The sequence below is a fragment of the Achromobacter sp. RT286_PF genome (genome assembly GCF_059760425.1).
In genome coordinates this window covers 114,135-171,210 of the sequence record NZ_JCBAMR010000008.1, presented here as the reverse complement: position 1 = coordinate 171,210, position 57,076 = coordinate 114,135, and the positions used below count along the sequence as shown (strand labels likewise).

At 64.1% G+C, this 57,076-nt stretch carries 49 protein-coding genes and 3 tRNA genes (2 of these 52 only partly in view); 20 read left to right on the top strand and 32 right to left on the bottom strand.

Features of this window, described 5'->3' with window-relative positions; translation table 11 throughout:
- From dxs to AC6LJY_RS09835, 4 genes are all read right to left on the bottom strand, one after another.
- Window positions 1-1,689, bottom strand: the 5' portion of a protein-coding gene (gene dxs / locus AC6LJY_RS09850; protein ID WP_104143192.1) for a 1-deoxy-D-xylulose-5-phosphate synthase. The gene continues 180 nt to the left of window position 1, outside the view; 1,689 of the gene's 1,869 nt are visible here — the first part of the coding sequence; the start codon lies at window positions 1,687-1,689; its stop codon lies off the left edge, out of view.
- A gap of 53 nt (window positions 1,690-1,742) precedes the next feature.
- On the bottom strand, window positions 1,743-2,654 hold the full coding sequence (locus AC6LJY_RS09845; RefSeq protein WP_104143190.1) for a polyprenyl synthetase family protein: 912 nt from the start codon (window positions 2,652-2,654) through the stop codon (window positions 1,743-1,745).
- Window positions 2,655-2,661: 7 nt separating this feature from the next.
- A complete protein-coding gene (locus AC6LJY_RS09840; RefSeq protein ID WP_046802796.1) occupies window positions 2,662-2,928 on the bottom strand; it encodes an exodeoxyribonuclease VII small subunit in 267 nt (88 codons plus the stop codon).
- A gap of 82 nt (window positions 2,929-3,010) precedes the next feature.
- Window positions 3,011-3,865, bottom strand: a complete 855-nt coding sequence (locus AC6LJY_RS09835) for an IclR family transcriptional regulator (RefSeq protein ID WP_498135830.1) — start codon at window positions 3,863-3,865, stop codon at window positions 3,011-3,013.
- 169 nt (window positions 3,866-4,034) lie between these two features.
- On the opposite strand from AC6LJY_RS09835, the gene AC6LJY_RS09830 reads away from it, so the two are divergent.
- The 3 genes from AC6LJY_RS09830 to AC6LJY_RS09820 all read left to right on the top strand — a co-directional run bounded on the left by AC6LJY_RS09830 (window position 4,035) and on the right by AC6LJY_RS09820 (window position 7,708).
- Complete coding sequence (locus AC6LJY_RS09830) at window positions 4,035-5,003, top strand: Bug family tripartite tricarboxylate transporter substrate binding protein (RefSeq protein ID WP_046802794.1); 969 nt, start codon at window positions 4,035-4,037, stop codon at window positions 5,001-5,003.
- 230 nt (window positions 5,004-5,233) lie between these two features.
- Entirely contained in the window at window positions 5,234-6,244 is a 1,011-nt protein-coding gene (locus AC6LJY_RS09825; protein WP_046802793.1) for an acyltransferase, read from the top strand.
- Window positions 6,245-6,562: 318 nt separating this feature from the next.
- Window positions 6,563-7,708, top strand: a complete 1,146-nt coding sequence (locus AC6LJY_RS09820) for an aromatic ring-hydroxylating oxygenase subunit alpha (protein ID WP_046802791.1) — start codon at window positions 6,563-6,565, stop codon at window positions 7,706-7,708.
- Window positions 7,709-7,859: 151 nt separating this feature from the next.
- On the opposite strand, the gene AC6LJY_RS09815 is transcribed toward AC6LJY_RS09820, so the two are convergent.
- From AC6LJY_RS09815 to AC6LJY_RS09795, 5 genes are all read right to left on the bottom strand, one after another.
- Complete coding sequence (locus tag AC6LJY_RS09815; RefSeq protein WP_120154470.1) at window positions 7,860-8,990, bottom strand: TIGR03364 family FAD-dependent oxidoreductase; 1,131 nt, start codon at window positions 8,988-8,990, stop codon at window positions 7,860-7,862.
- Window positions 8,991-9,003: 13 nt separating this feature from the next.
- Window positions 9,004-10,026: a putative 2-aminoethylphosphonate ABC transporter substrate-binding protein gene (locus AC6LJY_RS09810; protein ID WP_219991960.1), complete on the bottom strand. Its 1,023-nt coding sequence runs from the start codon at window positions 10,024-10,026 to the stop codon at window positions 9,004-9,006.
- Between the two features lie 136 nt (window positions 10,027-10,162).
- Window positions 10,163-10,993, bottom strand: coding sequence for a phosphonoacetaldehyde hydrolase (phnX, locus tag AC6LJY_RS09805; RefSeq protein ID WP_498135829.1), 831 nt, complete (start codon window positions 10,991-10,993; stop codon window positions 10,163-10,165).
- Window positions 10,994-11,008: 15 nt separating this feature from the next.
- Complete coding sequence (locus tag AC6LJY_RS09800) at window positions 11,009-12,775, bottom strand: putative 2-aminoethylphosphonate ABC transporter permease subunit (protein WP_498135828.1); 1,767 nt, start codon at window positions 12,773-12,775, stop codon at window positions 11,009-11,011.
- A 7-nt stretch (window positions 12,776-12,782) separates the two neighbouring features.
- Window positions 12,783-13,937: a putative 2-aminoethylphosphonate ABC transporter ATP-binding protein gene (locus AC6LJY_RS09795; RefSeq protein ID WP_255593999.1), complete on the bottom strand. Its 1,155-nt coding sequence runs from the start codon at window positions 13,935-13,937 to the stop codon at window positions 12,783-12,785.
- Between the two features lie 148 nt (window positions 13,938-14,085).
- On the opposite strand from AC6LJY_RS09795, the gene AC6LJY_RS09790 reads away from it, so the two are divergent.
- Together AC6LJY_RS09790 and AC6LJY_RS09785 are read left to right on the top strand one after the other, a co-directional pair.
- Window positions 14,086-14,949: a LysR family transcriptional regulator gene (locus AC6LJY_RS09790; RefSeq protein WP_046802885.1), complete on the top strand. Its 864-nt coding sequence runs from the start codon at window positions 14,086-14,088 to the stop codon at window positions 14,947-14,949.
- A 54-nt stretch (window positions 14,950-15,003) separates the two neighbouring features.
- Complete coding sequence (locus AC6LJY_RS09785; RefSeq protein WP_006218288.1) at window positions 15,004-15,573, top strand: phosphonate degradation HD-domain oxygenase; 570 nt, start codon at window positions 15,004-15,006, stop codon at window positions 15,571-15,573.
- Window positions 15,574-15,657: 84 nt separating this feature from the next.
- Here AC6LJY_RS09785 and AC6LJY_RS09780 read toward each other — a convergent pair whose 3' ends face one another.
- Window positions 15,658-16,509, bottom strand: coding sequence for a sulfurtransferase (locus AC6LJY_RS09780; protein WP_498135827.1), 852 nt, complete (start codon window positions 16,507-16,509; stop codon window positions 15,658-15,660).
- Window positions 16,510-16,538: 29 nt separating this feature from the next.
- Window positions 16,539-17,393: a DMT family transporter gene (locus AC6LJY_RS09775; protein ID WP_046802785.1), complete on the bottom strand. Its 855-nt coding sequence runs from the start codon at window positions 17,391-17,393 to the stop codon at window positions 16,539-16,541.
- 153 nt (window positions 17,394-17,546) lie between these two features.
- On the opposite strand from AC6LJY_RS09775, the gene htpX reads away from it, so the two are divergent.
- A complete protein-coding gene (htpX, locus tag AC6LJY_RS09770; protein ID WP_046802784.1) occupies window positions 17,547-18,428 on the top strand; it encodes a protease HtpX in 882 nt (293 codons plus the stop codon).
- 88 nt (window positions 18,429-18,516) lie between these two features.
- Here htpX and AC6LJY_RS09765 read toward each other — a convergent pair whose 3' ends face one another.
- On the bottom strand, window positions 18,517-19,908 hold the full coding sequence (locus AC6LJY_RS09765) for an L-serine ammonia-lyase (protein WP_046802884.1): 1,392 nt from the start codon (window positions 19,906-19,908) through the stop codon (window positions 18,517-18,519).
- 175 nt (window positions 19,909-20,083) lie between these two features.
- On the opposite strand from AC6LJY_RS09765, the gene AC6LJY_RS09760 reads away from it, so the two are divergent.
- Window positions 20,084-21,745: a Na/Pi cotransporter family protein gene (locus AC6LJY_RS09760; protein WP_046802783.1), complete on the top strand. Its 1,662-nt coding sequence runs from the start codon at window positions 20,084-20,086 to the stop codon at window positions 21,743-21,745.
- 160 nt (window positions 21,746-21,905) lie between these two features.
- Here the strand turns inward: AC6LJY_RS09760 and AC6LJY_RS09755 are convergent, their stop codons facing one another.
- From AC6LJY_RS09755 to polA, 3 genes are all read right to left on the bottom strand, one after another.
- Window positions 21,906-22,694 (bottom strand): dienelactone hydrolase family protein, encoded by a 789-nt coding sequence (locus AC6LJY_RS09755; protein ID WP_498135826.1) that lies wholly within the window; start codon window positions 22,692-22,694, stop codon window positions 21,906-21,908.
- Window positions 22,695-22,758: 64 nt separating this feature from the next.
- Complete coding sequence (locus AC6LJY_RS09750; RefSeq protein WP_498135825.1) at window positions 22,759-23,598, bottom strand: ZIP family metal transporter; 840 nt, start codon at window positions 23,596-23,598, stop codon at window positions 22,759-22,761.
- Between the two features lie 117 nt (window positions 23,599-23,715).
- The gene (gene polA, locus AC6LJY_RS09745) at window positions 23,716-26,433 is read right to left on the bottom strand and encodes a DNA polymerase I (RefSeq protein ID WP_498135824.1); all 2,718 of its coding nucleotides are present in this window, start codon (window positions 26,431-26,433) and stop codon (window positions 23,716-23,718) included.
- Here polA and AC6LJY_RS09740 point away from each other — a divergent pair.
- Complete coding sequence (locus AC6LJY_RS09740) at window positions 26,432-27,112, top strand: LOG family protein (protein ID WP_448707060.1); 681 nt, start codon at window positions 26,432-26,434, stop codon at window positions 27,110-27,112. The genes polA and AC6LJY_RS09740 overlap by 2 nt on opposite strands.
- Window positions 27,113-27,272: 160 nt before the next feature.
- On the opposite strand, the gene AC6LJY_RS09735 is transcribed toward AC6LJY_RS09740, so the two are convergent.
- On the bottom strand, window positions 27,273-28,136 hold the full coding sequence (locus AC6LJY_RS09735) for a LysR family transcriptional regulator (RefSeq protein ID WP_046802779.1): 864 nt from the start codon (window positions 28,134-28,136) through the stop codon (window positions 27,273-27,275).
- A 106-nt stretch (window positions 28,137-28,242) separates the two neighbouring features.
- Between AC6LJY_RS09735 and AC6LJY_RS09730 the strand changes: the two genes are divergently transcribed.
- Window positions 28,243-28,641, top strand: coding sequence for a tautomerase family protein (locus AC6LJY_RS09730; RefSeq protein WP_498135823.1), 399 nt, complete (start codon window positions 28,243-28,245; stop codon window positions 28,639-28,641).
- Window positions 28,642-28,762: 121 nt separating this feature from the next.
- On the opposite strand, the gene typA is transcribed toward AC6LJY_RS09730, so the two are convergent.
- The 8 genes from typA to scpB form a co-directional block, all read right to left on the bottom strand.
- Entirely contained in the window at window positions 28,763-30,586 is a 1,824-nt protein-coding gene (typA, locus tag AC6LJY_RS09725; RefSeq protein WP_046802777.1) for a translational GTPase TypA, read from the bottom strand.
- Entirely contained in the window at window positions 30,583-31,335 is a 753-nt protein-coding gene (gene truB / locus AC6LJY_RS09720; protein ID WP_046802776.1) for a tRNA pseudouridine(55) synthase TruB, read from the bottom strand. Before truB ends, typA begins: the two co-directional genes overlap by 4 nt.
- A 38-nt stretch (window positions 31,336-31,373) precedes the next feature.
- Window positions 31,374-31,775 carry a 30S ribosome-binding factor RbfA gene (gene rbfA / locus AC6LJY_RS09715; protein ID WP_006218273.1) on the bottom strand — a complete coding sequence of 134 codons (402 nt, stop codon included), beginning with the start codon at window positions 31,773-31,775 and terminating at the stop codon, window positions 31,374-31,376.
- Window positions 31,776-31,798: 23 nt separating this feature from the next.
- Window positions 31,799-34,852 (bottom strand): translation initiation factor IF-2, encoded by a 3,054-nt coding sequence (infB, locus tag AC6LJY_RS09710; protein ID WP_219991956.1) that lies wholly within the window; start codon window positions 34,850-34,852, stop codon window positions 31,799-31,801.
- Between the two features lie 95 nt (window positions 34,853-34,947).
- The gene (nusA, locus tag AC6LJY_RS09705; RefSeq protein ID WP_006218270.1) at window positions 34,948-36,426 is read right to left on the bottom strand and encodes a transcription termination factor NusA; all 1,479 of its coding nucleotides are present in this window, start codon (window positions 36,424-36,426) and stop codon (window positions 34,948-34,950) included.
- Window positions 36,423-36,926, bottom strand: a complete 504-nt coding sequence (gene rimP, locus AC6LJY_RS09700; RefSeq protein WP_498135822.1) for a ribosome maturation factor RimP — start codon at window positions 36,924-36,926, stop codon at window positions 36,423-36,425. Before rimP ends, nusA begins: the two co-directional genes overlap by 4 nt.
- A gap of 582 nt (window positions 36,927-37,508) precedes the next feature.
- Window positions 37,509-39,344, bottom strand: coding sequence for a 23S rRNA pseudouridine(2605) synthase RluB (gene rluB, locus AC6LJY_RS09695; RefSeq protein ID WP_162941170.1), 1,836 nt, complete (start codon window positions 39,342-39,344; stop codon window positions 37,509-37,511).
- Between the two features lie 35 nt (window positions 39,345-39,379).
- The gene (gene scpB, locus AC6LJY_RS09690; protein WP_498135821.1) at window positions 39,380-40,591 is read right to left on the bottom strand and encodes an SMC-Scp complex subunit ScpB; all 1,212 of its coding nucleotides are present in this window, start codon (window positions 40,589-40,591) and stop codon (window positions 39,380-39,382) included.
- A 62-nt stretch (window positions 40,592-40,653) separates the two neighbouring features.
- Between scpB and AC6LJY_RS09685 the strand changes: the two genes are divergently transcribed.
- Window positions 40,654-40,730: transfer RNA gene (locus AC6LJY_RS09685), tRNA-Met, on the top strand.
- Here the strand turns inward: AC6LJY_RS09685 and AC6LJY_RS09680 are convergent.
- The 4 genes from AC6LJY_RS09680 to AC6LJY_RS09665 all read right to left on the bottom strand — a co-directional run bounded on the left by AC6LJY_RS09680 (window position 40,709) and on the right by AC6LJY_RS09665 (window position 43,683).
- On the bottom strand, window positions 40,709-40,915 hold the full coding sequence (locus AC6LJY_RS09680; protein ID WP_498135820.1) for a hypothetical protein: 207 nt from the start codon (window positions 40,913-40,915) through the stop codon (window positions 40,709-40,711). The two genes, AC6LJY_RS09685 and AC6LJY_RS09680, sit on opposite strands and share 22 nt — an antisense overlap.
- A 471-nt stretch (window positions 40,916-41,386) precedes the next feature.
- Entirely contained in the window at window positions 41,387-42,292 is a 906-nt protein-coding gene (locus AC6LJY_RS09675) for a LysR family transcriptional regulator (protein ID WP_498135819.1), read from the bottom strand.
- 105 nt (window positions 42,293-42,397) lie between these two features.
- Window positions 42,398-43,411, bottom strand: a complete 1,014-nt coding sequence (locus tag AC6LJY_RS09670; RefSeq protein ID WP_314361072.1) for a CobW family GTP-binding protein — start codon at window positions 43,409-43,411, stop codon at window positions 42,398-42,400.
- A gap of 196 nt (window positions 43,412-43,607) precedes the next feature.
- Window positions 43,608-43,683 (bottom strand) — tRNA-Asn (locus AC6LJY_RS09665).
- Between the two features lie 234 nt (window positions 43,684-43,917).
- On the opposite strand from AC6LJY_RS09665, the gene AC6LJY_RS09660 reads away from it, so the two are divergent.
- The 4 genes from AC6LJY_RS09660 to AC6LJY_RS09645 all read left to right on the top strand — a co-directional run bounded on the left by AC6LJY_RS09660 (window position 43,918) and on the right by AC6LJY_RS09645 (window position 47,648).
- Window positions 43,918-43,993 (top strand) — tRNA-Thr (locus AC6LJY_RS09660).
- A gap of 143 nt (window positions 43,994-44,136) precedes the next feature.
- A complete protein-coding gene (locus tag AC6LJY_RS09655) occupies window positions 44,137-44,796 on the top strand; it encodes a response regulator (RefSeq protein ID WP_046802770.1) in 660 nt (219 codons plus the stop codon).
- The gene (locus tag AC6LJY_RS09650; RefSeq protein WP_046802769.1) at window positions 44,793-46,127 is read left to right on the top strand and encodes an ATP-binding protein; all 1,335 of its coding nucleotides are present in this window, start codon (window positions 44,793-44,795) and stop codon (window positions 46,125-46,127) included. The genes AC6LJY_RS09655 and AC6LJY_RS09650 overlap by 4 nt, the downstream gene beginning before the upstream one ends.
- Before the next feature lie 78 nt (window positions 46,128-46,205).
- Window positions 46,206-47,648, top strand: a complete 1,443-nt coding sequence (locus AC6LJY_RS09645) for a DegQ family serine endoprotease (RefSeq protein WP_046802768.1) — start codon at window positions 46,206-46,208, stop codon at window positions 47,646-47,648.
- A gap of 33 nt (window positions 47,649-47,681) precedes the next feature.
- Here AC6LJY_RS09645 and maiA read toward each other — a convergent pair whose 3' ends face one another.
- From maiA to AC6LJY_RS09630, 3 genes are read right to left on the bottom strand one after another with little or no spacing between them, the layout of a single operon-like run.
- The gene (gene maiA, locus AC6LJY_RS09640; RefSeq protein ID WP_120154450.1) at window positions 47,682-48,326 is read right to left on the bottom strand and encodes a maleylacetoacetate isomerase; all 645 of its coding nucleotides are present in this window, start codon (window positions 48,324-48,326) and stop codon (window positions 47,682-47,684) included.
- Between the two features lie 54 nt (window positions 48,327-48,380).
- Window positions 48,381-49,358, bottom strand: a complete 978-nt coding sequence (gene ispH / locus AC6LJY_RS09635) for a 4-hydroxy-3-methylbut-2-enyl diphosphate reductase (protein WP_046802766.1) — start codon at window positions 49,356-49,358, stop codon at window positions 48,381-48,383.
- Window positions 49,358-49,834 carry an FKBP-type peptidyl-prolyl cis-trans isomerase gene (locus AC6LJY_RS09630; protein ID WP_006218259.1) on the bottom strand — a complete coding sequence of 159 codons (477 nt, stop codon included), beginning with the start codon at window positions 49,832-49,834 and terminating at the stop codon, window positions 49,358-49,360. Before AC6LJY_RS09630 ends, ispH begins: the two co-directional genes overlap by 1 nt.
- 49 nt (window positions 49,835-49,883) lie before the next feature.
- Here AC6LJY_RS09630 and radC point away from each other — a divergent pair, with 49 nt between their 5' ends.
- The 6 genes from radC (at window position 49,884) to AC6LJY_RS09600 (ending at window position 56,141) form a co-directional block, all read left to right on the top strand.
- Window positions 49,884-50,561, top strand: a complete 678-nt coding sequence (gene radC, locus AC6LJY_RS09625; protein ID WP_219991952.1) for a RadC family protein — start codon at window positions 49,884-49,886, stop codon at window positions 50,559-50,561.
- A gap of 184 nt (window positions 50,562-50,745) precedes the next feature.
- The gene (kynB, locus tag AC6LJY_RS09620; RefSeq protein ID WP_006218257.1) at window positions 50,746-51,372 is read left to right on the top strand and encodes an arylformamidase; all 627 of its coding nucleotides are present in this window, start codon (window positions 50,746-50,748) and stop codon (window positions 51,370-51,372) included.
- 183 nt (window positions 51,373-51,555) lie between these two features.
- Entirely contained in the window at window positions 51,556-52,404 is an 849-nt protein-coding gene (gene kynA / locus AC6LJY_RS09615) for a tryptophan 2,3-dioxygenase (protein WP_498135818.1), read from the top strand.
- A gap of 212 nt (window positions 52,405-52,616) precedes the next feature.
- A complete protein-coding gene (locus AC6LJY_RS09610; protein ID WP_006218255.1) occupies window positions 52,617-52,883 on the top strand; it encodes a type B 50S ribosomal protein L31 in 267 nt (88 codons plus the stop codon).
- Window positions 52,884-53,007: 124 nt separating this feature from the next.
- Window positions 53,008-54,738, top strand: a complete 1,731-nt coding sequence (locus AC6LJY_RS09605; RefSeq protein WP_314361047.1) for a glycosyltransferase — start codon at window positions 53,008-53,010, stop codon at window positions 54,736-54,738.
- Window positions 54,735-56,141 (top strand): MATE family efflux transporter, encoded by a 1,407-nt coding sequence (locus tag AC6LJY_RS09600; protein WP_498135817.1) that lies wholly within the window; start codon window positions 54,735-54,737, stop codon window positions 56,139-56,141. Before AC6LJY_RS09605 ends, AC6LJY_RS09600 begins: the two co-directional genes overlap by 4 nt.
- Before the next feature lie 135 nt (window positions 56,142-56,276).
- On the opposite strand, the gene paaK is transcribed toward AC6LJY_RS09600, so the two are convergent.
- Window positions 56,277-57,076, bottom strand: partial view of a phenylacetate--CoA ligase PaaK gene (gene paaK, locus AC6LJY_RS09595; protein WP_046802761.1) — the 3' portion only. The gene runs 520 nt beyond the window's last position; only the last 800 of its 1,320 coding nucleotides appear in the window; the start codon falls outside the window, past its right edge; the stop codon is at window positions 56,277-56,279.

Sequence of the window (57,076 nt, the reverse complement as noted above, 5' to 3'; positions counted from 1 at the left end):
GCTGCCCGCGCCGCCCATGATGGACGCGTCCTCGATCGTGACGAACGCATCGTGGCGGCCGGCCAGATCAAGAATCAGGGCTTTGTCGATCGGCTTGACGAAGCGCATGTCCGCCACCGTGGCGTCCAGCTTGCCGGCTGCGGCCAACGCCGCTTGCACCAGCGTGCCGAAACCCAGGATGGCGATTTTCTTGCCCTCGCGCCGCACCACGCCCCGGCCCAGCTCCACCGTATCCAGGCCAGGGGCCTCGACCGCGCCGCAACCCGCGCCGCGCGGATAGCGCACGGACGCCGGGCCGGGATGCTGATAACAGGTCGACAGCAGCAAGCGGGTTTCGCTTTCGTCGGACGGCGTGGCCACCACCATGTTGGGCACGCAACGCAGGAAAGCGGTGTCGTAATTGCCGGCATGGGTGGCGCCATCCGCGCCGACGATGCCGGCGCGGTCCAGGGCGAACGTCACGTCCAGGTTTTGCAGCGCCACGTCGTGGATGAACTGGTCGTAGCCACGCTGCATGAAGGTCGAGTAGATGGCCACGACGGGCTTTTGCCCTTCGCAGGCCACGCCCGCCGCGAACGTCACGGCGTGCTGCTCGGCGATGCCGACGTCGAAATAGCGCAGCGGAAACCGCTTTTCAAATTCGACCAGCCCGCTGCCTTCGCGCATGGCGGGGGTGATGGCGACCAGGCGCGTGTCCTGCTCGGCCGTGTCGCACAACCACTGCCCGAAGACCTGCGTGAACGTGCGCTTGCCCGGCGCCTTCGATTGCAGGATACCGACGGCGGGATCGAATTTGCCCGGGCCGTGATACAGCACCGGGTCCGCCTCGGCCAGTTTGTAGCCCTGCCCTTTCTTGGTGACCACGTGCAGGAATTGCAGGCCTTGCAGCGCCTTCAGGTTCTGCAAGGTGGGCACCAGCGCGTCCAGGTCATGGCCGTCGATGGGGCCGACGTAATTGAAGCCGAATTCCTCGAACAGCGTGGCCGGCGTGACCATGCCCTTGGCGTGCTCTTCAAAGCGGCGCGCCAGTTCAAGCACGGGCGGCACGTGCTGCAAGACCGCGCGGCCCACGTTCTTGGCGGTGGCGTAGAAGCGGCCCGACATCAGGCGCGCCAGGTAGCGGTTCAGCGCCCCCACCGGCGGCGAGATCGACATGTCGTTGTCGTTCAGGATCACCAGCAGGTTGATGTTGGGCGTGACGCCCGCGTTGTTCATGGCTTCGAAAGCCATGCCCGCCGACATCGCGCCGTCGCCGATGATGGCGATGTGCTGGCGCTGCACGCCCGCATTGCGCGAGGCCACCGCCATGCCCAGCGCCGCCGAGATCGACGTGGACGAGTGCGCCGTGCCGAAGGCGTCGTATTCGGATTCGCTGCGCTTGGGAAAGCCCGAAATTCCGCCCTGTTGCCGCAACTGCGCCATGCCGGCGCGGCGGCCGGTCAGGATCTTGTGCGGGTAGGACTGGTGGCCCACGTCCCAGACGATGCGGTCATGCGGCGTGTCGAACACCTGGTGCAGGGCCAGCGTGAGCTCGACCGTGCCCAGGTTGGACGACAGGTGCCCGCCCGTTTTGGATACCGACTCCAGCACGAAGCCGCGCAGTTCGTCGGCAAGCTTTTTCAGCTCGCGACGATCCAGGCGCTTGAGGTCTGCCGGGGATTGAATGCGGTCCAATAAATCAGTCGTCATGCTTTTTTGGGGTTCGTTGACCCGACCTGGACTCAGGCCGGGCTTGTCACGGATCAGCGGTCTCGAAGGACGATGAAATCGGCCAGTTGCGCCAGGCGCAACCCGGCATCGCCCAGGGGCTCCAGCGCCGCCAGCGCGGCCACACGCAATTGCTCGGCGAACTCGCGCGCCTCGGACAGGCCCAGGAGCGAGACGTACGTCGGCTTGTTTTCCGCCGCGTCCTTGCCGGGCGTCTTGCCCAGGCTGGCCGTGTCGGCGGTAACGTCCAGAATATCGTCCACCACCTGGAACGCCAAGCCCATGGCCTGCGCGTACGCGTCCAGCGCCTGGCGCGAGGCCGAGCTGGCGCCCGCCACGATGCCGCCCAGCGCCACGCTGCACGCAAGCATGGCGCCGGTCTTCATGCTGTGCATGGTCTGGAGTTCATCGCGCGACAACGAATGGCCGACGCTGAGCAGGTCGATGGCCTGGCCGCCCGCCATGCCTTGGCTGCCAGCGGCGCGCGCCAGCGACTGCGTCGCCTGCACGATCAGCGCGGGCGCGATGGGCATGGATGCCAGCAGGTCGAACGCCAGCGGCTGCAAGGCGTCGCCCGCCAGCATGGCGGTGGCTTCGTCGAACTGCACATGGGTGGTGGGCCGGCCACGGCGCAAGGTGTCGTCGTCCATGCACGGCAGGTCGTCATGCACCAGCGAATAAGCGTGGATCAATTCGACAGCGGCGGCCGCGCGGTCCAGCGAGGCCTCGATGGCCAGCACACTGCCGCTAACCGGGCAGGCCTGCCCGGCGGCGTAGACCATGGCGGCGCGTACGCGCTTGCCACCGCCCAGCACGGCGTAGCGCATCGCTTCGTGCAAACGGACGGGTAGCACATCCGCGGGCGGCATCAGGTCGTCCAGCACGTCTTCAACGTGCCGCACGCGCCCCTGCAACCACTCCGCGAAGGGGAGTTGAGTGGTCTTCATCGGTTTTTTATTCGTCATCCAGCGCCGCCGGGTCCAGCGGGCGCAGCAAGTCGCCTTCCAATACCTTGACCTGCTGTTCCGCCTGCGCCAAGCGTTCCTGGCAGACCCGCGTCAGCGCCACGCCGCGCCGGTAAGCGGCCAGCGACTGCTCAAGCGGCAACGAGCCGTCTTCCATGGCCGCAACCAACGATTCCAATTCGGCCAGGGCCGTTTCAAAATCCTGGGGCAAGGGACGGTCATCGATCTGCGGATCGGCTTGTGTGGGGTTGGCCAAACGGGTCTCCGAGGGCGCTAGGGGTGGATCAATTTGTGAATTGTACGAGATAGCCAACGCGGACCCAGATGCGCCGCAAGGATCAGGCCGACGCCCCCGCCAGTCCTGCGATCGCGGCCCGTAACGCGGGGCCGACGCGGGACCGCAGCTCGGATTCAGGCAAGAGGCTCAATGGCCCGCCGCAGCTCATGACGAAGACGCCTTCGCCGGTGATCGAGGTAAACGGCACGGCGACGGCGTTGATGCCGGATTGCCATTCGCCCAGCGCGAAACAGCAGCCGAATTCCTGTAATTCAGCGCGGGCGCGATCGATGGCGGCCACGGGCGGGGCCACCGGACCCAGGCGCGCCATCACCTCCTGACAAGCGGTGTCGGGCAAGCTGGCCAGGTAGGCCCGACCCATGGCGCTGTCCAGGCTGGCGCGATAGCCAACCGGCAACCGCAGGTACAGCGCCGAGGATCCATGGATGGCTTCGACGTAGGTCATCGCGTCGCCGTCGAACGCGCCCAAGGCCACGGCGCCGCCGGTGTCGCGCGCCAGTTCCGTCATGGACGCCTTGGCCAGTTCGCGCACTTCCAGCCCGGCCAGCAAGCCGAAGCCCAGCGCCAGTACGCCATAGCCGGGCGAATACTTGCCGGTGTCGGGGTGATAGCGCAGGTAGCCCAGTTCGGTCAGCGTGTAGGTGATGCGGCTGATGGTGGGCTTGGGCAGGCCGGTCAAGCGCGCCAGGTCCAGGTTGCCCAGCGCCGTCACGCCATGGCGAAAGCAGCGCAAGACGTCCAGGCCGCGCGCCAGGGCAGTAATAAAGTCCGGCGAATTGGCGCCCTCGCCCACGCCGGCTGTGCGTTTGCGGCGTGCCGGCTGGCTCAGTTCCAGCGTTTCGTCCGGTTTGACGGCGGCGTGCACCACGCGCTTGGAGTCAGAAAAAGATTGCATTTCTATTCGCTTCGTTTTTATAGTTTATTTCGAACGACAAAACTAAATTCCAACATACGGAATTTAAAACATCCAAGGAGACCTGGCAAGCCACCGCGCGGCGTCACGCGACGCGGCAGCCAAGCCAGGCCCGGCGATCCACTCATGCACGCGATTTCAAGGGGAAAACATGATTCGCACGAGCCTCAAACTGCTGGCCACCGTCTTGCTCAGCGCCGCCGCGCTGGGCGCCCAGGCCGAGACCTATCCGACCCGCCCGATCAAGGTCATCTCGCCCTTCCCGGCCGGTGGCGCCACCGACGTGCTGACCCGCATCCTGGCCGAGCGCATGGCCAAGACGCTGGGCCAGCCGATGATCGTGGAAAACAAGGCGGGCGCCGGCACGTCCATCGGCGCGGCCTATGTGTCGCGCGAGCAGCCGGACGGCTACACCATCCTGATGGCGACCAATTCCACGCTGGTCACCAACCGCTATCTGTATAAGGAACTGCCCTACGACCCGGACGGTTTTGCCCGTATCGGCATGGTGGGCGTGGGCCCCCTGGTGCTGCTGTCCAGCCCCAAGCGCCCGTTCAACAGCACGCAAGACGTCGTGGCTTATGCCAAGCAGAACCCCGGCAAGCTGACGTTCGCCACGTTCGGCCCCGGCACCTCGTCCCATCTGGCGGGTGAACTGTTCAAGGAACGCGCCGGCATTGACATCCTGCACGTGCCGTTCAAGGGCGCGACCCAGGCGCTGCCCGCCCTGATCAGCGGCGACGTGGACTTGTTCTTCGACATGGTCGCCACCGGCATGCCGCAGGCGGACGCGGGCAAGGTCAAGGTGTTTGCCATCACCAGCCCGTCGCGCCTGGCCACGCTGCCCAAGCTGCAAACGCTGGCCGAAGAAGGCTACCCCGCCTTCGACATGACGGCATGGTTCAGCTTCGTAGCGCCCAAGGGCACCCCCGCACCGGTGCTTGAAAAGCTGCAAGCCGCGCTGACTGAAACCCTGAAGGACGAAGCCGTCAAGAAGCGCATGCTGGACATGGGCATCGACCCGCGTTCCGGCACGGCCGCCGAGCTGGACAAGCAGATCAAGACCGAACAGCCCATCGTGTCGCAGTTGATCAAGCAAGCCAACATCGTCTTGCAGTAAGGCGGCAATGCGCTGATGCGGCCGCCCCGCCGCCCACGGTTTCGTGACAAATCGTTGGCGCGTGGGCCAAGCCGCCGGACCTTGCCGGGCCCCCGGGCCTACCCCCCCTTTGCACCGACAGCGCCCGCCCGGGTCCTGTCGGTTTTTCATGCCTTGCCTAACCGCTGGATACAGAAGCGCACCCGGGCTCACTGCTAAGGTGAGGATGCGAAAACACCAGCGGGAGCCCGATGCAAACCCCCGAAGACCGTTATGCCCGACTGGACGCCGCCCGCTGGCTGGCGGCCGTAGCCGTGGTCCTGCTGCACAGCGCGGCCTTGATTGTCAGTGACCCTGCCGCGTATGGCGGCGGCGCGTGGCTGGCCGCCAATCTGTACGACTCGGCGGCGCGCTGGTGCGTGCCCGTTTTCGTCATGGTCAGCGGCGCCCTGCTGCTGGACCCGAACAAACCCCACGACGCCCGCAAGTTCTACAGCCGCCGCATGGCGCGCATCTGTGCGCCCCTGCTGTTCTGGACCTTGTTCTATCTGGCCTGGCGCACCGGGCTGGATTGGTGGGACGACGGCCGGGTGGACTTTTCGTTCTGGCCCCGCAAGGTGGCGCAGGGCGAACCCTATTACCACCTGTGGTACCTGTACATGATCGTGGGGCTGTACCTGTTTGCCCCGCTGGCCCGCCTGCTGTACGCACGCAGCACGCCGCGCGGCCGGTCACTATGGGTGGTGGGTATTCTGGGCGTGGCCATTCTTGACGCGCTGTACCGCCGCGCGCTGGGCGCCCCGCACGGGTTCTTCCTGACCTGGTTCCTGCCGTATCTGGGTTATTTCGTGGCGGGACGGTTGATTTTTGATGGCGACCTGCGCATCCCCCGGCCGGGCCTGGTCCTTGCGGGCAGCGTTGCGGCCACGGCGCTTGGCGTCACCGTGATGTCCGACGGCCACGCGCTGGATACGTACTTTTATGATTACTTCAGCCTGACAGTGCCGTTCATGTCGCTGGCCGCCTTCCAGTGGATCGTGTCTTCGCCCTGGCTGCCGCGCCTGTCCGCGCTGGCGCCCTTGACCTTCGGCGTGTACCTGATCCACCCCGTGTTCCTGGACGTGGCGCGGCGCGCGGGCGCCATCTCGGGCAACCCGCGCGATGCCTGGGCAGTGCCCTTGCTGACCGTTGCCGTGTTCGCGCTGTCGGCGGCCAGCAGCTGGCTGTTAAGGCGTCATCCGGCCACGCGCAAGCTCGTCTGAAAGACCTACGCCGCGAAGGGTTAATCGGACGATGGAACGGGGCCGGCAGGCCCCGCCAACGCTGGATTTAGCCCCGTCCATCTTCCCGGGCGGCAGGGAGGCCCTTGGGGTACAATTCACGGCTTATTTGATCGGCCAGACACCGATTTTTCTTCGCGCCAGCACGTACGTAGCCAAGCTCACGGTTGAGCTCCAAGCAGTTTTCAGACCGTTTTTCGACGCAATTTTCGGATCCGGTCATTAAAACTGCTGGGCTTGAACAAAAGCGCTTGGCAGAGCTCAAACCGTCCTGGCTTTTTTATCCGAGCGGAGGGAATCATGACCGACATCGGTCGGATGGCACATGTCGTGCCAGCTCGCACCCAGCTACCCGTCAGTGCATATTTTGACGAAGCCCTCTTTGCCCGCGAGCAAGAACTCATTTTCAAGCAATCCTCGCAATATGTCGGCCATCAGAAATTGGTGCCTGAAATCGGGGATTGGCGGTCGTTGGTACAGGAAAGCGGGGGACGCGTGCTGGTTCGCAACCAGCAAGGCGTTGAACTCATCTCAAATGTCTGCCGCCACCGTCAGGCTTTGATGCTGGGCGGCGAAGCCGGCAATGTGGCCGGCAACTGCAATACGCACGGAAACTTGAAGGCAACCGGTGGCAACATCGTTTGCCCCCTGCACCGTTGGACGTACAACAACCAAGGCGAGTTGTTGGGCGCGCCTCAGTTCGAGACCACGCCCTGCATGAACTTGCAGAAGTTTCGCCTGCGCGATTGCCACGGCTTGCTGTTCGAAGGCCCGCGCGATCCGGCTTCCGACATGGCGCCGCTGTTCTCGCGCCCGGAATTCAACTTCGGCGACTACGTGCTGGACCATGTCGAGGTGCATCAGTGCAACTACAATTGGAAAACCTTCATCGAGGTCTACCTTGAGGACTACCACGTTGGCCCGTTTCACCCGGGCCTGGGCCGCTTCGTCACCTGCGACGATCTGACCTGGGAATTCAACGACTGGTACAGCCTTCAAAAAGTGGGCGTGCACAACGCGTTGGCGCAACCGGGTTCGGATGTGTACAAGCAATGGCACGACCGCCTGTTGTCGTTCCGCGAAGGCGACGCTCCGGATTTCGGCGCGGTCTGGGTCACGTACTTCCCGACCCACATGATCGAGCTCTATCCGCACGTGCTCGTGCTGTCCACGCTGTACCCGAAAAGCCCGCAGGAAACGGTGAACGTCGTCGAGTTCTACTACCCCGAGGAAATCTCGGCGTTCGAACGCGAATTCGTCGAGGCCCAGCGCGCCGCCTACATGGAAACGGCCATTGAAGACGACGAGATCGCCGAACGCATGGACGCGGGCCGCAAGGCCTTGATGTTGCGCGGCGTGAATGAAGCCGGCCCCTACCAATCGCCCATGGAAGACGGCATGCAGCACTTCCACGAGTGGTATCGCCGGATCATGCAGGACTTGTAGGCACCCTGGCCTTCTTCCATACAGGCCATACCCGCCATACCCGCCATACAAAAAGGGCTTTGCGTCACACAACGCAAAGCCCTTTTTCTTTTGCCGCAAGGGCAATCGGACCAGGGTCGACGACTGCCCGACCGTGATCCGATCAGCGCCGTCAACGTCCCATCACCTGGGCCACCGTGCGTTCGCCGATGGCCAGGCCCACCGTCATGCCCACGCCCGAATGCATGACCGCGACGGTGGTGGCCGCGTCCACCGGCATCACCGAAAACGGCGCCGGTCCGTGCGCGCCGTAAACCCCCTGCCAGCGCTCCAGCACACGCAAGCGCGCACCCAGCGCCTGCGAGGCCAGGTCCAGCATCGTGTTGTCGACCGCTTCGTCGTTGAACGGGAACGCGTCCGTCCCATAACGATGCGAATCGCCAATGATGAGTTCGCCGTTGGGCGTAGGGCTGATCAGCAGGTGTATGCCATTTTCCAGCAGCATCGGCGTGCGTTCCTGGATGACCTGGCGCAGCGCATGCGCCGTGGGCAAGTCCGAGAACGCGCCGTAGTGCACGCAGGACAAACCCGTCAACACCGGGCGGTCCAGGGCGATGGGGTTCGTCTCGAACGCCGCGCGCAGCATTTGCAAGCGCGTGACTTCCAGGTTCATTGGCGCAAAGCGTTCGGGCAGCAGCGTCAGGTAATCATGACCAGGGCACACGAACACATGCTTGCCCTGAAAATCGCCGGCGGTGGTGCCCACCAACCCGTTCTCGACCGCGCGCGCCAGGGTGCCGGTGATAAACGTCACGCCCAGCGACTCGGCCAGGTATCGCGTGATGGCGGGTAGCGCATCGCGCGAATAGATTTGCAGGTCGTCATGCCCGCGCAGCGCCAGGCAGTGATGCGCCAACTGACCGCCATACAGGCCGGCCACCTGACGCGCCGACAGCAGCTCGGCACGGTAGCCTTCCTGCATCAAACGCGTGTCCGCGAATTCCTGCAACACGCTGGCCTCGTCGATATTTCGCGCCAGCACCAGCGCGCCGTTGGCCCGCACATGAAAGCCCGCCTTGGCGGCCAGATCCAGCCACAGCTCGCGCGCCTGCTGGGCATGCGACAGCATCATGCCGGGCGCCTGGCCGGTCACAATGACCTGGCCGAAGTTGCGGATGGTGGCGCCATGCGCCTGGCGGCTGCGTTCGATCACCGCCACCGACAGGCCGCGCTTGGCGGCCGCCCAGGCGTGGGCGATGCCAAGCATGCCCGCACCCACCACGATTACGTCGTATGTTTTCATCGCGGGCCGTGCCTTACTTCTTCTTGGGTTCCGACTTGCCGTCGTAGCGGCGCGTCCACTCGGCGATGATGCGTTCGCGGTTGGTCGCGGCCCACACAAAGTCGTTCTTGATCATGCGCTTGGTCAGGTCGGCCGGCAGGTTCGGGTTGACCGTGGCGATGGACGGAATCGCCAGCACCGCGAAGTTGGCCTTGTACAGTTCGTTGGCTTCGCGGCTGGCCGAGAAGTCAGCCAGCTTGCGGGCCGCGTCCAGGTTCTTGGTGCCCTTCATGATGGCGGTGGCTTCGACTTCCCAGCCCAGGCCTTCCGACGGGAACACGGCTTCAACCGGCGCACCGTCGGCCTTGAGCTTGGCCGCGCGATAGTCGAACGACACGCCGATGGGGAATTCGCCAGCGGCCGCCATGTTGCAAGGCTTCGAGCCCGAGTGCGTGTACGACCCGATGTTCTTGTGCAGGGCATCCATGTAGGCCCAGCCCTTGTCTTCGCCAAAGATCTGCAACCAGGCGCTGACATCCAGGAAGCCCGTGCCCGAGGACGCCGGGTTCGGCATGACGATCTTGCCCGCGTACACCGGCTTGGTCAGGTCTTGCCACGACGTGGGCTTGGGCAGCTTCTGTTTTTCGGCCTCGATGGTGTTAAAGCAGATCGCGGCCGCGTAGCCGTCCATGCCCACCCACGACGGCTCGGCCTTGGCGTCGCGCATGTTGGCGGCGATCTGATCCAGGCCCTTCGGGGCGTACGGCTGCAACATGCCTTCCTTGTCCATCAGGCCCAGTGCCGTGCCGGCCAGGCCCCAGATCACGTCGGCTTTGGGGTTGCTCTTTTCGGCCAGCAGCTTGGCCGCGATGATGCCGGTGGAATCGCGCACCCACTGGATCTTGATGTCGGGGTTGGCCTTCTCAAACGCGGCCTGGTAGACCTTGATCTGATCGGCTTCGAGCGCGGTATAGACCGTCAGCGTGGTCTCGGCGGACGCGGCGCCCATCACGCCCGTCAGGGCGGCGGCCAGTGCAAGCAACTTGTAGCGATTCATGAAGAACTCCGTGAATATGCGGAAAAACGCGCAAAAAAGGTGAACATCGCCCCCACTGCCGGCGGATGCCGGCTGCGGTACAAAGGCGCACACAAAGGGAATGCAGGGCCGGCAGTGCCGGCAAGGGGAAGCTAAATCAGGGGCGTTGGCCTCGTGCCAGACGGGCTTCGATGTCGATGATGACGGCCGGCAGATCCGCCACCGTATCGATCAGGTAATGCGGCGCGGCGGGGGCAAGCTCGCGGCTGGCGTCGGCGCGGGCCAGGTCGCGGCCCGCCTCGTCCAGGCTCAGGTATTCGTCCAGGGTCAGGCCGGCGGCGTTGCCGGACAGCAGCAGGCCCACCGACCACATGCCGGCGCGGCGTCCTTCCTCGATGCCGGGCGCGGTGTCGTCGACCTTGACGCACGCGGCCACGTCCGACAGGCCCAGTTCCACCACGTTCTTCAACGCCATGGCCGGCGCCGGACGTGCGCGCGGCACGTCGTCGCTGGCTACGATGCAATCGGGCTCCAGCCCTTCGGACGCGGCGCGTTCGACCACGCGGCGCATCACGCTGTCCGGGTAGCCCGAGCAAGAGCCGATCTTCAGGCCTTTACGGCGCAGCGCGCGCAACAGCTCGGCCGCGCCGGGGATGGCCGCCGAATACTGGGCCACCTTCTCCATCTGCATCGGCAGGAAGCGTTCATAGATGGCCGTCACATCGTCGTCGCTGGGCACGCGGCCGAACTGGGCCTGATACTGGGCGGCGATGGCCGGCTGGTTGCACAACGCGCGGATGTGGTCCCACTTGCCCATGCCCATGGGGCCGCGCGCCTCTTTCAGCGACACGTCCATGCCGAACTGCGAGAACGCATCGACGAACACCTTGGTGGGGGCAAATGATCCGAAGTCGACCAGCGTGCCGGCCCAGTCGAAGATCACGGCTTCCAGCTGCACGGGTAAGGAAGAAACAGTCATAAGGGTCATCCTGGGATCAATCGTTCAAAGGGCCACGGGGCGGCGCCAGGCCTGGCTGCGCGCCACCAGCGCGCGGCTGGCCAGATGCAGCAGCAGCGCCGCGACGGCGGAGCTGGCCATGATTACCGTGCACATGGCGGCGGCCGGGCCGATGAAGCCGGCGTCGTCCATGTTAAGGACGGCAACGGCGGCCAGCACCGTGGACGGGCTGTACAGAAACACCACGGCCGACACCGTCGTCATGGCGGATACAAACAAATACCGGGCGACGTCCAGCGCGGCAGGCAAGCACATCGGCAGGGTGACGCGCAGGAACGTCGTCATGCGCGGCACCTTCAGCGACGCGGACGCGGCTTCGAATTCCGGGTCCAGCGCGTTCAGTGCGGTGGCGGCCGTGAGGTGGGCGCTGGTGTAGAAGTGGACGACCGTGCACAGAATCAGCAGCGGCATGGTGCCGTACAGCACGTTCAGCGGATTCATCAGGCTGTTGAAAAAGAAGATGTAGCCCAGGCCCAGCACCAGGCCGGGCACGGCCATCGGCATCAGCGCCAGCATGCTGACCGCCCCCCGCAGGCCGCGCCCCAGTTGGCCGCGCGCCGGTACTTTTTCCATCATCCAGGCGCCCACGAAGACCACGGCCGTGCCGATCACGGCGGTGAAGAACGCCAGCTGCAAGCTGTTGCGCCACGCCAGCCAGCCACCGCCGTCCATGTTGTCGAAGTCGTAGGACCGCAGCGACATGGACAGGTTGTAGGGCCACATCTTCACGAACGACGCCCACACCGCCACGCCGATGATCAGCAGCAGGAACGCGGCCATCACGCCGGCGAGCGCCAGGAAAGCAGCATCACGGCGGCGGTTCGGATTTGCCGCATAGGCCTGCGCGCGGCCGCTCATCTGCGCGCCCTGGCGGGCCCGCAGGCGCCGGTCCAGCACGAAGGTCAGCAAGGCGGGCAGCAACAGCAGGATGCCGATGGCCGCGCCCTTCGGAAAGTTCTGCTGGCCGACCACCGCCTTGTAGGCTTCCATCGCCAGCACGTTGTAGTCGCCGCCCACCACCTTGGGTACGCCAAAATCGGTGACAGTCAGCGTGAACACCACGCAGCAGGCCGAGAACACGGCATAGCGCGTGCCGGGCAGGGTCACGGTCAGGAAGGTGCGCCACGGGCCGGCGCCCATGGCGCGCGCCGCGTCATACAGGCGCCCGTCGGCCAGCGTCAGGCCGGTCAACAAAATCATCAGCGCATGCGGGAAGGTGTAGAACGCCTCGCCGACGACGATGCCCCAGAAACCATAGATGGTGGCGCCGCCGGTCAGGCCTTTGAGCAGGCCCTGATTGCCCAGCAGGTAGACCAGGGCGATACCGGGCAGCAGCGACGGCGCCAGCAGCGGCAGCAAGGCGATGGTGCGCAACAGGCCCTTGCCGGGCAGGCGGGTACGCGTCAGTCCATAGGCAAATCCGTAGGCGCACGGCACCACCAGCAACATCGTCACGAGGCCCACCGTCAGGCTGCGGCCGACCATCGCCAGAAAGCCGTCTGCGCCGATGATGCCGGTAAGCACCGACAGGCCAGCCCAGGCGCCGTCGTTGTCCGTCACGGACTTGGCCAGGATGGCCGCCAGCGGCAACGCCAGGAACAGCACCAGGAACAGCAGCAACGCGCCCTGCCCGACGGTCAGGCCCAACGAGCCGATCCAGGCGGGCATGGGGCGGCGGCCCAAGGCCACGGGCGAAGCCGAAGCCGAAGCCGAAGCCGACGGCGTTTCCGCCACGGAAGGAGAACCGGTCATGGGGGAATCAAGCGTAGGCGCGAATCGCATGGCGCGGCAGCTCCACCCAGCAGCGGCTGGCAGCATGAGGACCCAACAGGGCGTCTCCGATTTCGGGGGACACGATGGAATGCACGGTGGACCCGGGCACGCCTTCCAGCCGCAACGCCAGGCGGTAACCACGGCCCAGGAACACGCCGTCCAGCACGTCGGCCAGCATCGAATTGGGCTCTTCCGGGCGTGCCATGCTGACGCGCACCGCCTCGGGCCGGACGAACAGCTTGCCGAATCGGCCATCCAGCGTGTCGTCCACCGCCAGTTCCTGGCGGCCGACGCGGGCGCGGTGCGCATCCACGCGTTCGAACGGCAGCCAGTTCGCCTCGCCCACGAAATCGGCGATGAAGGCGGATCCCGGCTGGCGGTACAGCTCGCGCGGCGTGCCGTACTGTTCGATCACGCCGCCGTTCATGACGGCGATGCGGTCGGCCATCACCATGGCCTCTTCCTGGTCGTGCGTGACCATCAGCGTCGTAATGGACAGGCGCTTTTGCAAGGCGCGCAACTCAATACGCAGATGCTCGCGCACGCGGGCGTCCAGCGCGGACATCGGTTCGTCCAACAGCAACAGGGACGGCGACGGGGCCAACGCGCGCGCCAACGCCACGCGCTGCTGCTGCCCGCCCGAGATCTGCCCCGGATACTTGTCGGCGGCGCCGGCCAGCCCCACCAGCGTCAGCATTTCCTCGACACGGTGGGCCACGTGCTTGCGATGCGCGCGCTTGCCGCTCAGGCCGTACGCCACGTTCTGGGCGACCGTCAGGTTGGGAAACAGCGCATAGGATTGGAACAGGATGCCGTAGTCGCGCTCTTGCGGTTCGGCATGGGAAATATCGCGGCCCGACAGCACGATGGTGCCGCTGTCCTGGCGCTCCAGTCCGGCAATCGCGCGCAGTAGCGTCGTTTTGCCGCAACCGGAGGGGCCTAGCAGGCACACCAGTTCTCCGGCACGGATATCCAGCGAAACGTCGGCCAGCGCCTTGTGGCTGCCAAACGTCTTGACCAGGTTTCGCACGGTCAGAAAGCCGCCACGCTTTGCCCCTTGCTGGGGCTCTTTGCCCGCAATGGGGTCCAGCCCGCCTTGGGGCGGCCCGGCGGGGAAAAGGTCGTTATCGGCTTGGGGCATGCTGCCTCCGGTCTGGGAACGAAGGCAGTATGGAAGCCGCGTATTGAGCGTTTATGACACTTCGCGCAAATGCAGTAATAAAAACATCAAATTATTTTGGTGTACTGGCGGTCTTGCGCATTGCGTCCCTTTCCCGCCCCCCGTCATCGTGCTTGTCGCCGAACTCAAATCTTTCTACGCCGTGGCCCGCTGCGGCACCGTCACCAAGGCCGCCGCCCAGTTGGGCGTCAGCCAACCCACCGTAACGGGGCAGTTGCGTCAGCTGGAATCTCGCTACGGCATCGAACTGTTCCATCGCCAGGGGCGCGGCATGCGCCTGTCGGATGCCGGACAGAATCTGATGCCCATGGTGGAAAAGCTGGTCCAGCAGGAAACCGAGATCGACTTCCGGCTGCGCGACGCCAGCGACCTGCGCGAAGGCAACCTGCGTGTCGGCGCCACCGGCCCGTTCTACATCATGGACACGGTGCGCCGATACAACCAGCGCTACCCCGGCATTGATCTGACGGTCACGATCGGCAATTCGCAGTCGATGCTGCAAGCGCTGCACGATTACCGCATCGAGATTGCCACGTCGTCTTTTCTGATGGATGACAAGCACCTGTATCGGCGGATGATCGCGGCCGACCCGATCCGCGTGGTCACCCACCGCGACCATCCGCTGGCCCGACGTGGCCGCGTGCGGCTGGCCGACCTTGCCGAGCACGCGCTGCTGGTGCGCGAGCCCGGTTCGATGACGCGCCAACTGACCGAAGACGCCCTGCAAGCCGCGGGCGTCACGGTGCGGCGCACGCTGGAGATCGGCAGCCGGGAATCGATCCGGCAGGCCATCCTGTGCGGCCTGGGGATCAGCCTGATCCCGTCGCGCGAAATTCCGTCCCATCCCGATCTGGCCGCCCTGGACATCGACGGCGCCGACATCGTGATGAATGAATACCTGTACTGCCTGCGCGAGCGCCAACCGGTGCAGCTGATCGCGCGCTTCCTGGAGATGGCGCCGGCAGCCGGCTGACCCGACTGGGTCACTGCCCGCCCCCTCCCCCTTGCGGCCAATCAGGAGACAACCATGGCCTTGACCTTGCAAGACATCGAGCAGATTTTTCTGGAACGCGGACACCGGTCATATCACGGTGAATCCGTCAGCCATTTGCGCCACGCGCTGCAAACGGCATCGCTGGCCGAGCGCCACGGCGCCAGCGCACACCTGATCACCGCCAGCCTGCTGCACGACCTGGGGCACCTGATCGCAGACCGGCCGGGCACCCCGACCCTGCGCGGTATCGACGACAAACACCAGTATTTCGTGCTGCCGTTCCTGCGCGGGCTGTTCAGTTCGGCGGTGCTGGATCCGATCCGGCTGCACGTCGAAGCCAAGCGTTACCTGTGCTACGTGGAGCCGCAATATGAAGCGTCGCTCTCCGAGGATTCGAAGCGCAGCCTGGCATTACAGGGCGGCAGTTTTGATGCGAGCCAGGCGGTGGATTTCGCCAGCATGCCGGGCGCGCCGGACGCGATTCGGCTAAGACGCTGGGACGACATGGCCAAGGTTCCCGGCCTGGCCACGCCGCCGCTGGATCACTTTCTGGAAATCGCGGAAAGCGTATCGGGCCGCGTGAAGCTGGCCGCGATCTGGTAGCGAACCGGGGCGCAGCGCCGGCCCGCACGCAACAAGGGCGCCGCAACCCGCGCTTCCGAGTGCGCGGGTCAGGCGCCTGAGGCTTCAGGCGCCCTTCGCCACCGGGCGTGACGGGTCGCTGCACCATTCGCTCCATGAACCCGGGTACAGCCGCGAGCCGGACAGGCCGGCGATTTCCATCGACAGCAGGTTATGGCACGCGGTGATGCCCGAGCCGCACTGATGCACCACGGCCTTGGGGTCGCGGTCACCCAGCAAGTTGGCGAATTCGGCGCGCAGTTGCTCGGGTGACTTGAAGCGGCCATCGGCTTGCAGGTTTTCGCCGTTGGGACGGTTCAGCGCGCCCGGGATGTGGCCGGCCACCGGGTCCATGGGCTCGACTTCGCCGCGATAGCGGTTGGCCGCGCGCGCGTCGATCACGGTAAAGGCCGGCTGGGCGATGTTGTCCAGCACGGCTTGGGCGTTGACCGACCCGGCCAGCGATTGCCCGGGCTCTACCGGCTGACCGGCTTTGACCGGGGTCGCGGCGTCGGTCGTGGTCGGCAAACCGGCCGCCAGCCACGCCTGCCAACCGCCGTCCAGCACGGCCACGCGTTCATGGCCCAACCAGCGCAACATCCACCACAGGTGCGCGGCGTACATGCCGCCGCTGGCGTCGTACGCCACGACCAGCGTTTGCGGCGTCACGCCATGAGCCGCCATCAGGCCGCCGAATTCGGCGCGCGACGGCAACGGATGCCGGCCGTTCTTGCCGGTGCGCGGTGCCGCCAGCTCGGTTTCGTGGTCCAGGTGACGGGCGCCCGGGATGTGTCCGGCGTCGTAGGCCTGGCGGCCGGCGGCGTGGTTGGTCAGGTCATGTCGCACATCGAATACGCGCACGTCGGGCGAATCGAGGCGCGCGGCCAGGTCGGCGGCGGAAATCAGTGTGGTCGTCATTCGGGGTGCTCCTGATCGAAGGGGGCGGGTCAAGTCGGCTTCGGGTCGCGCATGGTGCGCCACACCGACAGCAGGCCCGCGGAAATGATCAAGCCCATGCCGGCCCAGGCCAGGGCGTCCAGATGGTCGCCCCAGAAGCCCATGCCCAGCAAGGCCGCGAAAATAATGGTGCTGTATTGCAGCGCCGCCGTCAGCAGCGCCGACCCCATGCCAAAGGCCCGGGTCATGGCAAGCTGGCCGAACATGCCGGCCACGCCCACGCCGAACAGCGACGCGTAGCCCTGCCAGTCGGCGTGGCCCCAGCCTTCGAACCACAAGCCGGCGATGCTGGACACGCAGACCGCCACGGAGAAAAACAGCACGGTGCGCCATTCGGGTTCGCCGATGCGGCCCAGCTGGCGGATCTGCATCATCGCGATGGCCGACATGGCGCCCGCGCCCATGCCCATGACGGCGGCCAGCCACTGGTCTTCGTTGATGCTGGGCCGCAGCACGGCGATCACGCCCAGAAAGCCCAACGCTACCGCCAGGATGCGGACCGGGTCGCGCTGCGCGCCGCCCCACCCCAGCATCCAACAGGCGATGAACAGCGGCGCGGTGTAGTTCAGGCTGGTCGCGGTGGCCAGCGGCAGATGCGAGATGGCGAAGAAACCCAGCCACATCGACGTGACGCCGGACAGGTTGCGCCACAGGTGCAACTTCCAGCTGGTCGGAACGATGGATTGCCGCCCAGCGCGCGCCCACAGCAGCAAAAGTAGGACGGAAGGCAGCCCGCGAAAAAGCACGATCTGCGGCAGCGACGCGCCGTGTTCCGTGCCGAACTTCACGAACGACCCCATGATGGCGAACATGGCGGACGCCAACAACATCCAGAGAGCCTGCATTGGGGGTCTACGCTAAGGGAAAAGTGAGGGGAAATAGGGGAAAGCGATACTATACTCTTGCCCACCGGGAGCGGTGCCGGCGAGTCGGGGAACTGGCGGGCCGCCGCCATGTCGAACCCGGGTATTTCCCGCTCGCAGAGGAACACAAAAAACATGAAACGCATTGTCTTGTTCGTCATCACCAACCTGGCCGTCATGCTCGTGCTGTCGGCCACGCTGCGCATCCTGGGCGTAGACCGCTACATCACCGCCAACGGCCTGAACCTGAACGCCCTGCTGATCTTCTCGGTGGTCGTGGGCTTTACCGGCGCGATCATCTCGCTGCTGATCAGCAAGCCGATGGCCAAATGGAGCACCGGGGCCCAAGTGCTGGACCCGAACGCCCCCCGCAATCAACGCGAAGCCTGGCTGGTCGACACCGTTCACCAACTGGCCGACCGCGCGGGTATCGGCCGCCCCGAAGTGGCGATCTATGAAGGCGCGCCCAACGCCTTCGCCACCGGCGCGTTCAAGAACGACTCGCTGGTCGCCGTGTCGACGGGCTTGCTGGAAAGCATGAGCGAAGAAGAAGTGGCGGCCGTGCTGGCGCACGAAGTGGCCCACATCGCCAACGGCGACATGGTCACGCTGACGCTGATCCAGGGCGTCGTGAACACGTTCGTGGTGTTCCTGGCTCGCGTCGTGGGTTACTTCATCGACCGCGTCGTGTTCAAGAACGAACGCGGCATCGGCCCGGGCTACTACATCACCGTGCTGGTCTGTGAAATCATCTTCGGCGTGCTGGCCTCGATCATCGTGGCCTGGTTCTCGCGCCAGCGCGAATACCGCGCCGACGCCGGCTCGGCCCACCTGATGGGCGCGCGCGAACCCATGATCCGCGCGCTGGCTCGGCTGGGCGGCCTGGAACCGGGCGATCTGCCCAAGTCGTTCGAGGCCTCGGGCATCACCGGCCGCGGCGGCCTGGCGGCCATGTTCGCCTCGCACCCGCCCATCCCGTCGCGCATCGCCGCCTTGCAGAACGCCCGCGTGGTCTGATCACCGGCCCGGTTCAAGCAGGCAGCAAAAAGCCCCTGGGGTCAGAAACCCGAGGGGCTTTTTCTATTGAGGCTTCAGCGCTCGGGCATCAGCACTCGACGATGTTCACCGCCAAGCCGCCGCGCGCCGTTTCCTTGTACTTCGTCTTCATGTCGGCGCCGGTTTCGCGCATGGTCTTGATGACGGAATCCAGCGACACGTAGTGCTGGCCGTCGCCGCGCAGGGCCATGCGCGCGGCGTTGACGGCCTTGATGGACGCCATGGCGTTGCGTTCGATACAGGGAATCTGCACCAGCCCGCCAACGGGGTCGCACGTCAGGCCCAGGTTGTGTTCCATGCCGATCTCGGCGGCGTTCTCAACCTGTTCCACCGTGCCGCCCTGCGCCGCGGCCAAGCCGCCGGCGGCCATCGAACAGGCCACACCGACTTCGCCCTGGCAGCCCACTTCGGCCCCCGACAGCGATGCGTTGTACTTGTACAGCAGGCCGATCGCCGCGGCGGTCAAGAGGAACTCGCGTACGCCCTCGCGGCTGGCGCCGGGCACGAAGCGATCGTAATAGTGCAGCACGGCGGGGATGATGCCGGCCGCGCCATTGGTGGGCGCCGTGACGACACGGCCGCCCGCCGCGTTCTCTTCGTTGACCGCCATGGCATACAGGTTGACCCAATCCATGACCGACAGCGGGTCGGACAAGGTGCGCTCTGCGCGCTGGGTCAGATTGCGGTAAAGCTCCGGCGCGCGGCGACGCACGCGCAAGGGTCCGGGCAATTCGCCGTCGGCTTCCGGGTAGTCGATGCCGCAACCGCGCGCCACGCAGTCCTGCATGACCTGCCAGATGCGGTCCAGGCCGCTGTCCGTCTCGGCGGCCTCGCGCCAGGTCAGCTCGTTCTTCATCATCAGCTGCGCCACGGTGAGGCCGCTTTCGCGGCACATCGTCAGCAGTTCGCGGCCCGAGCGGAACGGGTACGGCAGCTGATTGTGCGCGGCGATCACCTGGCTGTTCGAGGCGCCGGCGGTCACGACGAAGCCACCGCCCACCGACAGGTACCGCGATTCGCGCAGCGACTCGCCATTGGCGTCGACGGCGTGGAATTTCATGCCGTTGGGGTGCTCGGCCATGGCTTCGCGACGATAGAACACCATGTGTTCTTTCTCGATGAAGGCGACCGGGTAACGGCCCAGCAGCGGCAACTGGCGGCTGGCGCGCACCGAGGCGATCATGCCGGCAATGGCGGCGGGGTCGACCGTGTCGGGCGCTTCGCCCATCAGACCCAGCAGTACGCCCTTGTCGGTACCGTGCCCCTTGCCGGTCGCGCCCAGCGACCCGTAGAGCTCGGCGCGGACATACGCCACGCGCGACATCAGGCCATCGCGTTCCAGGCCTTGCGCGAAAAGCAAGGCGGCCCGCATCGGACCCACCGTATGGGAACTAGACGGGCCTATGCCTATCTTGAACAGATCGAATACGGAAACGGCCACGCGATACTCCAATACATCAAAGAATAGTCAGGCAATGATACGCGTTGCCACCCCCGCGCGCAGGAATGGACGGCGGGGCGTATGCTGTATCGCCGCCACCGGTTCCGTCACCCGGTCAGGCATGCGATCATTACAGAATTATTACTTGTCATAAAAAGAACGGGAACACCCCTGGATGTCTGGACTTATTACCCTGCTTGACTTCGCCGGCTACGTCGCCCTGCTGCTTTGGGGCGTGCACATGGTCCAAACCGGCGTCCAGCGCGCGTTCGGCGCGGCCTTGGGCGCTGCGCTGGGCCGGGCCTTGGGCACCCGCCTGCGCGCCTTTGCCGCCGGCCTGGGCATTACCGCCGCCCTGCAAAGCAGCACCGCGACGGGGCTGATGATCACGGGGTTCGCCGCGGGCGGCGTGGTGGGCCTGGTGCCCGCGCTGGCCGCCATGCTGGGGGCCAACGTTGGCACGACGCTGATCGTGCAGCTGCTGTCATTCGACCTGACCTCGCTGGCGCCTATCCTTATCCTGGCGGGCGTCTGGATGTTCCGCCGGTATCCCCCCGGCCGCACGCGCGACCTGGGCCGCGTGTTCATCGGTCTGGGCCTGCTGCTGCTTTCCCTGCATCAGCTGGTTGAATTGTTCGAGCCGTTCCAGACGGCGCCCATGCTGGGCATGATTCTGGACGCCTTGTCGACCCAGCCCGTTGCCGCCGTCTTGCTGTCGGCCGCGTTCACCTGGGCCGCGCACTCCAGCGTGGCCGTCGTGGTGCTGGTGATGTCGCTGGCAAGCCATCACATGGTGGCGCCGCACGTGGCCTTTGCGCTGGTGCTGGGCGCCAACCTGGGCACGGCCATCAACCCGATGATCGAAGGCGTCACGGGCGACGATCCCGCCGCGCGCCGCCTGCCGCTGGGCAACCTGCTGACCCGCGTGCTGGGCGTGCTGGCCGGCCTGATCCTGCTGCCCGTGCTGCAACCCCTGATGAGCGACATGGCCAGCGACCCGGCCCGCGCCGTGGCCAATTTCCACACGCTGTTCAACGCGGTCATCGCCATCCTGTTCCTGCCGTTGCTGTCGCCCTACGCGGCCCTGCTGACACGCTGGCTGCCCAAGCGCGCCGACCCCAACGACCCTTCCCGGCCGCAATATCTGGATGAATGGGCGCATGACGTGCCCGCCGTGGCGCTGGGCAACGCCGCCCGCGAAGCGCTGCGCATGGCCGACATGGTGCAGACGCTGCTGCTGTATGCGCGCGCCGGCTTCAAGCGCGACAACCGCCACCGCATGGTGCAGGCACGGCAGCTGGATGCCGCGCTGGACAAGCTGGAAAACGCCATCACGACCTACCTAGCCACGCTGGACCAGGAAAACATGACGCGTGACGACATTCAACGCATGGACGATATCCTGGCCTTTGCCAGCAACATCGGCCACGCGGGCGATATCGCCCACCACGGCCTGTTGAGCCACGTGGCCAAGCTGCGCAAACAGGGCTGGACGTTCTCGCCCGAACAGCGCGCCAGCCTGGATGACACGCTGGGCCAGTTGATCGCAAACCAGCGGCAGGCCGCTGCCCTGTTCGTCAACGACGATCTGCGCCAGGCGCGGGCGCTGGCCGGCGAAAAGGCGCGTTTCCGCACCATCGAAACGCAGGCCGCCGACACGCATCTGCAAAAGATCAAGTCAGGCCAGGTGGACGCGGCCGAAGTCGGCGCGCTATACCTGGACATCCTGCGGGATATGAAGGGAATCAACTCTCACTTGGTGGGCGCCGCGGCGTATCCGCTGCTGGCCCGCCACGGCGAGCTTCTGCCCAGCCGTTTGCGCGAAGCGGGCAACTAAGCGAAAGCGGGGTCCGGGGGAAGCGGCAACCCGGCGCGCAAGCGCGCTTTAGACGGAAGCCCGCCAACCCAGGCGTGTTGCGGCGGACGGCGGGCGCTTCCCCCGCCCGGCCCCGCGCTTTAGTCAGGACAGCGCAAACTGACCCTGCCCCCGGCGCACATTACAGATAGCGCTGGAACCACGCCAGCATCCGGCTCCAGCCGTCCTTGGCCGCTTCAGGCTGGTAGCTGGCTCGGTAGTCCGCCAGGAACGCGTGGTCCGCATCCGGGTACACCACGAATTCCGACTGCCTGGCCGCCGCGTTACCGCCCGCCAGCTTGGTCTTCATGGTCTCGATATCGGCCAGCGGGATGCTGGCGTCCTTGCCGCCGTACAGGCCCAGCACCGGCGCATGCAGCTCGTTGACCACATCGAACGCCACCCGCTTGATCAGCGGGCCGTGGCCCACGCTGAGCTTGCCGTACCAGGCCACGGCGGCCTTCACGTCCGGGTTGTGAGCGGCGTACATCCACGTCAGGCGACCGCCCCAGCAAAAGCCCGTGATGGCCACGCGCTTGGGGTCGCCGCCGTTCTCCGCCGCCCAGGCCACGCTGGCGTCCAGGTCGGAAAACACCTGTTCATCCGGCACCTTGCTGACCAGTTCAGCAATCAGTTTCGGAATGTCGGTGTAGACGGAGGCGTCGCCCTGGCGTTCATACAGGTTCGCGGCCACGGCCAGGTAACCGGCCTTGGCGATGCGTCGGCAAAGATCTTTGATGTGCTCGTGCACGCCGAAGATTTCCTGCACCACCAGGACGATGGGCAGGTCCTGGCGGCCTTCGGGCGCGGCGTAATAGGCGGCGATGGACCCGTCTGCCACGGGCAGCTTGAAGTCAGCGTGAACCAGGCCTTCGGTGTCAGTGTGGATGACGGTGGGGGCAACGTTGCCGGCGGCGGCGGAAAAGCTCATGGGGGACGCTCCTGTGGGGGATTGATCGACAGATCGACAAGCAGGCATCCCGTCCGCGCGCGCCCTAATGCGTGTGGGCGTGCTCCGCATGGGGCGCGCCAGTACCGGCGTCGGCCTCGTGCTCGTGCCCATGGTGCATCAGCGTGGTCACGCTGTAGATCAGCGCGACACCCAAGCCCACCAGCAACAACTGCGGGACGGCATCCGAAAGGGACACCCGTTCATGCATCTGCGGCATCAGGTCGGCCACCGAGATATACAGGAAGCTGCTTGCGGCAACCACCAAGATATACGGCACCCAGTCCTGCGCCTGCTGCAGCACAAAGTACCCTATTATGCCGCCCACGGCTGAACACAAGCTGGTGAACAGGATCAACGAAAACGCACGGCGACGCGGCAGCCCGGCATTGAGCAGCACGACAAAATCGCTAAGCTTGTGCGGCACTTCGTGCACGATGATCGACGCCGCCGTCAGCACGCCCAGCAGCGGGTCCGTCAGGAACGCCGCCGCCACCAGCACCCCGTCGCACAGATTGTGCAGCGAACTTCCAATCAGGATCAGCACGCCGCCGCGCCCCGCTTCGTGGTGGTCGTGGCCTTTGTGGTGGTGATGCCCGTCGCCCTCGTGGTGATGGCTATGACGCAGCAGCGCAATCTTTTCCAACACGAAAAAGCCGATCAGCGACGCCAGCATCAGGCCGAACAAGGCATGGGCGTTGCCGACCGCGCCCTCGAAGGCCTCGGGCAGCAGATGCAATAGCGCCACCGACAGCAGCACGCCCACCGACAGGCTCACCATGTGATGCAGGTATTGGGCGAACACCTTGTAGGCCAGCCAGCTGGCGACAAAGACGGCAATAAGCCCGCCGGTTACGGTGGCAAGCAGGACCCAGAGCAGCAACATTTGGGGGACGCAGTATAGGCGGGGAGGAAGCGCAACATTATATTGTTGCAATCCCAAAATCGGAAATGGGCCGTCCAAGGACGGCCCATCGGAATTTCCGTGCAGAACCCGCAGCGCTTAGTGCGCCTGTTCCCAGTTCTTGCCCATGCCCACTTCCGCGACCAGCGGCACGCGCAGTTCGGCCACCGAGCACATCAGGCGAGGCAGCGCTTCCTTGACCACATCGATCTCGGCATCCGGCGCTTCCAGAACCAGTTCATCGTGTACCTGCATGATCATGCGGGTTTGCAGTTTTTCGGCTTCCAGCCAATCTTGCACAGCCACCATGGCCAGCTTGATGAGGTCGGCCGCCGTGCCCTGCATGGGCGCGTTGATGGCGGCCCGCTCGGCGCCTTGCCGACGCGGCCCCGAGGCGCCACGGATCTCGGGCAGTTGCAGGCGTCGACCGAAAACCGTTTCGACGTAGCCCTGTTCGCGCGCCAGCCTGCGGGTATTTTCCATGTACATCGCCACGCCGGGATAGCGGGCGAAATAGCGGTCGATGTAGGCTTGCGCGGCGTCCCGGGTGATGCCCAGGTTGGACGCCAGGCCGAACACGCCCATGCCGTAGATCAGGCCAAAGTTGATGGCTTTGGCCGCGCGACGCTGGTCCGTCGACACGTCCGCCAAGGCCACGCCGAACACTTCGGCCGCCGTGGCGCGGTGAATGTCTTCGCCGGCGGCGAACGCGCTTTGCAGATTGGCGTCATCGGACACGTGCGCCATGATGCGCAGTTCAATCTGCGAATAGTCGGCCGACAGCAGCACGCCCTGCTCGGCAATGAAGGCTTCGCGCACGCGGCGGCCCGCCTCGGTGCGCACGGGAATATTCTGCAAGTTGGGATCGGACGAGGCCAAGCGGCCCGTGATGACCGCCGCCTGCGAATAACGCGTGTGCACGCGGCCGGTGGCCGGGTTGATCATGCGCGGCAGCTTGTCCGTGTAGGTGGACTTCAGCTTGGACAGGCCCCGGTATTCCAGCAGCACCTGGGGCAGCGGGTAGTCCAGCGCCAGCTTGGTCAGCACGTCTTCGTCGGTTGACGGTGCACCGCTGGCGGTCTTGCGCACCACCGGCAACTGCATGCGTTCAAAGAGGATTTCGCCCAACTGCTTGGGCGAATTCAAATTGAAGGGCTGGCCGGCCAGTTCATAGGCCTTTTGCTCCAGGCGCAGCATTTCCTGGCCCAGCTTGTGGCTTTGGCGGCCCAGCTCTTCGGCGTCCACCTTCACGCCGTTGCGTTCGATCGTGGTCAGCACCGCCGACACCTTGATCTCAAGCTGGTAGATGCGGTCCAGCCCCTGGTCAGCCGCCACCATCGGGCGCAGCACACGGTGCAATTGCAAGGTGAAGTCGGCGTCTTCGGCGGCGTAATGCCCCGCCTTGTCGACAGCCACCTCGTCAAAGCCGATCTGCTTGGCGCCCTTGCCGCACAGGTCTTCGTACGACACGCCGCTGCGGCCCAGATAGCGCTGTGCCAGGTCGTTCAGCCCCACGCCGCGATGCGATTCCAGCACATACGCTTGCAGCATCGTGTCGTCGGTAATGCCGGCCAGCGCAATGCCCTCGTTGGCGAACACATGCGCGTCGTATTTGGCGTGATGCAGCAGTTTGGCGCGCGACGCATCTTCCAGCCACGGCTTCAGGCGCGCCAGCACCTCGGCCTTGGGCAACTGCGTGGCGCCGTCCGGCCCGCGATGCGCCACGGGGATGTAGCAGGCAACGCCCGGCTCTACCGCCAAGGACAAGCCCACCAGCCGTGCCTGCATCTGGTCCAGCGACGTGGTTTCAGTGTCCAGCGCCACCAGGGACGCGTGTTGCAGCCGCTCGAACCAGGCGTCGAACTCGGCCCAGTCGGAAATGATGCGGTAGTCCAGCTCGGCGGGCGCCTCCGGCACATCCACCGCGATGCGCGCATCGCCCGCAGGCACGCGCTCGGCATCCCCGGTCAGGTCGCGCAGCCAGGTACGGAAGCCGTAGCGCTCGTACAGCTCGGTCAAGGTGGCGTCGTCGCGCTCGCGCGGCTTCAGGTCGTCCACGCTTTCGACATGGCCGGTCAGGTCGCAGTCGTACTTCACCGTCAGCAATTGGCGGGTCAGCGGAAAGTTGGGGATGGCCTCGCGCAGATTGTTGCCGGCTACACCCTTGATGCTGTCGGCGCCTTCGATCAGCTTGTCGATCGAGCCGAATTCGGACAACCACTTCACGGCCGTCTTTGGGCCGACCTTGGTCACGCCCGGCACGTTGTCGACGGTATCGCCCACCAGCATCAGGTAGTCGACGATGCGGTCGGGCGGCACGCCAAACTTGTTGACCACACCGGGTTCGTCCAGCACTTCGCCGGTCATGGTGTTGACCAGGGTGACGTGGCTGTTGACCAGCTGCGCCAGGTCCTTGTCGCCCGTCGAGACGATGGTGTGCACATCGTGTTCGGCGGCGCGCTTGGCCAGCGTGCCGATCACGTCGTCGGCCTCTACCCCTTCGATGGCCAGCACCGGCCAGCCCAGCGCGCGCACCGCGCGGTGGATGGGTTCGATCTGCGCGGCCAGATCTTCCGGCATGGGCGGGCGATGCGACTTGTATTCGGGATACAGATCGTCTCGGAAAGTCTTGCCGCGAGCATCGAAAATACATGCGGCATACTCTGCCTTATGCTCAGATACAAGCTTGCGCAGCATATTGACCACGCCGTACAGCGCACCCGTGGGTTCGCCTTGCGCGTTGCGCAAATCAGGCATAGCGTGGAAAGCGCGGTACAAGTAGCTTGAACCGTCGACCAGTAATAAGGTTTTTTTCATGGTTACAAAGGCAGATATGGAAACACCCGCCGGCAAACAAATTCCGCTGATTATGTCAGAGATACGGACGGCGGCAGATAAGCTCGCGAACATCGGGCCCGCAGTCAGTGTCTTCGGCAGCGCACGCGTCAGCCGCAACTCCCCCCACTATGAAACCACCGTTGCCATTTCGGCCGCCTTGGCCGGCGCCGGGTTCGCGGTCATTGCAGGGGGCGGCCCCGGCATCATGGAGGCCGCCAACAAGGGAGCCTTCGAAGCAGGCGGCACCAGCATCGGGCTGAATATCAGCCTGCCGCACGAAGCGCACAACAACGAATACCAAACCATCAGCCTGTCATTCGAGTATTTCTTCTCGCGCAAGGCCACGTTCTTCATGCACAGCTTCGCCTACGTGGCGATGCCGGGCGGCTTTGGCACGCTGGACGAGCTCTTCGAAGCGCTGACGCTGATCCAGACTGGCAAAGTCCCGCCCGCGCCCATCGTGCTGGTGGGCAGCGAATACTGGTCGGGCATGGTCGAGTGGCTGGGCGATCAGGTGCTGGGTAACGGCATGATCGGCGCGCACGACCTTGACCTTTTCATCATCGAGGACGACCCCGTCAAAGTGGTGCGCCGCGTCGTGGAATTCCATGACAAAGTCACTTCCGAAGCACAATACGCGCCGTCCCTGCCCGCCTGAGCCTGAGGCTTGGCCTGAGCTCCGGCCTGAGCCCTGGGCTCGACTTCAAGCATGATGCGGCGGCCGCCCCAGGCCGCCGTTTCAAGCGCATGGCTTCACGCCAGCATCTCGGGTCGTCGTCTCAGGCCATCGCCTCAAGCCATCGCCCCAAGCCATCGCCTCAAGCCATGGCTTTGACGATGGCTTCGCGCGCCAGGCCGATGAACTCGCTCTCTCCGGGGCGGGCGGGCAATAACCGAAATTCCACCGACGGCAGCGTCGGCAGGCCGGGCGCATGCAACCGCGCGATGCCGGGCGCCAGCGCCGACTCGTTCAGGCAGGCCACCCCCAGGCCCGCCGAAATAGCCAGCTGCAAGCCCGCCACGCCGGATGCCACATGCGCCACCGCGTAGGGCACGGCGCGCCGCGTCAACTGACGCTCTACGTACTGGCGCAATGCGCATGTCTCGGGCAAGACCAGCAGCGGCAAGGGCTCGCCAGCGGGCGCCGCGGCGCCTTCCGCCGCCATCCATAGCAGCGGCTCGCGGCGCAGCAATGCACCCTGGGCCCTGGCCCGTGGCGCACCGCGTTCCTGGATCGACATCGATATGCCCACGTCGATTTCACCTCGTTCGTAGGCAGCCTCGATCGCGCCGCTTTTCATGATTGTCACGTGCAAGCGCACCTGCGGATACTGTTCGTTCAAGCGCCGCAGCATGCGCGCCACGTCGCCGGGGCGAAAGTAATCCGTGATGAACAGCCGCAATTCGCCGCGCAGCGCCACGCCGCGTAAATCGCGATAGGCCTCGTCACTAAGCGCAAGAATGGCGCGGGCGTGACGCAGCAGCCGTTCGCCCGCCGGCGTGGCCGTCACGCCCGTTTTGGCGCGTATCAGCAGCGCCTGGCCGGCGCGCTCTTCCAGTTTGCGCATCTGTTCGCTGACCGATGACTGCGACAGAAAAACCTTGGGCGCCGCCGCCGTCAGGCTGCCGGCATCAAGCACGGCGACCAGCGTGCGCAACTGGTCAAGGTCAAATCCAGACATACGGTATCCAACGGATAAGTCGATGGATGGAATCGTAATTTCCCGCTTTTCCGATGTCAAACGCCTCTCTACACTGGCCTTGTACCCTTACACACAGGAGCCAGTCATGCCCCATATCGTCATACACATTTCCGGTCAATCGGACCCCGTCATCAATCGTCGCGTGGTCGACTCGGTGGCCGGACTGACACAGTCCGTGCTGGGCAAGAAGCTGCCTGTCATCGCCATTACGTTGCAGCACATCCCGCACGATCTCTGGTTCATCGGCGGCAAGCCGCTATCGGAACTGGGCAAGAACGCCTTCCACCTGGACATCAGCGTCACGGACGAAACCAACACCAAGGCCGAAAAGGCGCGCTATATCAAAGAGATCTATGCGTCCTTCCAGCAGATATTGGGCGAGCTGCACGAATGCTCGTACGTACACGTGATCGACGCGCGGGCAGCAGCCTATGGATATGGCGGCGCCACGCAGGAATACCGGCATCAGCAAAGCGGGGTGTAGTCCTCCGGCGGCGGCCCCGCAGTGGGCCGACGCGCGCGCCCATGAAAAAAAGCCGCACACCAAAAGGTGCGCGGCTTTTTGCTGCCGAACCGCCAGGGAGGAATATCCCCGGGGGCTCGCCTTAGACCGAGGCTTCGCGCGCGGCGCGCTTGCGTTCGTTTTCCAGCAGATGGCGCTTGCGCAGACGGATCGACTTCGGCGTGATTTCAACGAGCTCGTCGTCGTCGATGAATTCCACGGCGTATTCCAGCGACATCTGAATCGGCGGCACCAGGCGCACGGCTTCGTCGGTACCCGAGGCGCGCACGTTGGTCAGCTGCTTGCCCTTGATCGGGTTCACGACCAGGTCGTTGTCACGGCTGTGAATGCCGATGATCATGCCTTCATACAGCGCATCACCCGGGCTCACGAACATGCGGCCGCGATCTTGCAGCTTCCACAGCGCGTAGGCCACGGCATCGCCTTGGTCCTGGCTGATCAGCACGCCGTTGCGACGCTCGCCGATCGAACCTTCCTTGACCGGGGCGTATTCGTGGAAGATGTGGCTCATCAAACCCGTGCCGCGCGTCAGCGTCAGGAATTCGTTCTGGAAGCCGATCAGGCCACGGGCCGGGATCAGGTATTCCAGACGCGTACGGCCACGGCCGTCCGGCTGCATGTCTTGCAGGTCGCCCTTGCGGCGGCCCAGCTCTTCCATGACGCCACCCTGGTGGGCATCTTCAACGTCGATGGTCAACGATTCGAACGGCTCGCACTTCACGCCGTCGATGTCCTTGAACACCACGCGCGGACGCGACACGGCCAGCTCGTAGCCTTCGCGACGCATCGTTTCCAGCAGAATCGTCAGGTGCAGTTCGCCACGGCCCGACACTTCAAACACCGTGTCGTCGCCCGTGTCGCGCACACGCAGCGCCACGTTGGACTTCAGTTCGCGGTCCAGGCGGTCGCGCACTTGGCGGCTGGTCACGAACTTGCCTTCGCGGCCGGCCAGCGGCGACGTATTAACCATGAAGTTCATGGTCAGCGTCGGCTCGTCGATGCGCAGCATCGGCAGGGCTTCCTGCGTGATCACGTCGGTCACGGTGCAACCAATGCCCAGTTCTTCGATGCCGTTGATCAGCACGATGTCGCCGGCTTCGGCTTCTTCAACCACAACGCGCTCCAGGCCGTGGAACTTCTGGACCTGGTTGATGCGGCCCTTGCCGCCTTGGCCGTCGGGACCAAACTTGTAAGCCACTTCCATGCCGGGGCGCATGCGACCACGGTTGATGCGGCCCACGCCGATCTTGCCGACGTAGCTGTTGTAGTCCAGCGAGATGATTTGCATCTGCAGCGGGCCGTTGGGATCGTCGTCACGCTGCGGCACGTGCTGCAGAATGGCTTCGAACAACGGGCGCATGTTGCCTTCGCGCACGTCCGGGGTCAGGCCGGCGTAGCCGGACAAGCCCGAGGCGTACACCACCGGGAAGTCCAGCTGTTCTTCCGTCGCGCCCAGCTTGTCGAACAGGTCGAACGTGGCGTTGATGACGAAGTCGGTACGGGCGCCCGGGCGGTCAACTTTGTTGACGACCACGATCGGCTTCAGGCCCAGGGCCAGCGCCTTGCGGGTCACGAAAATGGTCTGCGGCATCGGGCCTTCAACGGCGTCAACCAGCAGCAGCACGCCGTCAACCATGGACAGCACGCGTTCGACTTCGCCACCGAAGTCAGCGTGGCCCGGGGTGTCGACGATGTTGATGTGCGTGCCTTCGTATTCAACGGCACAGTTCTTGGCCAGAATCGTGATGCCGCGTTCTTTTTCCAGGTCGTTCGAGTCCATGACCCGTTCGGTCAGCGCCTGGTTTTCGCGGAAGGTGCCGGATTGGCGCAGCAGCTGGTCGACCAGGGTTGTTTTACCGTGGTCCACGTGGGCGATGATGGCGACGTTGCGCAAGGCGCGAGTCATAGCGAGTCCTTTAAGGTCAGGGTGGAGGGCAGCAAGCCCTCCGGCAATTCGTTCAGTGCAAGCAATGCCTGCTTGGGGTCTGGCATGGCCTGCAAGGCTTCCAGCTCAACGGCGCGTTCCAGAGAAAATGGCCCGACATGCGTGCGCCGCAGCGCCGTCAGGTGGGCGAAACAGCCCAGCACGCGCCCGATGTCCTGGGCCAGTGTTCGGATGTATGTGCCTTTACTGCAAGCCACATCGATCTCTGCCTGCGTTCCCGAAAGGGACAACAGCTCGATGCGGTGAATCGTGATCTGGCGCGGGGCCCGTTCCAGCTCGATGCCGGCGCGCGCGTACTCGTACAGCGGTTTGCCATCGCGCTTGAGCGCGGAGTACATCGGCGGAATCTGCTCGATCGTGCCCGAGAAACGTGACAGCGCGTCGCGCAGCGCCTGTTCGTCAACGGTAAAGCCCGGTTCGGCGGTGGACACGACATTGCCGGTCAGGTCGCCAGAATCGGTTTCGCTGCCAAATTGCAGCGTAGCGCGATACGCCTTGTCAGCGTTAAGCATCGCGCCGGAAATCTTGGTTGCGCGTCCCATGCAGCACACCAGCAAGCCGGTGGCGAAGGGATCCAGCGTGCCCGTATGACCGGCTTTCGCCGCGTCCATGGAACGCTTGGCGCGTTGCAAGGCGTGGTTGCTCGACAAACCTACGGGTTTGTCGAGCAACAGCACACCGTCGAGCAAAAGCCCGCGTCGTTTAGCCATCGTCGGAATCCGGTTGAAAAGCAGTGACGACAGCCCGATCAGGACTGGTCTTCAGGTTCGTCAGGCACGCCCGAGTGCGGGCCGGGCCGGTTTGCGCGGTCGATGAGGATCGACATTTCGATGCCACGGGCAATCTGCTCGTCGTGGAAGAAGCGCAAAGTGGGGACAGTGTGAATGTGCAGCAGCTTGTAAAGCTGGGAATGCAGCCAACCGGCTTTTTCGTTCAGCAAGGCGGTGGCGGCTTCGGGCTCGGCGCCCAAAACCGTGAACCACACCTTGGCATGCGCGTAGTCGGTCGACAATTCCACACCAGAGAGCGTGATCAGCCCGGCGCGAGACATATCGATCTCGCGCTGGATGATCTCGGCCAGATCCTTCTGGATCTGGTCGGCCAGCCGCAAATTGCGGCCGGGGATGGCTTTGGACTTGTGACGGCTCATTAGCAATAATGCCTCGCGACGCTTTACAGCGTACGCGCGATTTCCTTGATTTCAAAGACTTCCAGTTGGTCACCCACCTGGATGTCGTTGTTGCCGCGCAGCGTAAGACCGCAATCGAAGCCCGACTTGACTTCCTTGACGTCGTCCTTGAAGCGGCGCAGCGATTCAAGATGCCCCGTCCAGTGAACCACGTTGTTGCGCAGCAGGCGTACCTGGGAATCGCGGCGGACGATGCCGTCAAGCACCATACAACCAGCGATGTTGCCAAGGCGCGAGATGCTGTAGACCTCACGGATCTCGACCAGGCCGATGATTTCTTCCTTCTTCTCGGGCGCCAACATGCCCGACATGGCCGCCTTAACTTCATCCACGGCGTCATAGATGATGTTGTAGTAGCGCACGTCGATGCCGTTGTTCTCGGCCAGCTTCTTGGCGCTTGCTTCCGCACGCACGTTAAAGCCGATCACGACCGCGTTCGAGGCAATAGCCAGGTTGATGTCGGTTTCCGAGATGCCGCCCACGGCCGCGTGCACCACTTGCACACGGACTTCGTCGGTCGACAGCTTGACCAGCGACTGAACCAGCGCTTCCTGCGAACCCTGCACGTCGGTCTTGACGATAAGGGTAAGCGTTTGCGTGCCCTCGCCCAGGTTGTCGAACATCGATTCCAGCTTGGCGGCCTGTTGGCGTGCCAGCTTGACGTCGCGGAACTTGCCTTGGCGGAACAGCGCGATTTCGCGCGCCTTGCGTTCGTCGGACAGCGCCATCAGTTCGTCGCCGGCGGCGGGAACTTCGGTCAAACCCTGAATTTCCACCGGGATGGACGGGCCCGCCGATTGGATCGGCTTGCCGTTTTCGTCCAGCATGGCGCGCACGCGGCCAAAGCTTGCGCCGGCCAGCACGACGTCGCCGCGCTTGAGCGTGCCGCTTTGCACCAGAATCGTCGCGACCGGGCCACGGCCCTTGTCCAGACGGGCTTCGATGACCAGACCCTTGGCGGGTGCGTCTTCCGGAGCCTTCAATTCCAGCACTTCGGCTTGCAGCAGCAGGTTTTCCAGCAGATCGTCAATGCCTTCGCCGGTCTTGGCCGACACGCCCACGAAGGGCACGTCACCACCGTATTCTTCCGGCACGACCTGTTCGGCAACCAGTTCCTGCTTGACGCGTTCGGGGTTGGCCGACGGCTTGTCGATCTTGGTCACGGCCACAACCATGGGCACGCCCGCGGCCTTGGCGTGGTGGATGGCTTCACGCGTTTGCGGCATCACGCCGTCGTCGGCGGCAACCACCAGAATCACGATGTCGGTCGCCTTGGCGCCGCGGGCACGCATGGCAGTGAACGCCTCGTGGCCCGGGGTGTCAAGGAAGGTCACCATGCCGCGTTCGGTTTGAACGTGGTAGGCGCCAATGTGTTGCGTAATGCCGCCGGCTTCGCCCGCTGCAACCTTGGCGCGGCGGATGTAATCCAGCAGCGAGGTCTTGCCGTGGTCGACGTGGCCCATGACGGTCACAACCGGAGCGCGCGGCAGTTGTTCGGCTTCGGACACCGTGGCGGATTCGTCCAGGAATGCTTCCGGATCGTCCAGCTTGGCGGCGATGGCCACGTGGCCCAGTTCCTCGACCACGATCATGGCCGTTTCCTGGTCAAGCACCTGGTTGATGGTGACCATCTGGCCCAGCTTCATCAGATGCTTGATGACCTCGGCGGCCTTCACGGACATCTTGTGAGCCAGGTCGGCCACGCTGATGGTTTCCGGCACGTGAACTTCGCGTGCAATGAATTCCTGCGGTGCGGGCTCGTTGCGGCGGTCGTTCTGCTGGTTGCGGCCACCACGGCCGCCACCCTTGCCACCACCCTTGCCACCTGCACGCCAGCCATCACGGCTGGCCGGGGCGGCCGGCTTGTCGGCGGGCTTCTTGCGCGAGGCGTCATCCGACCAGGTCGAAGCAACTTCGGCGGTCTTGATGGTCTTTTTCGCGCCAGGAGCGGCGGGCTTGGCGTCCTTCTTGGCGCCAGGCGTGGCACCCGGCTTGCCGGCCGGCTTGTGCAGCGTGCCGGAAATCGGCGCGGCAGCGGCGGCAGCGGGGGCCTCCGGTTCAGGAGCACGCAGCACCTTGCGCGGACGATTCAGCATCTCGCGCAGCGCGGCGGCTTCGGCCTCGGCGGCACGGCGCGCCTCATCGCGGCCACCCGACGTAGCGGACGCAGCAAGGGGCGGGCCGGCGCGGCGGTTGTCGGCACGGTTGCCCACCTTGACGGGGGGCGCGGCCGGCGCGGGCGCGGCGGTTTTCACGGGTTCGGACTTCGCGGCAGGCTGCGCCTGGGCGATCGGCGCAGTGGCCTCGGGGGAAGGTGTATCGGACTTATTGGCTAGCACAACGGGTTCCGGCTTGGCTTCTTCAGCCTTGGGCTCGGTGGATTCAGTCTTAACTTCGGGCTTGGCCTCTTCGGCCACGGGCTCGGCAGGAGCAGGCGCCGGCGTCGGTTCGGGTTCAGGCTGGGCCTGGACTTCGGCGGCTTGCGCCTCGACGGGGGCGGGCACTTCGGCCGCGACGGGTTCAACAGGCGCGGGCGCTTCAACCGGCGCGGGCGCTTCTACAGCAACGGGCTCTTGTGCCGCGGCAGGGGCCGAAGCCTCGGCCTTGTCGGCAGTGGTCTCGCGGGGCTCGACCACGGCAGGAGCCTCGGGTGCAGCCGGCGCGGACACCTGCTGCTCTTCTTCGATCGCAACTTCATCTTCGGCACGCGAGGACGCGGCTTGCTCAAGGGCGATTTCGGAGGGATCACGCTTGACGAACACGCGCTTCTTGCGCACTTCAACCTGGATCGTGCGCGAGCGGCCGGTGGCATCAGCCTGCCGGATCTCGGACGTCTGGCGGCGCGTCAAGGTGATCTTCTTGCCTTCGGTCGCGCCATGGGCGCGACGCAGCGATTCGAGCAATTTCGCCTTGTCGCTGTCGGTGACGGAATCGTCAACCGATTTGAGGTCAACACCAGCCGAGCGCAGCTGATCCAGCAGCACATTGGCAGGCATTTTCAGCTCGGTAGCGAACTGGGCGACGGTGTTACTCGACATTAGGCTCTCTCTTCCCTATATGCAGCTATTACAAACAACGTGAACTTGCGGTGGATGAATCCAGCACTACCCACCGCAGACCCGTGTCCTTTTGGTTATTCTTCGTCGAACCAATGGGCACGGGCACGCATGATGAGGTCGCTGGCTTCCTGCTCGGTCAAGCCGGCAATTTCCGCCAGTTCGTCCGTTGCCAATTCGGCCAGATCATCACGCGTATGCACTTGACGCTCGGCCAGCTTTGCAGCCAGTTCTTGCGTCATGCCTTCGAGTTCAAGCAAATCCTGTGCGGTCTCAAGACGCTCTTCCTGGGCAATTGCCTCAGTCAGCAGCGCATTGCGGGCACGGGCGCGCAATTCATTGATGGTGTCTTCGTCAAACGCTTCGATTTCCAGCAGTTCCTGCATGGGTACGTAAGCGATTTCCTCGATACCGGTAAAACCTTCGTCGATCAGGATGTCGGCGACTTCCTCATCAACGTCCAACTTGCTCATGAACGTGGTGCGCAGACCCGAACGCTCGACTTCCTGGCGGTTCAGGCTTTCTTCCGGCGTCATGATGTTGATCTGCCAGCCCGTCAGCTCGGACGCCAGGCGCACGTTCTGACCCTTGGCGCCGATGGCCTTGGGCAGGTTTTCTTCGTCAACCACGACGTCCATCGCATGCTTGTCTTCATCAACGACGATCGATTCGACGTTGGCCGGCGCCAAGGCGCCAATGACAAACTGCGCGGGGTCTTCAGACCACAACACGATGTCGACCTGTTCACCACCCAGCTCGTTACGAACCGCGGTGACGCGCGAACCGCGCATGCCGACGCAGGTGCCGATCGGGTCGATACGCTTATCGTATGCCACCACGGCGATCTTGGCACGCACACCCGCGTCGCGAGCGGCAGCCTTGATCTCGAGCAGACCCTGTTCGATCTCGGGCACTTCGTTCTCGAACAGCTGGCGAATGAACTCGGGCGAGGTGCGCGACAGGATCACCTGTTGACCACGCGCGGCGTGGTCAACACGCAACACGTAGGCGCGGACACGGTCGGCAACCCGGAGGTTTTCCTTCGGGATCATTTCGGAACGCGGCAGGCGCGCTTCGATCTTGCCGGTTTCGACAATGGCGTCGCCCTTGTCCATGCGCTTGATCGTGCCGGACACAATGGTTTCGCCACGGTCCAGGAAGTCGTTCAGCACCTGTTCGCGTTCAGCGTCCCGGATCTTTTGCAAGATGGCCTGCTTGGCCGCCTGCGCGCCGATACGGCCGAATTCGATGGGCTCAAGCGGCTCTTCGATGTATTCGCCTTCCTGAATATCAGGAACGATTTCTTGCGCGTCCGACAGCATTTCCTGCTTGTCGGGCTCTTGCAGGCCCGCTTCGTCGGGCACCACCAGCCAGCGGCGGAAGCCCTCGTGATCGCCGGTTTCCCTATCGATGGCGACACGAATGTCCGCATCATCCTTGAAGCGCTTTTTCATGGCCGAGGCCAGCGCGCTTTCCAGCGCACCGAACACGACGTCACGCGTGACGTTCTTTTCACGCGCCAAGGCATCGACCAACAGAAGAATTTCGCGACTCATCGCTTTTTGCCCTTGAAATCCAGAACGGGATCCAGTTTTGCACGTTCGATATCTTCGACCGTGAAATTCAACACCTGGATTTCGTTCTTTTTTGCCTCAAATTCGAGACCGAAGACGGTCTTGTGCATCCCAGCGTCGGCTTCCGAGGCGGCGGAGTCGTCTTCGGGCACGGTCAACGTGCCGGAGAAAACCTTACGTCCGTCTAATGCCTCACGCAGCTTGATTTCGATGCGCTCGCCTGCAAACCGGCGGAATTCGGCTTCGTTGCGCAACGGGCGGTCAATGCCCGGCGAACCGACTTCCAGTCGTTTGTAGTCGACGTTTTCGACTTCGAACACCCGCGACAACTGGCGGGAAACCTGTTCACAGTCTTCGATGCGCACACCGCCGACCCGATCGATCGTTACGCGCAAAAGGCCCAGGGCGGCACGCTCGACGTCCACGAGTTCGACGTCCATGCCGGCCAGAGCCTCTTCGGTCAATGCGAATAAATCAGCCATATACTCAAAAAAAATGGGCTGCACGCCCAGCCCACCGATATTGCGCAGAGCCCAGCCGCTTCCCTACTGCACGTAAGGAGCAATGCTGGGCAGCGCCCTATATTGCGACCTAAATTGATGCACCACGGGTCATTCCGACCCTGCCTGCCCCACAACCCGATATTGAAACCTCGGGTCCGGCGGCACTTGGCGCATATCCGATGCCAAACTGCTATTGAACAACTTCGTATTCAACAACCGCTGAGAACCGCAGCTATTGCAAACCCGCTGCGCTTCAATTGCTAATGCAAACTGCTGTCGGCTGCCGCCTATAACACCTGGCAGTCATACCAGCATTCGAACCGGTACTCATACCAGCACTCATACCAGCCGCGACCCCGGCTTTGACCCCAGCATTGGCAACAACAAGCCTGCCAAAGCGGCATCTCGACCCCATCGCCCGGCAAAGGGCAATGACGCGAAGCCATGAAAACCATTGATTTTACCAGATAAACTGGAAAAACGCCTGATTCGTCACGGGCTTACGCTTATACGGGACATATCGGGGTCGGCGGCGCGCCAAACGCGCCGCCAGCAAGCGGATCAGCGGCCCTGACGGCCTCGTCCGCCCATCACACCCAACCGCGATTCATGCGCCGAGGCGCCTCGCGGCTGCCAATCGTCGCCGCGCGGGCCCGACGAGGCAGAGGAAGCACTGCGTGGAGCGCGCGGCTTGCCGCCCGCCCCCGGACCCTTGTTCGCAGCCGAGCCGCCGGCATTGCGCGAACCTTCCGCCTTATTGCCGCCACGGCCGCCGGCGCCGGCAGGCTTGCCGTTACCGCTACGCCCACCATTGGCGCCACGCGCACCCGCCGGCTTGCCACCGGGCTTGCCGCCCGAAGGTTTGCGGCCACCGCCCACGGGCGCTTCGGCCACGTTGCCGGCCCCGACATCAGCCGAAGCCACGTTGCCGCGTTGACCATCTGCCGCCGCCGCGCGCGGACCGCGCGGGCCTCGCGGCTTGCCGCCCGGTTTTCCGCCCGGCTTGCCGCCTTGCTTGCCACCAGGACGGCCGCCACCAGCTGCGGCCGAACGCTCGCCGCCGGGTTTGCCGCCCTTGCGGTTGCCGCCCGGCCCTTCCGAGGCCAGCGGATGACCGTTGGCATAGCCACCGGCAATCATCAATCCGGTGCCAAAGGGATCGGACGGACATGCGGCGGTTTGACCCGCGCTACCCAGCCGGCCGCCTTGCAGTTTGCCGCGACGACCGATTCGGGCGCCGTTCATGCCATTGCGATCCATCGTGCCGAAGCCGGGAGGCAGCGCGCTGTCATGCGACACGGGCTGCTTCGAACGGCGACGGTTGCCGCCGGACTCGTCGTCATCGCGCAACAGGCCCAGCTGGACCATCAGCGCGGTAACCAGCGAACCATCCAATTCTTCCCAGCGACCACGACGCAACGTGCGCGGCAGGACCACGTCACCGAAGCGAGTGCGGATCAGGCGGCTGACCGTCACACCTACCGCTTCGAACATGCGGCGGACTTCGCGGTTGCGCCCTTCCTGCAAGGTCACGCGATACCAGCGGTTGCTGCCGTCGCCACCCAGGTAATCCAGCGCGCCGAACGCGGCCACGCCATCTTCAAGTTCGATGCCGTCCACCAGCGACTGGCGCTGCGCTTCGTCCATCTCGCCCAGCACCCGGACCGCGTACTCGCGTTCCGTGCCATAGCGCGGATGCATGATGCGGTTGGCCATGTCGCCCGACGTCGTGAAAATCAGCAGACCTTCCGTGTTCAGGTCAAGGCGCCCCACCGACAGCCACTTGCCCGTGCGCAGCTTGGGCAAGCGTGCAAACACGCTGGCGCGACCGGCCGGATCGTCATGGCTGACGATTTCGCCAGCCGGCTTGTGATACAGAATTACGCGCGGCGGCTTTTTCGTATTCGTGCGCATGATCGGTTTGCCGTTCACGCGGACCTGATCGTTGGGCGCAACGCGTTGGCCGATATGGGCCGGCTCGCCATTGACGGACACGCGACCAGCAACGATCAACTCTTCCATCTCGCGGCGCGAGCCGATGCCGGCGTCCGCCAGCACCTTGTGCAGCTTGGGCATGACCGAATCGCTGTTCAGGTACTTGCCCAGGCGCTGTTCCATGCGATCGGTGTTGTCGAGATACGACAACGCTTGCTCCGCTTCCTGCTCACCACCCCGGGAGTCAGCCGACTCAACCGGTGCCGCGGCCGCAACGGACTGGCCCTCAGCGGGTGCCTGCTCTGCGGCGGCGTCGCCACGGCGACGGCGGAACGGCGTCCTCAGCTTGCGACCGCGCCCACGCGCGCCGGCATCGCCTTCAGCAGAGGGTTCGCGCGCGGCGGAGGCGTCCGGCTGACCGTTGGAAACGGCGTCATCCGAACGGGGATTGTCGTCCTGCATTGCTGTATTCGTTGTCACTGGGACAGCTCCGAATTTCAAACTTGGGTAGGCCTGCCAGGGGCGGGCTCGTCATCATCAGGGGACGCCGAATCGCGACCGGCGCCAGGTTGCGCCGGATCCGCTTCGTCCGAGGCCGTGGAAACGGCATCGGGTTCGGGCCGAACAGGATCATCAAGGCCGAAAGCGGGCTCATGCCCGGCGGCGCCAGGCGCTGCGTGATCGGTCTCGTCAATCGGGTCGGTCGGTTCCGCGTGTTTTGCGTTCGCGACACTTTCCTTTGCAGCACCGGCCGTAGAGGGGTCGGCGGCCATATCGGAAATGTCGTTACCGAACCTGTCGTCGGGAAAACCGGACGGGGTCGGCATATTGGACAAGCCTGCGGCTTGCTCCCGGACGGTGGGTTCGTCGTCGGGATTCGCGCCTTCTTCTGTGCGCGAAACGACGGATTCTACGCTATCGACCGGGTCTATGGGTGCATCCTGTTCCGAAACTGACAATTCCGCAACTGGAACAGGGTCATTTTCTTCGGGGTCAGCCATATTTTCTACGGCAAGCTCGCCTTGGGCATGTTCACCGCCCTCGCCCGCCTCGGCAATGCTGACTTGCCCGTCGGCAGCGGCGTCCGCCCCCCCAACTGCCGCTGCCCCTTCCGGCGCCTCAGCGCCCTCGCCCGTCAGTTGCTGGACTTCACCCAGGTCCAACCCCGCGAGCGCGGCGGCGGCGTGGGCAGACTCCAGAGGTGGCAACTCGTCCAGCGCGCGCAGCCCCAGATCATCCAGGAACTGTCGCGTGGTGCCGAACAGCGCAGGACGACCCGGCGCATCGCGATGCCCGATCACCTCGATCCAGCCACGATCTTCCAGGGCCTTCACAATTTGCGAAGACACCGTCACGCCACGTATATCTTCGATATCGCCGCGCGTAACGGGCTGGCGCCAGGCAACAATCGCCAACGTTTCCATGACCGCGCGCGAATACTTGGGCGGCTTTTCAGGACTCAGGCGCTCAAGGTACCGCTGCATATGCGGGCGACTCTGGAATCGCCAGCCGCTTGCCAGCTGCACCAGCTCGAGGCCGCCATCGGCCCAATTGGCTTGCAGCGTCTCCAACAGCCCGCGTAGCTTGCTGTTATCGAATTGTTCATCGTCCCCGAATAGCTTGCGCATATCGGACAGTTGCATCGGCTGCACCGCGCATAACAACGCGGTTTCCAGCACGAGTATTGCCTCGCTATCGTTCATCGACATTCAAATTCACAAAGGGCTAACTTGCGCTAGGTTGAAAATAAGGTTAATATTCTTTTCTCAGACGCGGGGTGGAGCAGTCTGGCAGCTCGTCGGGCTCATAACCCGAAGGTCGTAGGTTCAAATCCTGCCCCCGCAACCAAATTTGATGAAGGCCCGGCGAATGCGCCGGGCCTTTTTCATTTGTGCTTCACGGATATAGCTAAAACCAGCTGGTGCGGACACAGCTTGCACGGAAGCGAACGTCACCGCGCCGGCTTTCTCGGCCCGCCAACCCGCCATCAAGACGGGGCTGCAATCGACGGCGTTGATCGGCGTATTGTTCACAAGATTCCTGGGTTGACTGCCAATGACAGGCTGGCGCCACGAAAGGCGAGCGGGTCAAGATAAAGGCGTAGTGTCTGCGCATCGGATATCGCGGCAGACGCTTTAAGCAAATTCTGGAAAAGCCGGCATCAACGGCCGGCAAGCCCGAGGGAAGCGCCGGAACCCGACGCCTGCATTTCACGGCGGTCAGTATCAACGGCCCGAATCCGCGGCCAATGATCTTGGCAATATGGCGACCGGCCACACGCCCGACAATCAATCACCCCTGCGCAAGCGAAGACCTGCTTCGTCGCGCCCTGGCCGGACGCTGGCCAGCCTTACGATTCTTGGATATTTTGAAGGTACATGCCAGCGGACACCGATTTGCCAGGACTGACATCAACACCCATGGCCAGCCGTCCGCGTAATTGGCGAATTATACCGCCATAACGTTGTGCCTCAAGCCTGAAACGCGTGCGCGGGTGGCCTGGATCAGGCACCTGGCTTGTCCCAAGGAGCCGAACCCAAGCGCTCAACCAGAAAGTCCAACATGGAACGCAGTATCAAGGGCATTTGCCTGCGCGACGCATAAACGCCATAAATACCCAATTCCTGGGGTTTGCATTGGGGCAAGATCGCTTTCAAACGCCCCGCCGCAATATATTCATTGGCGTAGTAAGTGGGCAACATCGCAATACCCGCCCCCTCCAACGCAGCATGCAGCAACACGGACACTTCGTTGGCGCTGATATTGCCGCTGACCGGCACATCCACGGGCAAGCCTTCCCGCTCGAAACGCCACAGGCTTTTGCCGAAATAAGAATGCGTCAGGCAGTTTCGCAGTGACAGGTCTTCGATTCGAGCCGGCCCCCCCTCTCGCGCCAAATATTCGGGGGATGCACACACCACCGACCGGCAAACCGCCAGCTTGCGAGCGATCAGGTTCGGATCCAGGTCATTGGTGATGCGCACCGCGAGGTCGACCCGCTCTTCCACGAGGTTGACGGCGCGCTCGACCAACATCAAGTCGACCGACGTGCCTGGGTGCAGCTTCACGTAATCCGTCACGGCGCTGGCCAGATGCCTTGAACCGAACGACATGCTGGTGGTGATTCGCAACAACCCCCTAGGGGTATCTTCAGGCGTGGATACCGCGCTTCGCAGGTCACCCACCATATCAAGCATCTGGCGGCAACGGGGTAGCGTCTCGGCGCCCGCGGGGGTCAGGCTCAGGCGGCGCGTCGTACGGTGCAGCAAGCGCACCCCGACCCACTGCTCCATTTCAGCCAGATAGCGCGAAACCATGGCGCGCGACATGTCCAGATGAACCGCCGCCGCCGACAGGCTTCCCCGGTCAGCAACCTCTACAAACACCTGCATCGCCTTCAAACGATCCATGATTGTCTCGATTCTTGCATCAGACCGTACCGGTTATACCGTATTTCAGTGCAACATCTGCGCCTAAATGGCGACATTTTGAGCACTCACGCCAGCACGGCAGGCTCAAGCCGGCGGCTGCAACAACGCCTCGGCAACGGCCGCGCGAACCTCGGCAACATCCAGGCCACGCACGATATAGACCAGGTGCGATGCGCGGTCGTCGGTTGGCCATTGCGCCAGTGCGCGCAAGGGGTACAGCTCGCCATGAACCCCATGCACCTCGCAAGGCAGTGCCTCCCCTTCGAAGCACACCAGCCCCTTCATCCGCAAAATTCCCTGCCCATAGCGCTCTTGAATGCGGGACACACCAGCAAGGAACGCGGCACGCCCAAGGGGCGACGACAAGAACAAAGAAAAACTCGCAACCTGGCCATGCCGGTCGGCCGGTGGCCGGATAAACGCCTGAAGCCAATTCGACAAGGCAGCACCATCGCGGCGCGCTGCCACATCGGGCCCTTCGCGCAAGATGCCGGCCAGCGGCGCATCCTGGCGCTGCACACAACGCCGCGCCCCCGGGTTAATGGCAATGACTGCCTGCTCTACGCGGCGCAACTGCGCGGCGTCGGCCAGGTCGGACTTGCTGAGCACGACGGTGTCTGCCAAGGCCAACTGCCGCGCGGCTTCGGGCTGGTTGGCCAATTGCGATTCACCATGACGCACATCCACCAACACGATTGCGCCGCGATACGCGTAGCGCTCCGCCAGGAACCGGTCGTGCTTGAGCATGAACAGCGTCGAAGCGGGATCGGCCAACCCGCTGGTTTCGATAATCACCCGGCGAAACGGCTTGATCCGCCGGCTGACCGCCAACATGAAAAGCTCACGCAGCGTATCGACCACCGCCCCGCTGACGACGCAACACAGGCAGCCGCCCTCGATCAGGACGACATTGGCAGGCGCCAAGCGGACCAGATGGTGATCGACCCCGATATCGCCGTATTCATTGACCACGACCACGGTGTCGGCATAGGCAGGCTCGTGAAGCAGGCGGTTCAGCAGCGTGGTCTTGCCGCTGCCCAGGAAGCCTGAAATCACGGTTACGCCGATGCGCTTGTCGTCTTCAATCTGGCCTGCCATCGCACCTTGTCCCGCTCGGTTGTGTTGGATCTGGCGAAGCGTACAACAACCCGCACAACAACCGTATCCGCGTGGTAGCGGGGCGCGCAGCAAAAACTAAAAGGGCCACTCGCTTTCGCGAGTGGCCCTTCAGTTCGGCTTGGGTCCCGTGCCATTGCCATGCTTGCGCGTAGCGGCTTGTGACCTTGAATTCTTTTGGCTCCCCGAGCTGGGCTCGAACCAGCGACCTGCGGATTAACAGTCCGTCGCTCTACCGACTGAGCTATCGGGGATCTGCCAAGAACGCAATTATGAACTAAATTTTTGGCGCGCGCAAATTGCGATTTTTTTAGTTCTTTTTCGGCCGACCGTTTCCCATCCCCAAAAAACTCTGATATGATTTCGGTCTTTCCAGATCAGGCCCCATAAACAGGGCGGCGAACTGGAAAGAACAAAGATGTTTTGCTGATCTTTTGTTCGTTGCTCCGCAACCCGGAAAGGCGATCAAATCCCAAGCAAATGGTCTTGCCGGCATAGCTCAGTTGGTAGAGCAGCGCATTCGTAATGCGAAGGTCGTAGGTTCGACTCCTATTGCCGGCACCAAATTCTAAAAGCAGCCCTCTCGGGCTGCTTTTTTCATTTCCGCGCCCCGACACGTCGGCAAGCCGCTTCCCCCCAACGGGAACTCCACCCGCCCGCCGCGCGTCCAACTTGCTGGATTTTCATTCAGCCAAGCGAAGACCACCATGCGCATCCTCCTTGTCGAAGACGACATCATGATTGGTGAAAGCGTGCTGGATTGCCTGCGCGCCGAACACTACGCCGTGGACTGGGTCCGGGACGGCAGCGCTGCTGAATCGGCACTGCGTACCGACCCCTACGACCTCATCCTGCTGGACCTGGGCCTGCCCAAGCGCGACGGTTTGGCCTTGCTGCGCGAGCTACGCGCCCGCAAGGACCGCACGCCTGTCCTTATCGCCACCGCCCGCGACGCCGTCAGCGACCGCATTGCCGGCCTGGACGCAGGCGCGGACGACTACATCGTCAAGCCATACGACGTGGACGAACTGCTGGCGCGCATGCGGGCATTGATACGCCGCAGTGCCGGCCGCGCCGAACCGGTGTTTGAACATGAGGGCATCACGATCGACCCGCAATCGCACGCCGCCATGGTGGACGGCACGCCGGTTGCGCTGACCGCCCGCGAATGGGCCGTCCTGGAGCCGCTGATCGCCCGCCCGGGCATGATCTTTTCGCGCGCTCAACTGGAAGAAAAACTCTACAGCTGGAAAGACAGCGTCAGCAGCAACGCGGTTGAGGTTTATATTCATGGCCTGCGCAAGAAACTGGGTCCGAACCTGATCCAGAACGTCAGAGGCGTCGGCTATGTCATCCCCAAAACATGAGCATCAGGCTTAGCTACTCACTGAGAGCCCGCCTGCTGTTTTTTCTGCTGGCCGCCATCGTGGTCGGCGCGTTGGCGCAAGGCGTTATCGCGTATCGCAGCACGCTGGCCCAGGCCGACGACATCTTTGATTCGCTGCTGCAACGCACTGCGCTGTCGCTGGGCACGGGCGATGGCTTGCTCAGCACCGGCCCCACGCAAAGCCTGGGCGCCGCAACGCCCATGGCAGACGATCTGATCATTCAAATCTGGACACCCGACGGCCTGCGCGTTTTCAATTCCCGTTCGCGCCGCCCCCTGCCGGATCAGATCGTCCTGGGTTTTTCCGACGCCAAGATGGAAGGCACCACGTACCGCGTGTACGCGTTGGCCACCCCGTTTCAGGTGATACAGGTGGCGCAGGACATGAACGTGCGCAAGCACATGGCGCGCGAGCTGGCGCTGCGAACCATCGCACCCATCGCGGCGGCGGCGCCCCTGTTGATGCTGGTGGTGTGGTGCGTCGTCAGTTGGTCGCTGCGACCCGTCAAGCGTGCCCGCGCTCAGGTGGCGGCGCGGCAGCCCGAAGATCTGTCGCCCGTCAACGTGCAAGGCTTGCCCGACGAGATCCGCCCATTGATTCTTGAATTGAACCTGTTGCTGGAACGCATGCGAACCGCCTTCGCCCAGCAAAAACAATTCGTTGGCGACGCGGCGCACGAGCTGCGCTCGCCACTGGCCGCACTGCGCTTGCAGCTACAGGCTCTGCAACGGGCCGGCGACGCCGACAGCCGCAAAATCGCGGAACAGCGCCTGGCCTCGGGCATTGACCGCGCCACCCGGCTGGTGGAGCAGATGTTGTCCATGGCTCGCCACGAAAGCGCGTCGGAGCCCACGCCCGCGGCCCCCGTGGACTTGGCCGACGTGCTGCGCCAGGCGCTGTCCGAGACGCTGGCACAGGCCAATGCCAAGGCGATCGCCATCGACATGGAAGGGGCCAGCGAAGCGCGCGTACAAGGCCATCGGGACGCCCTCACCTTGCTCGCTCGCAACCTGCTGGACAACGCCATCAAGCACAGCCCGGAAGGCGGCCGCATCCGGCTACATCTGCAATCCGAAGCGGACCAGGCGTCTTTCACCATCGACGATGAGGGGCCCGGCATACCCCCCGCCGAACGCGAGCGCGTCTTCGACCGCTTCTATCGCGCCGAAGGCAACACGCAGCACGGCAGCGGACTGGGCCTGTCAATCGCGCGAGCCATCGCGGATCGCCATGGCGCCGACATCATTCTTGAGGACGCGCCCGGTGGCCAAGGGCTGCGCGCGCGCGTGCGATTTCCCATTTTGCGTTGATTACGCCGATTTAAGATTCGCCTAAGTGTCAGGCCCGAAGATAGCGCCATGTCCTCAAACATGAACGCAGGAGCCGACATGAAGACCTCGCAAATGAAACCCTCGCGCCTTGTGCTGGCGCTGCTGGCCGCTGGCGCCATTGGCGGCGCCGGCGCAACCGCCGTGACGGGCGGCGTGTCGATGGCGGCAAACGCCCCGACCGCCATCGCCGCAACGCCATCCATCAACGCTTCCAGCCCGCCCAACTTCGCGCAGATCACGCGTGACTTTGGCCCGGCCGTCGTCAACATCAGCGTCAGCGGCACGCGCAAGGTATCCGCCGATGACGATGACCCCTTTGCCCAGTTTTTCGGCCAGATACCGGGCTCGCGCGGTCGCATGCCGTCGCGTGAAGTTCCGATGCGCGGCGAAGGTTCGGGCTTCATCATCAGCGCCGACGGCATCATCCTGACCAACGCACACGTCGTGCAGGATGCCAAGGAAGTCACCGTCAAACTGACCGACCGCCGCGAGTACAAGGCGAAAGTGCTGGGCGCGGACCCGCAGACCGACGTGGCCGTGCTCAAGATCGACGCCAAGAACCTGCCGGTGGTCAAGGTGGGTGACGTGAACCAGCTGCAAGTGGGCGAATGGGTGCTGGCCATCGGCTCGCCCTACGGCCTGGAAAATACGGCCACGGCCGGCATCGTCAGTGCCAAGGGCCGCTCGCTGCCCGATGACACGTCGGTGCCTTTCATCCAGACGGACGTGGCGGTCAACCCGGGAAATTCGGGTGGCCCGCTGTTCAATGATCGTGGTGAAGTCGTGGGCATCAACTCGCAGATCTACAGTCGCACCGGCGGTTTCCAGGGCCTGTCGTTCTCGATTCCCATCGACGTGGCCTATAAGATCAAGGACCAGATCCTGGAACACGGCAAGGTGCAGCATGCGCGCCTGGGTGTGACGGTGCAGGAAGTGAATCAGGACCTGGCCAATTCGTTCAAGTTGGATTCGCCGTCCGGCGCGCTGGTGTCCAGCGTCGAAAAGGGCAGTGCCGCCGACAAGGCGGGCTTGCAACCGGGTGACGTGGTGCGCCAGATCAATGGCAGGACCATCGTGTCCTCGGGCGATCTGGCGTCGATGATTACGTTGGCTTCGCCCGGCGAAAAGATCAAACTGGACGTCTGGCGCGCCGGTGCTCCGAAGGAACTGGTCGCTACCTTGGGCGGCGTTCCGAAGGACAAGACGCAGTCGGCGTCCGGCGATCAAGACGTGCAGCGCGGTCAATTGGGCCTTGCCCTGCGCCCCCTGAGCCCGCAGGAGCAGCAGGCCTCGGGCACCGAAGGGTTGCTGATCGAGCGCTCTGCCGGCCCGGCCGCCAAGGCTGGCATCGAACCGGGCGACGTGCTGCTGTCGCTGAACGGCGTGCCGGTGCACAACATCGGCCAGGTCAAGGAAGCGCTGTCCAAGGCCGGCAAGACCGTGGCCCTGCTGGTTCAGCGCGGCGAAGACAAGATCTTCGTGCCGGTGCAGATCGGCTGACGGCCAGCCGGCCAGCCGGCCGGCCGGCTACCCTTATTCCGCGTCGGGCTGCTTGCCCGGCGCGGCGTTTGCGAAAGCCGGCAACTCGCGGCAGGCGGCATCGATACGCGTCACGTTGGGCATCGCGGAAAGGTCACACTCGAAACGCTGCGCATTGGCCACCTGCGGCACCAGGCACAGGTCCGCGATGGTGGGCGTGTCGCCATGACAAAAACGGCCCGTGGCGCTTGAGCGTGCCAGCTGGGCTTCCAGCGCTTCCAGGCCTTGATGCACCCAATGCTTGTACCAAGCGGTTTTTGCCGCTTCGTCCACGCCCAGCGTGTGCTTCAGGTACTTCAGCACGCGCAGGTTGTTCAGCGGATGCGTGTCGCAGGCAATACCCAGTGCCAGATCGCGCACGCGCGCGCGTCCAATCGGATCGGCCGGCAACAGCGGCGACTGCGGATGCGTTTCTTCCAGGTATTCGATGATGGCCAGGGACTGGCCGATCACCGCATCGCCATCAATCAAGGTCGGCACCAGCGCCGTCGGGTTCAGCTTGCGATAGCCGTCCGACAGTTGCTGGCCGCCGTCCTTCAGCAGGTGTACGGGCAAATATTCGTAAGTCAGGCCCTTCAGATTCAGGGCGATACGCACGCGATACGCGGCCGAGCTGCGGAAGTAGCTGTACAACTGCATGAAGTCTTCTCCTTGTTTTTTTGGGCGCTGTGCCGCCGTGCGGGCGGCGCTTGCTTATTCCAGCGATTCCGTCTGCGCGGACTTGCGCGACAAGCCCTTGGGCAACGGAAAGGCCACATTTTCTTCCAGGCCCGGCATGGTGCGCACAGACACGGCGCCCAATTCCTTGACGCGGTCGATGACCTGCTGCACCAGGATTTCAGGCGCCGAAGCTCCCGCCGTCACGCCGATGCGCTTGCGGTCAACCAACCACGCCGGGTCAATGGATTGCGCGCCGTCGATCAGGTAGGACGCCACGCCCTTGCGTTCGGCCACTTCGCGCAGCCGGTTGGAATTGGAACTGTTCGGGCTGCCCACGACCAGCACCAGGTCGCACTCGGGCGCCAGCACCTTGACCGCATCCTGGCGGTTCTGGGTGGCGTAGCAGATGTCGCTTTTCTTGGGCTCGACAATGCTGGGAAAACGCGCCTTCAGCGCTTGCGACACCGCCGCCGCGTCATCCACGGACAGCGTCGTCTGCGTCACGAAAGCCAGGTTTTCCGGGTCGCTGACTTGCAGGCCCGCCACATCTTCCACGGTTTCCACCAAGTACATACCGCCTTGCGCCTGGCCCAGCGTGCCTTCCACTTCAGGATGCCCCTTGTGGCCGATCATGATGATCTCGCGGCCGGCCGCGCGCATGCGGGCCACTTCAATGTGCACCTTGGTGACCAGCGGGCAGGTGGCGTCAAACACCTGCAAGCCGCGAGCCTCGGCTTCGGCCCGCACCGCCTTGGACACGCCATGGGCCGAGAACACGACGATGGCGCCCGGGGGCGCATCGTCCAGTTCGTCGATGAAGACGGCGCCCTTGGCGCGCAAGTCTTCCACGACATAGCGGTTGTGGACGATTTCATGGCGCACGTAGATCGGTGCGCCATGCAGTTCGATCGCGCGTTCGACGATGTCGATGGCGCGGTCCACACCGGCACAGAAGCCACGCGGCTGCGCCAGCAGGACTTCGGCGTCGGAGGCGGTAACGGCCTTGCTCATCAGAGAACTCCCAGCAGCGCCACGTCCAGTTGCAAGCGGACGCCCGCAAGCGGATGGTTGAAGTCGAACAGCGCCGACTCATCGTTGATTTCTTTCAGCACGCCCGAGTAGCGGCCGCCGTTGGGGGCGGTGAACTCGACCAGGTCGCCCGGCTCGAACGTGGCGTCGGCGCCCGCGTGCTCGGCAAGCATCGCCCGCGTGACGCGCTGGATCAGTTCGGGGTTGCGGTCGCCGTAGGCGTCGGCGGGTTCCAGGGTGACGCTGAATTTCTCGCCTTCGGCATGGCCGATCAGCGCGGCTTCCAGGCCAGGCGCCCACTGGCCGCTGCCCATTTGCAGCGTGCCGGGACGGCCGTCGAAAGTATTCGTGAACACAGAGTCCTTGCCAGGACCGGACGCAAGCGTGATTCGGTAATGCAGCGTCAGGTAGGAATCCGGACGGACAAAAACGTTCACTTCGTTAGAGGCGATGCTCAAGATCTGCCACCGTATGGATATTGGATAAACCCTGATTTTAGAGCCTTATATGAAATTGTCTGTCCGGCTGGCAAAACACGAGCGTCCCCGAGAGCGGCTGCTACGCCATGGCGCAGCAGCGCTCCAGGACGCAGAGCTGCTGGCGCTGGGGCTGCGCACGGGGATTCCGGGCACCAATGTGGTGGATCTGTCCAACCGGCTGCTTGAGCGTTTTTCCGGCCTGCGCGGCCTTTTGGGGGCCACACCCGAGGAGCTCATGGCCGTTCCGGGGCTGGGCGCCGCCAAGGCCTGCACCCTGGCCGCCCTGCTGGAGCTGGCGCGCCGCGCCGTCGAAGAAGACCTGACCCGGCCCCATTCTGTGCGCCATCCCGCCCAGGTAAAGCAATATTGCCTGACGGCGCTGGGCCATCGGCGGGTGGAACACTGCATCGCCCTCTACCTGGACAACCAGCTACGGGTGATCGCCACGGGCGAACTGGCGCGCGGAACACTGTCGCAGGCATCGGTTTACCCCCGCGAGGTCGTGCGCGAGGCCCTGCGCCACCACGCGGCGGCCCTGATCGTGGCGCATAACCACCCTTCTGGCATGGCCGAGCCCAGCGCGGCGGATCGGGGCTTCACGCAACAGCTGAAACAGGCGCTGGCCCTCGTGGACGTTAAACTGGTCGACCACCTGATCGTGGCCGGCGCGTCGGTCATATCCATGGCGGAACTGGGCGGGCTGTAGCGGGCGGCAGGGTGCTTGTCGGCACGCCCCAAGCCGCCGGATTTCGTTAGACTGCCGAGCGGAATTGCTTTAGGCTTTAACCTATTCGCGCTGGAACATTTGCTGGAACATTTGCTGGACCATTCGCTAGAACATCCGCTGGACCATTCGCCGGAATATTCCGGCCGACACGAAAACGCTTCTGATGAAACGCTTGTGGGACATTTCCCCGCCCGTCTCCACGGCGTCACCGGTTTTCCCCGGCGACACGCCGTACCGCCAGCAATGGAAGTGGTCGCTGACGCCCGGCTGTCCGGTTAACGTCAGTGAAATCACGCTGTCGCCGCACATCGGCGCCCATGCCGACGCCCCCCTGCACTATCAGAACGGCGCTGCCGCCATCGGCGCGGTCTCGCTGGAACCATTTCTGGGTCCTTGCCGCGTCATTCACGCCATTGATTGCGGCCCGTTGATCACCACGGACCACCTGGCGCACGCAGCGCTGAACCTGCCGCCGCGCGTGCTCGTGCGCACTGCCAAGCATGCGGCGCAAGATTGGTGGACGGACGATTTTTCGGCCTACGCCCCCCAAACCATCGAATGGCTGGCCGAACGCGGCGTCATGCTGATCGGGTTGGATACCGCCAGCATCGACCCCGCGTCCAGCAAGACCCTGGACAGCCACCATACGATCTTGCGGCACGACATGCGGGTACTGGAAAACCTGGTTCTCGATGATGTGCCCGAAGGCGATTACGAATTGATCGCCCTGCCGTTGGCGCTGGTCCAGGCCGATGCCAGCCCGGTACGCGCCGTATTGCGCGAACTGTAGGCTGGTCCGCTGGCTTTCGGGCGGCCACCTTATACGGGCCGCCCGCCTTGAAAGACGCACGACCATGAACCTTTCCCCAGATCACGCCGTCGCGCTTGCGCGCGCCCGTTCCTGCGCTCCGGGCTGGCGCGCATTGCCCGCCTCGGCCCGCCGCGCTGCCCCGCCCTGCCACGGAGGCCAAGCATGAGCTGCCCCCACCGCCCCGAAGACATCGTCCACCAGGAAAAAGCGCAGCTCGATTTCACGCGCGACATGACCTACGGCGACTACCTGCATCTGGATCAGGTGCTGGGCGCGCAGCATCCGCTGTCGCCCGAGCACAACGAGATGCTCTTTATCATCCAGCACCAAACCAGCGAACTCTGGATGAAGCTGATGCTGCATGAGTTGCGCGCAGCCATCGCCGCCGTGGCGGCCGACCGGCTGCAACCGGCCTTCAAGATGCTGGCGCGAGTCAGCAAGATCATGGAGCAGCTGGTTCATGCCTGGGATGTGCTGGCCACGATGACGCCGCCCGAATATTCGGCGCTGCGGCCGTACCTGGCGCGTTCCAGCGGATTCCAGAGCTACCAGTACCGCCAGATCGAATTCCTGCTGGGCAACAAGAATGCGGCCATGCTGAAACCGCATGCGCACCGCGAAGACCTGCTGGCCCAGGTGCGCAGCGCGTACGACGCGCCCTCGCTGTATGACGAGTCCCTGCGGCTCTTGGCACGCCATGGCGTCGCCGTGCCGGCGGACCGCCTGGAACGTGACTGGACCCAGCCGTATGAATCGTCGGAAGGCGTGGAAGCCGCATGGTTGACGGTGTACCGCGACACCGATCGCTATTGGGACCTGTATCAGCTGGGCGAAAAACTGACCGATCTGGAAGACGCGTTCCGACTGTGGCGATTCCGCCACGTCACAACCGTTGAGCGCGTCATCGGCTTCAAGCGCGGCACCGGCGGCACGTCGGGCGTGGATTACCTGCGGCGGATGCTGGATGTCGTCCTGTTCCCCGAGATCTGGAAACTGCGCACGGAACTGTAAAGGCCCGTCCCCTTTTGCGCCCGGTGGCGGGCTGCCGATTCCGGCCTGCCCGCCCTGGTCTACCGGGAAAAACCCGTGCTAGAATTTGGGGTTACTTTTTGGATACGTGGCTGGAATCCTTGCGTGGGCGTTCTACTGTGAACGGCATAACGCGTCCTGGCTGGCGACCCTACAACTTGAAAGACCCCTTGGCGGGTCCTAGGATAAGCACCATGAAAGAAGGCATTCACCCCGAATACCGCGAAGTCGTCTTCGCCGACCTGCAAACGGGTAACAAGTTCATCACCCGTTCGACCGTGCACACGCGCGAAACCGTCGAAATCGACGGCAAGACGTACCCGCTCTTCAAGTGCGACGTGACCTCCGAATCGCACCCGTTCTATACGGGCGCCCAAACGCGTATCGTCGAAACCGGCCGTGTGGAAAAGTTCCGCGCCCGCTTCGCCCGTACCGCCGGCACGGTCAAGTCCGCTTCCTGATCCTGTTGCTCCTACGGGAGTCACAGCAAAAAGGCAGCCTCCGGGCTGCTTTTTTTTCCTCCCTTGCCTGCTTTTTGCAAGCCAGGGGCTGGCGCAACCTGATCCCTCGGTTACATTAACGCCCGTGTCCCCACTTTCTTTTTCCACTCCTGCCCGGCTCACGTCCGTGGCAACCGCGAAGCTTCCCAGGTTGATCCTGCTGGGCCTGGCGCTGGCCTATATCGTGGCCGGCCTGTTCATGCGCGACCCGTGGAAAACGGACGATGCGGTTGGCTTGGCGACGATGATCACCGCCATCCGGGAAGGCGGCATCACGTGGCTGCTGCCCCAGGTCGGGCTGCTGGCCCATGCCGAAGAAGGCCCGCTGATTACCTGGGTGGGCGCCATCTGCATCTGGCTGTTCGGCCCGTTTATCGGCGATATCACCGCCGGCCGCCTGCCGAATCTGCTGTGGTTCGGCATCACGGCCTCCAGTGTCTGGTACGGCACCTACCTGCTGGGCCGCCGTAGCGAAGCACAACCCCTGGCGCTGCCCTTTGGCGGCGAACCCGAACCGCGCGACTATGGACGCATGCTGGCCGACGCCGCGCTGCTGCTGCTGCTGGCCACCGTGGGCATCCTTCAGCGCACGCACGAAACCACTGTCGTACCCGCCATCATGGCCTGCCAGGCGCTGGCCTTTTATTCGTTGGCGCGCAGCGTCGACCGGCCGGTTACCGGCACCACCACGCTGGGCATCGCGCTGGCCGCAAGCTTTCTTACGCGCGGTTGGGTGGGCGCGATTCCCATCATGATCGGCGCACTGCTGGCGTTCTATCCGCGCAGCCAATTGTGGAAGTGCAAGCGCTGGCTGCCGTGGGCGGTGCTGGTGACGGTAGCGCTGATCCTGGCGTGGTGGATTCCGGCCAGCGAAAGCAGCCAGTATTGGATCCGCAACTGGAAGACCTGGAACCTGACGTCATTCGCCTTGCCGACCTGGCACGACATGGGCCGCACGCTGCGCGACCTGCCTTGGTACTTGTGGCCGACATGGCCGCTGGCCTTGCTGGCGGTCTGGCGCTGGCGCGAATGGATCTACGCCCCGCACATCTGGCTGCCGTTGATGCTGCTGGTCTGCGCGGCACTGGTGCTGTTCGTACTGGAAGAGGCGTCCGACTCCGAATACGTGATGCTGGCCGTACCCTGCGCCGTGCTGGGCGCGTTCTCGTTACCCACGCTGCGCCGTGGCGTGGTCAATACGCTGGACTGGTTTGCCGTCATGTGTTTTTCGCTGACGGCCGCCACCGCGTGGCTCGGCTGGGTGGCCCTGCACTTCAATTGGCCGGCGCAGATTTCCCGCAACATCGCCCGCCAGACCACCGGCTACGAGCCCGTCATTTCGTGGGGCGCCTTCACGCTGGCGGTGATCTTTACCGTGGCCTGGATTGCGCTGGTGGTGTGGCGCCTGCGCGTACGCCCGCAAGCGCTGTGGCGCGGCACGGTGCTGTCCGCCGGCGGCCTGACCGTAACTTGGATTCTGCTTGTGCTGCTGTGGCAACCCGCCGTGGACTACGCGCGCAGCTATCGCACGGTATCGGGCCAACTGGCGCAGGCACTGGCGCAACATGCGCGGCCCGGCGAATGCATACGTGGCCTGAGCCTGGGCAGCGGCCAGCGCGCATCGTTCCTGATCTTCGACAATCTGACCTTCACGTTCGACGCGAAGTGCACACTGATCCTGCAACAGACCAACAACCAAAGCCTGCGCGACAACACTGCCGCTTATAGCGACGGGGCCGACGTGTTGTGGCAGGGCGGCCGCCGCGCCGATCGCCAGGAAGTGTTCCGACTGCTGCGAGTCGGCCCGAACCGATGAATTCCGTCAACGCGGCGCCGATATCCTTCGGCGCCACTGTGCGCGGCATCGCCAAACAAGCGTGGCCGGTGCTGATCAGCCAGTGGGCCGGCATTTCGTTCGGCGTGCTGGACACCGCCATGACAGGCCACTCCAGCGCCAGCGACCTGGCCGCGATGGCCTTGTCCGCCTCTATCTACATCACCGTTTTCGTTGGCCTGATGGGCGTGGTACATGCGCTCATCCCCATCCTTGCGCAGCATTTCGGCGCCGGCAACAACGACGAAGTCGGCCGCAGCTGGGGCCAGGGCGTCTGGCTGGCGCTGGGCTTGTCCGTGGTGGGCGCGGTGCTGATGCTGTTCCCGGACGTGTGGTTGTCGATGTCGGGCGACGTGGCGCCGGGCGTGCGCGAACGGATCGGGTCCTACTTGCAGGCCTTGGTGCTGGCCCTGCCGGCCGCGCTGGTGTTTCGCACCATCTACGCGCTGGGCACCTCGGTATCGCGGCCAAAGCTGGTCATGGCAATCAACCTGTCCGCCATTGCATTCAAGGCGTTTTTCAACTGGCTGTTCATCTACGGCAACCTGGGCCTGCCCGCCATGGGCGCCACCGGCGCGGGCCTGGCAACCGCCGTGGTGTCGTGGATGAGCCTGGGCCTGGGCCTCTGGGTCATCACGCACGATCGCTTCTATCGCCGCTTCAATCTGCGCGTGGGCAAGCCCGACTGGAAGACGTTGAAGGAACTGCTGCGCCTGGGCATCCCCATGGGCGGCTCGTACCTGGTCGAGGTGTCGGCCTTTACCTTCATGGCCCTGCTGGTGGCGCGCGAAGGCACGTATGTCACGGGCGGACACCAGATCATGTCGAACCTGGCGGCCCTGTGCTACATGATGCCCATGGCGCTGGGCGTGGCCACCGCGGCGCTGACCGCGCAGGCCATCGGCGCGGGCAATCTTGCGCACGCGCATCGCACCGGCATGGCCGGGCTGGCGCTGGGCCTGATCGGCGCATTGTTGACCGCCGCCGTGCTGTTGGCGGGCCGGCCCCTGATCCTTGCCGCATACACGGACGACATCGGCGTGGCTGCCGTGGCAACGACGCTGCTGGCGGTGTTGCCGCTGTTTCACCTGTTCGATTCCATGCAATGCATCAACTCTTACCTGCTGCGCGCCTACAAGGTTGCGGTGGTGCCGCTGCTGTTGCAGGTGGTGGCGCTGGCGGGCGTGGGGCTGGTCGGCGGCTGGTGGTTCGGCTTTGGCCCTGGCCGGGGTGGCCTGGACGGCGTCCGCAACGCGTTGCTGCCCGGCTCACCCGAAGGCGCGGGCAGCATGTGGTTGATGGCAATGGTGGGCTTGGCGCTGTCCGCCATCCTGCTGCACATCTGGTACCGCCGTATCGTTCGCACGTTGGCCGTGGGGCGGTAGCCAACGCGGCGCTCCCCTGGCGCCCTCCCCTGGCGCCTTTTCGCGGGGGTTACGGAAATAAAAAAAGCAGCCAGACGGCTGCTTTTTTTGTGATTGACGGCTGAAACCGGAAACAACCGGATCAGACAGCCTCGATCAAACCACCTTCGGTCGCTTGTCGATCACGCGGCGCGCCTTGCCGGTCAGCGTGCGTTCCACATGGCCGGCGTCCGACACCTGGATGCGCGCGCTGACGCCGATGTGCGTCTTCACGGCATGCTGCAACTGCTTGCCCAGGTTATTGCGTTCGGCGTCCGACAGCCCCGAGAACTCGGCGCGCACTTCGGTCAGGATTTCAAGCTCGTCCATATTGCCGGTACGCGACAGGACCAGCTGATAATGCGGCGCCAGCTGGGCGATCTTCAGCACCAGTTCTTCCACTTGCGTCGGGAACATGTTCACGCCCCGCACGATCAACATGTCGTCGCTGCGGCCGGTGATCTTGCCGATGCGGCGCATGCTGCGCGCCGTGGGCGGCAACAGGCGGGTCAGGTCGCGAGTGCGGTAGCGGATGATCGGCATCGCCTCTTTGGTCAGCGACGTGAACACCAGTTCGCCGGCCTCGCCGTCGGCCACCGGTTCGCCGGTGTCCGGGTTGATGATCTCGGCGTAGAAATGGTCTTCCCAGACGACCGGGCCGTCTTTGGTTTCCACGCACTCGCTGGCCACGCCCGGGCCCATCACTTCCGACAAGCCGTAGATATCCACCGCATCGATACCGGCTTCGGCCTCGATATCGGCACGCATCTGGCCCGTCCACGGCTCCGCGCCGAAGATGCCGATACGCAGCGAGCTTTGACGCGGATCAATGCCCTGGCGGCGCTGTTCTTCGAGAATATTGCAGAAATAGGAGGGCGTGACCATGATGATGTCCGGACGGAAATCGTTGATCAACT

What these genes read in the sequence shown, in the direction of transcription:
- AC6LJY_RS09845 (WP_104143190.1), bottom strand. Translation starts at nt 2,654, where the DNA reads ATGAAGACCACTCAACTCCCCTTCGCGGAGTGGTTGCAGGGGCGCGTG.
- AC6LJY_RS09835 (WP_498135830.1), bottom strand. Translation starts at nt 3,865, where the DNA reads ATGCAATCTTTTTCTGACTCCAAGCGCGTGGTGCACGCCGCCGTCAAA.
- AC6LJY_RS09830 (WP_046802794.1), top strand. Translation starts at nt 4,035, where the DNA reads ATGATTCGCACGAGCCTCAAACTGCTGGCCACCGTCTTGCTCAGCGCC.
- AC6LJY_RS09825 (WP_046802793.1), top strand. Translation starts at nt 5,234, where the DNA reads ATGCAAACCCCCGAAGACCGTTATGCCCGACTGGACGCCGCCCGCTGG.
- AC6LJY_RS09820 (WP_046802791.1), top strand. Translation starts at nt 6,563, where the DNA reads ATGACCGACATCGGTCGGATGGCACATGTCGTGCCAGCTCGCACCCAG.
- AC6LJY_RS09815 (WP_120154470.1), bottom strand. Translation starts at nt 8,990, where the DNA reads ATGAAAACATACGACGTAATCGTGGTGGGTGCGGGCATGCTTGGCATC.
- AC6LJY_RS09810 (WP_219991960.1), bottom strand. Translation starts at nt 10,026, where the DNA reads ATGAATCGCTACAAGTTGCTTGCACTGGCCGCCGCCCTGACGGGCGTG.
- phnX (WP_498135829.1), bottom strand. Translation starts at nt 10,993, where the DNA reads ATGACCCTTATGACTGTTTCTTCCTTACCCGTGCAGCTGGAAGCCGTG.
- AC6LJY_RS09800 (WP_498135828.1), bottom strand. Translation starts at nt 12,775, where the DNA reads ATGACCGGTTCTCCTTCCGTGGCGGAAACGCCGTCGGCTTCGGCTTCG.
- AC6LJY_RS09795 (WP_255593999.1), bottom strand. Translation starts at nt 13,937, where the DNA reads ATGCCCCAAGCCGATAACGACCTTTTCCCCGCCGGGCCGCCCCAAGGC.
- AC6LJY_RS09785 (WP_006218288.1), top strand. Translation starts at nt 15,004, where the DNA reads ATGGCCTTGACCTTGCAAGACATCGAGCAGATTTTTCTGGAACGCGGA.
- AC6LJY_RS09780 (WP_498135827.1), bottom strand. Translation starts at nt 16,509, where the DNA reads ATGACGACCACACTGATTTCCGCCGCCGACCTGGCCGCGCGCCTCGAT.
- AC6LJY_RS09775 (WP_046802785.1), bottom strand. Translation starts at nt 17,393, where the DNA reads ATGCAGGCTCTCTGGATGTTGTTGGCGTCCGCCATGTTCGCCATCATG.
- htpX (WP_046802784.1), top strand. Translation starts at nt 17,547, where the DNA reads ATGAAACGCATTGTCTTGTTCGTCATCACCAACCTGGCCGTCATGCTC.
- AC6LJY_RS09760 (WP_046802783.1), top strand. Translation starts at nt 20,084, where the DNA reads ATGTCTGGACTTATTACCCTGCTTGACTTCGCCGGCTACGTCGCCCTG.
- AC6LJY_RS09755 (WP_498135826.1), bottom strand. Translation starts at nt 22,694, where the DNA reads ATGAGCTTTTCCGCCGCCGCCGGCAACGTTGCCCCCACCGTCATCCAC.
- AC6LJY_RS09750 (WP_498135825.1), bottom strand. Translation starts at nt 23,598, where the DNA reads ATGTTGCTGCTCTGGGTCCTGCTTGCCACCGTAACCGGCGGGCTTATT.
- AC6LJY_RS09740 (WP_448707060.1), top strand. Translation starts at nt 26,432, where the DNA reads ATGGTTACAAAGGCAGATATGGAAACACCCGCCGGCAAACAAATTCCG.
- polA (WP_498135824.1), bottom strand. Translation starts at nt 26,433, where the DNA reads ATGAAAAAAACCTTATTACTGGTCGACGGTTCAAGCTACTTGTACCGC.
- AC6LJY_RS09735 (WP_046802779.1), bottom strand. Translation starts at nt 28,136, where the DNA reads ATGTCTGGATTTGACCTTGACCAGTTGCGCACGCTGGTCGCCGTGCTT.
- AC6LJY_RS09730 (WP_498135823.1), top strand. Translation starts at nt 28,243, where the DNA reads ATGCCCCATATCGTCATACACATTTCCGGTCAATCGGACCCCGTCATC.
- typA (WP_046802777.1), bottom strand. Translation starts at nt 30,586, where the DNA reads ATGACTCGCGCCTTGCGCAACGTCGCCATCATCGCCCACGTGGACCAC.
- truB (WP_046802776.1), bottom strand. Translation starts at nt 31,335, where the DNA reads ATGGCTAAACGACGCGGGCTTTTGCTCGACGGTGTGCTGTTGCTCGAC.
- rbfA (WP_006218273.1), bottom strand. Translation starts at nt 31,775, where the DNA reads ATGAGCCGTCACAAGTCCAAAGCCATCCCCGGCCGCAATTTGCGGCTG.
- infB (WP_219991956.1), bottom strand. Translation starts at nt 34,852, where the DNA reads ATGTCGAGTAACACCGTCGCCCAGTTCGCTACCGAGCTGAAAATGCCT.
- nusA (WP_006218270.1), bottom strand. Translation starts at nt 36,426, where the DNA reads ATGAGTCGCGAAATTCTTCTGTTGGTCGATGCCTTGGCGCGTGAAAAG.
- rimP (WP_498135822.1), bottom strand. Translation starts at nt 36,926, where the DNA reads ATGGCTGATTTATTCGCATTGACCGAAGAGGCTCTGGCCGGCATGGAC.
- rluB (WP_162941170.1), bottom strand. Translation starts at nt 39,344, where the DNA reads ATGCAGGACGACAATCCCCGTTCGGATGACGCCGTTTCCAACGGTCAG.
- scpB (WP_498135821.1), bottom strand. Translation starts at nt 40,591, where the DNA reads ATGTCGATGAACGATAGCGAGGCAATACTCGTGCTGGAAACCGCGTTG.
- AC6LJY_RS09675 (WP_498135819.1), bottom strand. Translation starts at nt 42,292, where the DNA reads ATGGATCGTTTGAAGGCGATGCAGGTGTTTGTAGAGGTTGCTGACCGG.
- AC6LJY_RS09670 (WP_314361072.1), bottom strand. Translation starts at nt 43,411, where the DNA reads ATGGCAGGCCAGATTGAAGACGACAAGCGCATCGGCGTAACCGTGATT.
- AC6LJY_RS09655 (WP_046802770.1), top strand. Translation starts at nt 44,137, where the DNA reads ATGCGCATCCTCCTTGTCGAAGACGACATCATGATTGGTGAAAGCGTG.
- AC6LJY_RS09650 (WP_046802769.1), top strand. Translation starts at nt 44,793, where the DNA reads ATGAGCATCAGGCTTAGCTACTCACTGAGAGCCCGCCTGCTGTTTTTT.
- AC6LJY_RS09645 (WP_046802768.1), top strand. Translation starts at nt 46,206, where the DNA reads ATGAAGACCTCGCAAATGAAACCCTCGCGCCTTGTGCTGGCGCTGCTG.
- maiA (WP_120154450.1), bottom strand. Translation starts at nt 48,326, where the DNA reads ATGCAGTTGTACAGCTACTTCCGCAGCTCGGCCGCGTATCGCGTGCGT.
- ispH (WP_046802766.1), bottom strand. Translation starts at nt 49,358, where the DNA reads ATGAGCAAGGCCGTTACCGCCTCCGACGCCGAAGTCCTGCTGGCGCAG.
- radC (WP_219991952.1), top strand. Translation starts at nt 49,884, where the DNA reads ATGAAATTGTCTGTCCGGCTGGCAAAACACGAGCGTCCCCGAGAGCGG.
- kynB (WP_006218257.1), top strand. Translation starts at nt 50,746, where the DNA reads ATGAAACGCTTGTGGGACATTTCCCCGCCCGTCTCCACGGCGTCACCG.
- kynA (WP_498135818.1), top strand. Translation starts at nt 51,556, where the DNA reads ATGAGCTGCCCCCACCGCCCCGAAGACATCGTCCACCAGGAAAAAGCG.
- AC6LJY_RS09610 (WP_006218255.1), top strand. Translation starts at nt 52,617, where the DNA reads ATGAAAGAAGGCATTCACCCCGAATACCGCGAAGTCGTCTTCGCCGAC.
- AC6LJY_RS09600 (WP_498135817.1), top strand. Translation starts at nt 54,735, where the DNA reads ATGAATTCCGTCAACGCGGCGCCGATATCCTTCGGCGCCACTGTGCGC.